Consider the following 57,671-nt stretch of genomic DNA (forward strand, 5'->3'; position numbering starts at 1 on the left):
ACCCCGAATCAAGCCCAGGTCGACCAGGCCATCGACTGGCTGGTGCGTCTGCGCTTCGACACCCCCTCCCCGCGCACCCGGCAACGGTTCCAGCAGTGGTTGGCCAGCCATCCGCACAACGCCCATGCCTGGGAACGCGTCAGCCACCTCAGCGATGAACTGGCCGGGCTCCCCAGCGAACTGAGCCGCCGTACCCTGGAGGGCAGCCAGCGCCAGCGCATCAGCCGGCGCGACCACCTCAAGCTGCTGGCCGCTCTGGCGGTCGGTAGCAGCCTGGGCTGGGCCGCGCGCGAGCCCCTGGGCTTGCCGGCGCTGTTGGCCGACACCCACACCAGCACGGGCGAACGCCGTCAACTGCTGGGTAGCGATGGCAGCCGTATCCAGCTCAACACCGCCAGCGCCATCGACCTGCGCTACAGCGACACGCAGCGCGAACTGAAGCTGGTGCATGGTGAAGTCAGCCTGGCCTGCAACGCCAACGACAACCGTCCGTTCCTCCTCGGCACGCGGATCGGCGCCTTGTCCACCCGCGACGGGCACTTGCTGCTGCGGGAGAACGACCAAGGTGTATTGCTCGCCGTGCGCAGCGGCGAAGTGACGATGTTCCCCGATTCGAGCGCACCACGCCGGGTGCAGCCCGGCGAAGTGCTTCAGGTTGCTTCGGCGGCTTGCTACGCGCCGGCCACCCTGTATGCCGATCCGTGGGGCTGGACCGATGGCGTGCTGAGCGTGCAGCAGATGCCGCTTGGCGAGTTCGTCGCCGAACTGTCGCGCTATCGCCCTGGCTTGCTGCGCTGTGCGCCTGAGGTGGCGGGCCTGAAAGTGTCCGGCACCTATCAGTTGGCGGACACCGAGCGAATCCTGCTGCTACTGGCGCGCAGCCTGCCTGTGCGCGTCGTTTACCGCACGCGTTACTGGGTCAGCATCGGCGCCGTGTGAAAAAACTCAAAAAATAATGAGGTGGAATCTCATTCTCGTCCGGCCTGAAGGAACAAAAGCCCCAACAGTGGTCTGTGAAACCTTCAGGAGCCGTCCATGATTCACCCGTGTTCCCCTCGTAACGACAGGTTGCGCCATGCCGTGCGCGCCGCGGTGTTCGGCCTTGGCCTGGGCGCTGGCCTGGCCGCTTCGGTGACGGCATTGGCTGCACCGGCCAGCCAGCGCCAACAACTGGACTGGCGCATCGCGGCGGGGCCATTGGCACCGGCACTGGACCAACTGGCGCGCCAAGGCGGCCTGAACCTGTCGTTCGATGCGAACAGCCTGCAGGGAAAGACCACCCAAGGGGTGCAAGGCCGTCATGACGCCGCCCAAGCCCTGTCGATCCTGTTGCAGGGCAGCGATGTGCAAGTGCAGCAGGAAGGCGACAACAGTTTCCTGCTGATCCCGGCCATGGACGTGGGCGACGCGCTGGAGCTCGGTGCCACCAGCATTTCCAGCAATCGCCTGGGCGAGACCACCGAGAACACAGGCTCGTACACCACAGGCGCGGTCACCATCGGCAAGATCCCGCAGTCGTTGCGCCATACGCCGCAATCGGTGAGCGTGGTCACTCGCCAGCGGATCGACGACCAGAACATCACCAACCTGACCAACCTGCTGGAGCAGACTCCCGGCGTGGTGGTCAACTACACCGACAGCGAGCGGGTCCAGTATTTCTCCCGTGGCTTCCTGATCGATGCCATCCAGTACGATGGCGCCACCGTGGTGCAGAGCAGTGGCGGCGGCTCGTTCATCCAGAGCGATTCGGCCTTCATCGACCGTGCCGAAGTATTGCGCGGCGCCACCGGAATGCTGCGTGGCGCGGGTAACCCATCGGGGACCGTGAACCTGGTGCGCAAGCGCCCGACCCATGAGTTCCAGGCTTCCGGCACCGCCACCCTCGGCTCATGGAATGCCCAACGTTACGTCGCCGACATCTCCGGCCCGCTGACCGACACTGGCAACGTGCGTGGCCGAGTGATCGCCGTGCACGACGACCGCGACCTGTTCCAGGACTCGCGCATGGAGCGCAAGGAGGCCTTCGGCGGCTCCCTGGCCTTCGACCTCGATGACAGCACCACGCTGACCACCGGTTTCGAATGGACCAAGCTCGATGCCACCGGCGCCTGGGGCAACCTGCCCGCCGACTATGACGGCTCGCCCCTGCCACTGGGCCGCAGCACCTACCTGGGTGCCGACTGGAACCGCTGGGACCGCAGCAACCTCAACACCTACGCCGAACTCGAACACCATTTCGACAACGACTGGACGCTCAAGCTGATGGCGCTGCGCAGTCATTTCGAGCTGGATGACAATGGCTTCAAGCAAACCTACATGACGCGCGCGCCCGCTCGCTTGAACCCCACCAACAACCCTTACCTGATGCAGTACCAGGTGACCGAGGGCGATGGCGGCGAAAGCCTGCAAAACAACCTCAGCGCCACGCTCAACGGCCCGTTCGACCTGTTTGGCCGCACCCATGAGCTGATGCTCGGGGTCGAACGCATTCGCAACGACTCCTATGCCTCCGGGACCAATCGCGTGGTGTACTCCGACGTGGTCGATATTCGTGACTGGGACCCCAGGACCAGCCTCGACGAGCCGACCATCACCGATATCCCCCACCCGGTGCGCACCCGCACGACCCAGCAAGCCGTGCACGCCACCTGGCGCATTTCGCTGGCCGACCCGCTGACCGCCATCATCGGCGCGCGGGCCAACTGGTACGACTACGAGCAGGAGAACAATGCAGGCGCCAGCGGCAAGTTCAGCGTCGACGAAAAGATCGTGCCTTATGCCGCGCTGATCTACGACCTGAACGACAACTTCAGCGTCTATGCCAGCTACACCGAAATCTTCAACCCTCAGACGGTGGTGGACAAGAACAACAAGGTGCTCGACCCGATCGTCGGCGAAGCTTATGAAACAGGCATCAAGGGCGAGTTTTACGATGGCCGCCTGAACACCTCGCTGGCGTTCTTCCGGATCAACCAGGTGGGTACGCCCATCGACGACACGTCGGTCCCGATCGGCTGCAACGGCAGCACCGGCTACTGCAAGATCGCCTCTGGCAAGAGCCGCAGCGAGGGCATCGACCTGGAAATCTCCGGCGAAGTGCTGCCAGGCTGGCAAGTTACCGGGGGCTACACCTACAACACCACCGAATACGTGAAGAACACCGCCCAGACCAATGGCGACGCGATCCGCACCACCGACCCCGAGCATATGCTGCGCGTGTTCACCAGCTACCGCCTGCCAGGCACGCTCGATGCCTGGACCATCGGCGCCGGTGTGCAGGCACAAAGCGACATTTATTCGCAAAGCGGCAGCGCGAAGGCCACCCAGGCGGGTTATGCGGTGTACAACGGCCTGCTCAAGTACCGTATCAACGACAATTACTCGGTGCAGTTGAACGCGAACAACCTGTTCGACAAGCATTACTACCGCCAGATCGGCACTACCGCGACCGGCTACTACTGGGGCGACCCGCGCAACGTGTCGGTGACCTTGCGCGGAAGCTTCTGACCTGGCCTGCAAGACCTGATCGCTGACGCCTGCAGAACCTGCAGGCGCCGCCTTGCCGGCGACAGGTCCATCAATCAGCGAGCGCCCGCAGCTTCCCTGCCCGTCGGTACGACTGCCGGGCGAAGCACACGAACATACCGGCCATCAGCGCCAGCGCCATGGGCAAACCATGCGGTGCAACGTCCATCGCCGCGCCACTGACCAGCGGCCCGACCAGGCTACCGACACCCCACAGCAAGCCCACACTGGCATTGGCCGTCACCAGGTCCTGCCCCTTGAAGCGCTGCCCGATCAGCACCAGCGCCAGGGTGTAGATGCCCCCCGCCACGGCGCCCAGCAACACCAACAGCGGCCACAGCAACCAAGTCATCTGCAGCAACCACGGTAGCGCGATACCGATGGACATCGCCACCAGCCCACAGACCAGATGCAGCCCGGTACGCTCGACCCGGTCGGCAAGCCAGCCCAATGGCAGCTGGAAGACCATGTCGCCAGCGAACACCACCGTCACCATCAAGGCTGCCACGCCCACGGCAAAACCATGGCTGGTGGCATACACCGGCAGCAACGACAGCACCACGGCATCGAAGAACGAGAAGAACAGCACCGCCACGCACAGCGCCGGGGCGACGCGAAAGAAGCCGGCCAGGCCGAAGCTCTTCTCGCCTTCGTCGCCATGCTCGACGTGATCGTTGGGTACGGTGAGCAGAATGCACAGCAAGGCCAGGCCATAACAGGCGGTGACCACCCCGGTGATCCACGGGCTGTTGGCACCGATGATCGCCAGCATCGCCGGGCCCAGCACCTGGAATCCGGTGAAGCTGGTGGCGTACAGGGCCATGATCTTGCCGCGGTTGTGGTCCGGGCACAGTTCGTTGACCCACGACTCGCCCAGGATGATGGCGATGCCCATGCCGACACCCAGCCCCAGGCGCAGCAGCGCCAGCCACAGCATCGAGTCGAAGGCCCACTCCAGCAAGGCGATGCTCAGCGTGCACAGGCTGAAGCTGAGCAGGTAGATGACGCGACGGGTCAGGTGCCGGCAGCAGGCATCGACCAGGAACGCCGAGAGCATCATCCCCGCAGCGGGAATGGCCGAGATGATGCCGATCTCCAGGGTTCCGGCACCTGCTTCATGCAGGCGCAACGACACCAGCGGCAGGCTGGCCCCCAGGCTGAAGCCCACCACCGAAACGGCGAACAGAAGGCCCGCCAGCAAACGCATGTTCATGTACCACTCCTTGCAAACCGAAAAGACGCGCAAACGCAGGCGCCCAGGCGCACACCGGGACGGTGGACGACGCAGGGGCGCGGATCAGTTCAGTGCAAGGTGTGGCGAGAAGGTGAAGGCGAACAGCACACTGCGCCGACGCTTGAGCACCGTGTCGCTCGGCCACGCGCGACGCATGGCCTGAAAGGCAGGCGGGCGTGCATGAGGGAGGCTTTGGGTACGGCGCATTGCTGAGACTACTACGCAGGTGTGTCGAAAAAAGAGGCGGCACTCTAGGCCAAGGCGAGTTGGTTCGTCAAATACCCAGGTGGGAGAGGCCTTGTGTCGCGAAAGGGCTGCAACGCAGCCCCAGCGTTCTCAACGCTTACCGGTATTGGGCAAGAACACCGCCAACAACCCGAACAACGGCAGGTACGAGCACACGCCATACACATACTCGATGCCGCGCAGGTCAGCCACATACCCCAGCAGCGCAGCGCCAATTCCACCGAAGCCAAACATCAGCCCGAAGAACACCCCGGCAATCATGCCCACGCTCCCCGGCACCAGTTCTTGGGCATACACCACGATGGCCGAGAATGCAGACGCCAGGATGAAACCGATCACCACACTCAGCACGGTGGTCCAGAACAGGTCGGCATACGGCAACGCCAGCGTGAACGGCGCCACGCCCAGGATCGAGAACCAGATCACCGCCTTGCGCCCAATGCGGTCGCCGATCGGCCCGCCAAAGAAGGTGCCAGCGGCCACCGCGCCAAGGAACAGGAACAGATGCAGCTGCGAGCTGGCCACCGACAGGTCGAATTTCTCGATCAAGTAGAAGGTGAAGTAGCTGGTGAAGCTGGCCATGTAGAAATACTTGGAGAACACCAGCAGGCCAAGCACGATCAGTGCCGCGATCACCCGCTGGCGCGAGATGCCATGGGCGGCCTGCACCGCCTTGCGCGCCTTGGCCTGACTGAGGTGGTCCTTGTACCAACGGCGCAGCATCAAGGTCACGCCGAAGAAGAACAGCCCCGCCAGGCCGAACCAGGCGACGTGACTCTGGCCGAAGGGAATGACGATGGCCGCTGCCAGCAACGGACCGAATGCAGAGCCTGCATTACCACCGACCTGGAAGGTCGACTGCGCCAGGCCGAAGCGTCCCCCCGAGGCCAGGCGGGCGATCCGCGAGGTTTCAGGGTGGAAGGTCGAGGAGCCGATACCTACCAGCGCCGAAGCCAGCAGAATCATCGGGAAGCTACCCACGAACGCCAGCATGACGATGCCCACCAGGGTACACAGCGTGCCCATCGGCAGCAGGTTCGGCGTCGGCCTGCGGTCGGTGAAGAAGCCTACCCAGGGTTGCAGCAACGACGCGGTGATCTGGAACGTCAGGGTGATCAGGCCAATCTGCGCGAAGCTGAGGTCGTAATTGGCCTTGAGCATCGGGTAGATCGCCGGCAGTACCGACTGGATCAGGTCGTTGATCAGGTGCGCCAGGGCACAGAAGGCGATGATGCGCATCACCAGCGGATTGGCGTGGGAAGCCGAGCCGCTGGCAGAGGCGGTTGAGGCGCTGCTGGTGGCCATGAACTGGTGTCTCCGTCGGCAGGTTGGGATCCGATTATCAGGAAACGAATAGATACATAGCTACCTTTTTATCACCCTATCGGCGCACGCTTGTAAATGGTTCTCAATATATTTAGCATCCTCACGCTCTATCCCTGTATTCGTTGGGCGAACCCGCCCTCTTCGTGAACTGATCGACACCATGAGCCCGATGCCAGCCCAGCAGACCCAGCGCGAGGCCCAGCAACAAGCGCTGGAGTGGTTCTCGCGCATGCGCCAGCCTGGCTGCGACGACATCGAGCGCCGCGAATTCGCTGCCTGGTGCCAAGACCCGCTCAACGCCCATGCCTATGCCGAACTCGAGGCCCTCTGGCAGCACCTGCAACCGCCACAGGTTCGCCCGCGCCCCCTGCCGGCGAAGCCCCGTCGCAGTCACCTGGGCAAAGCGATGGCGCTGTTGTGCCTGTTACTGGCCGGCGCCCTGGTCTACCTGTACTGGCCGTTGATGCAACGCTGGGGCAGCGAACTGCATACCGAGGCCGGCGAACGGCGCAGTGTGCGCCTGGCCGACGGTTCGACCCTGCACCTGGACAGCGCCAGTGCGATGAACGTCGACCTGCGCAGCCGTACCCGCCAACTGCAGCTGGTGCAGGGCCAGGTCTACCTGGAAGTGATGCTCGATGGCCGGGCCATGGACCTGCAGGTCGATGACGCGCGCATCCAAGTGTTCGGTAGCCGCCTGATGGTGGCGCGCCACGCGGACCACGACGAAGTGGTGGTGATCAACGGCAAGGCCATGGTCATTCAGGGAGGGGACCAACGAATGGTCTCTTCGGGCGAGCGCGTGACCTTCAACCAGGCACGCATCGACACGGTGCAGAAGGTCGACATCGACCGCGCTACAGCCTGGCGCAGTGGGGCTTTGCGCGTCACCGACATGCCGCTGGGCCAGGTACTGGAACGTCTGGCCGGCTACCAGGGTAGGCGCGTGTGGTTGATGGACCAGCAGGCCGCCTATCGGCGCATCAGCGGCGACTTCAGCCTCGACCGTGCGCAAGACAGCCTGGACAAACTCGCCGCCGCGCAGCGATTGACGCTCAACGGCCTGCTTGGCCACTGGCTGATCGTCCGCTGAAACCGGGCTTTGCGGCTAAGTTTTTGAAAGCGTGCAAATTTTTTTTGAAATGAGTGTTGACACAGGGTCATCACAAGGGAATAATGCGCGCCATCGGCTACATAGCTCAGTTGGTTAGAGCATAGCATTCATAATGCTGGGGTCCGGGGTTCAAGTCCCTGTGTAGCCACCAAACAAGTGAAAGGGCTTACCGCAAGGTAAGCCCTTTTTCTTTGCCCGCGACACATCTCCCCGCTCAGCGCACACCGCTGATTGCAACCGCCAGCCCCAGCCCGATCAGCGCTACGCCTATCATTCGGTCGACCATCCGCTGACGCTCGATCATCGCCCTGCGCAAACCTTCACTGGAAAAGAACACCGCCACCAGACTGAACCAAGCCCAGTGGGCGAACGACATGAACGCGCCGTAGGCAAAATCCAACTGCAATGCACTGCCCGGTTTCACCACCTGGGTATAGGCGCTGATCACAAACAGCAGGGTCTTGGGGTTGAAGGCGTTGGTCAGAAAACCAGTGCGCATGGCCTGCAGCATACCCGCACGACTGCTGCCACCTTCAAGACGGATCCGGCGGGTGTTGGTCAACGACTGGTAACCCAGGTAGATCAGGTACCCCGCCCCCAGCACCTTCATCCCCATGAACAGCGTTGGGCTGCGGCTGATGATCACCGCGATTCCCAGCACCGTGTACAGCACATGCACCTGTACGCCCAGGGCGATACCCAAGGCGGCGGCCAAGCCCGCCTTGCGGCCCTGTGCATAACTAGTGCGCGTGACCATGGCGAAATCAGCGCCAGGGCTGATGACTGCCAACACGGTGAACACGGCGATAGCGACCAATTCATTCACGGAACAACTCCTCGATAAGCGATGAAAATGCACGGATGCGCGATTATCGAGGCCTGATGCCCTGGCGAAAAATCGATTTATAGTGAAGGAAATCTGATAGTTTTCCTGTCAGATTTTTATGGCCTCTTCATGAGCAACCGTCCTTCTACGGGGTCAGCGCCAACCTTATGAAGGGTGATGCATACGCCAAGGCGCAGGAATGGATAACGACCCTTCGATGAAACTGCCCCCACTCAATGCATTGCGTTACTTCGACATCGCCGCCGAAACCGAAAACTTCGTGCGCGCCGCCGAACGCCTGCATGTCACCCATGGCGCCGTCAGCCGCCAAGTACGCCTGCTGGAGGAAAGCCTGGGCATCGAGCTGTTCGAACGGCGCAACCGGGCCATCTTCCTCACACCTGCAGGCCGCGCGCTGCACGGCACCACCCAAGCCATCTTCGAGCAGCTCGAAGGCGCGGTGCAGCGCCTGCGGCAGCAGGAAAGCAACAACGTACTGGTGCTGTCCTGCGAGCCCACCATTGCCATGCGCTGGCTGATCCCACGCCTGCCCCGCTTCCACGCCGCCCACCCCGACCTGCAACTGCACCTGGTGGCAGCGGGCGGCCTGCCGGACTTCACTCGCGGGGGCATCGACCTGGCCTTGCGCCGCGACGACTTCCACTGGGACCACACGCTGCACAGCCTGAAAATCTGCGAGGAATGGATCGGCCCGGTAGGCCACCCCACCACTGCTGACAACCAGCGCCTGCTGCACAGCGGCACTCGCCCCAGCGCCTGGCCGACCTGGCTGCGCCTGAGCGGCCAGCGGCTCGGGCACACCGAGCGCAGTGACTACGAACATTTCTACCTGTCGATCCAGGCCGCCAGCGCAGGCCTGGGCCTAGCCATCGCCTCAGCCCTGATGGTGCAAGACGAACTGGAAAGCGGGCAGCTGAAAGCCCCCTTCGGCTTTCTGCGCGACGGCTCTGCCTATCACCTGCTCAGCCCCCATCCGCTCAACGCTGGCGGTAAACGCCAGCGCTTCGCCCAATGGGTGGCCGATGAGTGCCAACGCGGCCTGACTCAACTGGGCTTGATGCAGAACGACGAACCGGCACCACCATCCCCACCCCAGGTGCGATAGCCTGCGGTGTCGATGTGGATACGCCCCGTCGGATAGCGCCCCAGGCCCATGTTCCAAGCCTGGCCATGCTGTTGCCAGAAGCGGCATAGCGGCTGGGGATCAGCCCAGCGCGGCAAGAGGATGTCGACCGCGAACGCACGGGTATGCGCACTGCCCACAGCGCCACCTGCACAGGCATTGAGGCCTGGCTCGCGGTAGGCCGAGACCACCTCGTACTGACGCAGGATGCCTTGCTGGTCGAGGGTCTTGAGCAGCGACAAGGTGGAGCGCACCGCCGGCCAGTGACTGATTGGCGGCACGGCGAAAGGCGACGCCCGGCATACCCGCCAGTCCGAGGCCGAGCGCAGCAACTGCGCGATCGGCACCACACCGTACAATCGGGCATCGACCAGCATCTCGCGAAACGGTCGGGTCTGATGATCCCCCGCCCATTGCGCGAACATCCACACGTCCCGCTCATCGGCCTGTGCCACGCCGCCCGCCATCGCCGCCATCAACACCCAACCTGCCCTTCTCATCGCCACGCTCCCTGCCCCAGTATTAGCACCGGCCGCCGGATCGGGCGGCAATGACAAGGAGTTAAGCATGCACAAGATTGCCTTATCGAGCCTCGCCGTCGTCGCCTTCAGCAGCCTGGCCCTGGCTGACGCGCATATCGACCTGGGCGATAGCCAGCGCGTCACCCGATTGTTCGCCTACCCCAACAACTGCAACGTGGTGTGCTACCGCAACTGGTCGCTGGAACAGACCGTCGAGCACTACCTGACCCAGAGCGTGCGCCGCGACGGCTATGCCGATGCAGGGGTGCACGTCAGTCGCGACAACGACAGGCTGTACGCCACTATCAGCAAGGTGCCCGCCAACTACGTCGCGCCACTGCGCCAGCTGCTCGACAGTGGTGAGCTGGCCTACGATGGCGCCACACAATTGAACAAGGACGGCAAATGGTCCTACGACTGGTACCTGTTCCTGCCGCTGGGCATGGCCCTGCAGAACCGTCGCAGCATCGAGCTGCTGCACTTCCCGCCTGACTATTCGCTGACCCAGGCCCAGGACTACCTGCGTTCGAACACCACCGACCGCTGGGCCGAACTGCTGACGTTCAACGGCGTCGCTACCAGCCAGACCCCGGCCTACCAGACCATCATCGACATCGCACCCATCGCCGCCCCCGCCAGCGCTGGCGAGTCATTGAAGGACACCTATAGCTACTTCAAGGACTACCAGGTCCGCATGGTCCGCGAGATGACCCTGCAAAACCCCGCCAAACCCCTGCCGATGGTCGCCTTCGGCGCCCCGGTGCGCAGCTGGATCCAGCAGCAGTACGGACCGCAGGTCGGCGTACTGGGCCTGGTCGGCATCAGCCCGCAAAAGGGCACGACGGTGCCGGTGCTGGGGGCCAACCACCCCAGTGCGATCTGGTATGCGGCGGACAAGGCCAGCCATGGTGGCGATCAGGATGCAGCCGATACGGCCGGGCTGAAAATGATGGGGCAGGACCTGACGGCGGCCTGCTGGCAGGCCGGGATGGGGCGCAACCCGGCGGCAGAGCCGAAACTGACACTCGAGGCCTGTGCCACCAAGTGGCAAGTCACGCAGAAGAAACAGACGTGCGAGCTGTACTTCCGCACCGTACGCAAGTACACGCCGGAACAAGCAGCGGCGAAATGCAACAGCGCGGCGGTGACCCGATCGCTTCGGGACCTGCGCAAGCCCGTCGAGGCGCTGCCTCCAGCGCTGTGATCGACATACCGGCCTCTTCGCGGCGCAAGCCCGCGCCCCCAGGCTTCACGCCACGATCGAGGCCGGCTCAGGCCTGACCCAGGCTCACTCTTCGAGCAGGGTACAGGCCATCACCAGGGCATCTTCGCGCCCACCGGCGATCGGGTAGTAGTCACGTCGGCGGCCAATCTCGTTGAAGCCATAGCGCTCGTACAAGCGATAGGCCGACTGGTTGCTGGCCCGCACCTCCAGGAAACACTCCCGGCCATTGAGCTGGTAGGCACGTGCCATCAGGTGCTCCAGCAGGCGCAGCCCCAGGCCACGGCCCTGGTTCTCCGGCTTGACGGTAATGTTGAGCAGGTGCGCTTCGTCGATGATCACATTGATCACGCCATGGCCGACCTGCTGCTGGCCATCGAACATCAGCCAGACTTCGTACGACTTGAGCGCATCCTGAAAGATCCCACGGGTCCAGGGATGACTGAACGCTGCATATTCGATTTTAAGCACGGCATCCAGATCCGCCTCGGTCATCAGGCGGAAGCTGATCGAGTCACTCATTCAACGCTCTTCCAGCGCGCCATCAGCTGGCGCATCGCTTTCCAGACGTCCGCCTTGCGTTGCGGCTCGTCCATCAACAGTTCAAGGCCCGGCAACGCCCAGGCATCGCCCAGGCCTTCGACCTTCAGTACTTGGTAATACGCATCGGCGTCGGCATTGGCGGCAAAGCGCAGCGCCGGCATGCCGACCAGCCAGAGGCAGGCGCCCGGCACTTCTTCGAGGCGCGCCTGGAGGAAGCCCTGGACGAAGTCCCGAGCGGCATCCGGGCCCTGATCCATGTTGCCGCGCACCAGCAGCGGCCAGCGTACCGGCTCGCCGATGATCTGCGGCGCATCGGGCAGACCGGCGGCACGCAGCATGTCCTTGAGCAGCAGGTAGGACGGATCGCGGCTCTGGAACGGTTGGCCGGTGGCCAACTCGATCAACAGCAGGCAACCGCCAGCGCGCAGCAACTGCAGCGAGAACCGTGGCGGCGGCACCGGAGCCGGACGTGGCGCCGGGGCGGCCTCTTCGGCCTCCACCGCCTTGGCGACAGGTTTGGGCGCACTGCCCGGCCGCGGAATTTCGATCTTCGGCCGCTCGACGGAACGGGCCTGGGGCGCAACCGGCGTCTCGCTGGCGACAGGCGCGGATGGCCTGGCTTCGAACTCGAGCGCCTCCACCGGCACCTGCGGCAATAACAGCTCTGGGCGCGACGGTGCGGCGAACGGCAGTTCGGCACGCGGCAGCCAGTGCACCACTTGCATGGCGGAGAGGTAGGCGCGGCGGCGGGGTTCGGTCAGCAAGGCACGGGTATCCGGGTCGAAACAGTGGGCCATTCTAACGTTGTTGGCAGGCATGCGCTGCAACTGGTCAGCGGATTTTTGTCGCCTGACCAGGGCCATCGCAGGTAAACCCGCGGCCACAGGTTTCCCCTGCATTTCGACTAGGCCGCAACACCTGCAGGCGCCGGCGTGCCGGCGAACTGGCCAGTGAAACCCCCAGAAAAGCCAGGGTTATCCCTCATTACAGACCAAGGGGTGAAATCCTCCCCCAAGGATGCAGTACAATCGCCCCCTTTTATTTGGCAACGAGTCGACGCCAATGATCGAACCCAAGCGCGTCCTGCGCGCCCTAGCCGAACACTGGGCCTTGATCGAGCCGCTGTGCGAGCGTTTCGACCAGGGCACCCTGAGCCTGGTCGAACTGCGCCAACAGCTGGCCCGCCAGCAGGTCGAGAGCACCCCGCAGGACATCACCCAGCTGCTCGACGTGTGGATCCGCCTGGATATCCTGGTCCCGGTGGCCAAGAGCCCGAACCGCTTCGAGCTCAACGCCCAGATCCACGACTTCCTCGCCTACCTGCGCCGCGAGCACCGCCTGGGCCTGTGCCTGGAGATCGAGGCTTACCTGCGCCACCTCGAACGCCTGGCCGGACATATCCAGGACGCTTTCGACAACCGCGACAGCGATGACCTGGCGCGCCAGTTGCGCCTGCTCGACATGCGCGTGCGTGACGTCCTCAAGAAGCTCGACAACGACGAACAGGCCCTGGTGGCCGTGGCCGAGCGGGCCAAGACCAGCAACCGCCAGATCCCGCTGCGCCAGCGCTATGCCGAGGTCCTGGCGACCTGGGACGAGTACGTCGAGCCGATGATCCAGTTGGTCAACGCCGACGGTGCCTTCGAACAGGGCGTGCGCAAGGTCGAGACCGTGCTGCTGAAACTGCTCGGCGAGCAAGCCCGCCTCGGTCACCTGGTCGACGACGACATGCTGCTGCGCACCCATGCGCGCATTCTGGAAATGCAGACCAGCGCCCAGCTGACGCTGCGTCATGCCCGCGAATTGCTGCTGCCGCTGCGCGAAGAAGCACGTCGGCACAACGCCGTGACCCGTGGCGCGGCCCTGGCGCTGTCGGTGATCCGCCGCAAGGGCATCGACGCCGTGCCCCACGCCGCCATGCCACTGTTCACCCGGCCGCAGAGCACTTTCCTGGGCAGCGCCAGCCAGGTCGAAGCGTATGTCTACGCCCTGGCCCGTTTCGAGCCCAAGCCGGCGCGCTTCCCCAAGGCGCACAAGACCCAGAAAGGCCCGCTGCCGCGCGCGCCACGCACGGTCAAGGAAATGCTCGAACGCTGCGAAGACGCCCTGCCGCTGCCCGACCTGATGGTCTGGTTGTTGGAGCAGGAGCCCGAAGGCGCCACCGACGAATTGCTGTACTGGTTCTCGCGCCTGTCGCGGGAAAAACGCTTCAAGCGTGAGCGCCTGGAACGGCGCGAGTACACCACCCAAGAACACCTGGTCAGCCTGCGCTCGTTCGCCCTGACATCCAGCCGCGAACCATCGCCTGAAACCAACGCGAGCCCAGCCAATGCATCTTGATCTTTCCGAACTGTCCCAGCTCGCGCCGATCTTCCGCGAGCTGTTCAAGGGCTTCCACGTCAGCCGCCGCGACCCTGAAATGTACGGCCAGCTGTCGAACTTCCAGGACCAGTACCGCACCCTGTTCAAGGCCCTGGGCTTCGAGCTGGTGTGCGACACCCGTGGTTTCTACTACTTCGTCCCCGAGCAGGCCGCCGCGCAGGTCAACAAGACTGCCCAGCGCTTGTCGCTGTTCACCTTCATCCTGGTCGAGCACCTGGCTGACCAGGGCCGCGACCCGATGGCCGTGCTCGACGGTGGCAGCATCGGTCGTGACGAACTGCCCTCGCTGCTGGACAAGTACCGCGACCTGTTCCTGCAGGCCGAAGTGCAGACCGTCGACGAGCTGGAAGAAAAGATCATGCGCCGCATGACCCAGCTTGGCTTCGCCCACGAGGAAGGCGGTATCTACCGCTTCCTGCCGCCCATGCACCGTTTCCTCGACGTGTGCCTGTCGGTCCAGCAGGACCGCGACCTGGCGGCCAGTCTGCACAGCGACTTGCCACTGCCGACGCCGGTGCTGGTCGAGGAAGAGAGCACCGAAGCACTCAACCGCACCGACGACCCGCTGGATCTGGCGCCGTTCGACGACGAGGAAAGCGAGGAACAGGCCCTTGCCCGGGCCATCCGCGAAGAGCAACAGGAGAATGAAGCATGAGCCAGGAACGCTACGGCATCCGCCGCTTCGCACTGCTCAACACCGCCGGCTACAGCCTCGGCCTGTTCCCGCTGGAACACCCGCTGTCGGTCTACGGTGCCAACAACCTGGGTAAATCAGCGTCGATCAACGCGCTGCAGTTCCCGATCCTGGCGCGCATGTCGGACATGAGCTTCGGCAAGTACAGCCTCGAACAGTCGCGTCGCTTCTACTTCGCCAGCGACACCTCGTACATCCTCTGCGAACTGAACCTGCCCCATGGCCCCCACGTGATCGGCGTGGTCGGCCGGGGCCCGGGCGGCGGCTTCGGCCACCAGTTCTTCGCCTACAAGGGCGAGCTGGACCTGGCCCATTACCAGAAGAACGACACCTGCCTGCGCCAGAAAGAGCTGTTCACCAACCTCGAGCGTCTGGGCCTGAAGGCCTACGAGCTCAAGCCGGACGAACTGCGCCGGCTGCTGGTCGGTGGCCACACCTCGGTACCGCTGGACCTGACCCTGATTCCGCTGCGCTCGACCAGCGAGCAGAGCCTGAAAACCTTCCGCGCACTGTTCATCAACCTGCTGCACATGCGTGAAATCACTGCCGCCAAGCTCAAGCAGCTGTTCCTCGATGCCTTCGAGCACAGCCTGCGCTCAGGCAGCGTCGACTACATCGCCGCTTGCGAAGAGGCGTTCCGCGATGTGCGCCGTATGGAGCAGGACTACAACGCGCTGGTCGCGGCCGGCCCACTGGTCGAAGCCCTGGCCGGCGGCGTGGCCCAGCGCGACATCCTGCGCGGCAAGCTGCACCGCCTCTCGCCCCTGCTCGACAACCTGCTGGGCACCTGGCAGGACTACGCCATGGCGCGCAAGGAAGAGCTGGTCATCCAGGCCGAGCACTACCGCAGCGAGCAGGACAGCCTGCAGAACGACCAGCGCAGCGGCACCCAGGAATTGATGCGCCTGGAGCGCGAGATCACCGGTATCCAGCGTTGGCTCGGTGAGCTGTCGGTGCTCAAGCACCGCTTTGCCCTGGTCGATGACGTCAAGGTCCTGGAACAGCAGCTGCTGGCGGCCAAGGACGCCCACGACGAGCTGGCCGGTGCCCTGGCCCAGTCGCGCCAGTTCTCCGCCGAAGACCTCGACGAGCGGGTGCGTGACCTGGAAAAACGCCTGAAGCAGGTCAAGCAGCAGCTCGAGCACGCCGACAACAACAGCTACGCCCGCCTGCGCGAGGAGTTCTCGCAGCAGGATGTCGACCGCCTGATGCGCCTGTTCAACGGCGCGCTGTTCAGCCTGCCGCTGGGCGAGCGCGGCATCGAGCTGGACGACAGCGACCTGTGGGTGAAGTCCCTCGAAGCCGTGCTCGATGGCTTCAAGGGCGAGCGTTTCGAGGCCCCTGGCCTGTCCATCGACCTCTCCCACATCGAACCGCCAGCCCTACAGGCCCTGGCCGACCGCGCCGCCCTGCGCGACCAGAAGGACCGACTGGAGCGTGAGCTCAAGCAGCTCAAGACCCAGCAGGCCGTCGCCGCCGACCGCTCGGCTTCGAAAGCCCAGACCGAAGCCCTGTACCAGCAGGTGCTGGATGCCCAGAAAGCCCTGGAAGACTTCCGCCGCACCGAGACGCTGAGCGCCGAAGAGCCCGAGAAGATGGAGCAGTTGGCGCAACTGGAAGCCGCCCAGGACGAACTCAAGCGCTCCAGCGACGCCTTCACCGAACGCGTCCAGCAGCTGTCGGCCAAGCTGCAACTGGTCGGCCGCCAGATCGCCGACCTCGAAGCCAAGCAGCGCACCCTGGAAGACGCCCTGCGCCGCCGCCAACTGCTGCCCGCCGACCTGCCCTACGGCACACCGTTCATGGAAGCGGTCGACGACTCCATGGACAACCTGCTGCCGTTGCTCAACGACTACCAGGACAGCTGGCAGAGCCTGCAGCGCGTCGACAACCAGATCGAGGCGCTGTACGCCCAGGTTCGCCTCAAGGGCGTGGCCAAGTTCGACAGCGAAGACGACATGGAGCGCCGCCTGCAACTGCTGGTGAACGCTTACGCGCACCGCACCGACGAAGCCCTGACCCTGGCCAAGGCACGCCGCGCCGCAGTCACCGACATTGCCCGGACCCTGCGCAACATTCGCAGCGACTACGACAGCCTCGAGCACCAGCTGGCTTTGTTCAACCGCGAGATCAACCGCCGCCAGGTCTCCAACCTGGAGAGCTTCCGCGTGGTGCTGGCGCCGAACAAGGAAGCGCTCAAGCACATCGACCAGATCATCCACAGCGCCGGCCAGTACGAGGAGGGCGAGACTCTGTCGGTGTTCGACCTGACCCAAAGCGCCGAGCAGGATCACAAGAACGAAGAGGCCAAGGAGTACCTGGCACGGTTGGTGGCGGCCAACCACAACCAGCTGGGCCTGAAAGACCTGTTCGAGCTGGCCTTCGAGATCACCAAGGTCAACAGCCAGCCAGTGATCCATGCCGACATCGACGGCGCCGCCTCCAACGGCACCACCATGACCATCAAGGCGCTGACCAACATGTACCTGTTGCTGCACCTGATGGACCGTGACCTGGCCGGCCGCATTCGCCTGCCCTACTACCTCGACGAGGCAGCGGACATCGACGAACGCAACCAGGCCGCGCTGCTGGAGACCAGCCTGCAGCTGGGCTTCGTGCCGATTCTGGCGAGCGTGAAGCCGCAGGTATCGGCGCGAGTTGCGATCGACCTGGAAGGTGGCAGCGGGCCGAATGGCATCTACATCGACGAGGCGGACTGGAAGTTCATCAGCCGTCTGGATGTGGAAAAGGCGATCGTGCGTGAGGATCAGGCCGAAGAGTTGGCCTGATTCGGTGTGACGGGGCCGCTTTGCGGCCCCTACGCGGGTTTTGCACACGCCCCAACGGCAGTGGAGTGCGTGCAGGAGCGGGTTTACCCGCGATGGAGGCCAAAGGCCTCCCAACTACATCAATGCGCCCAAGGCAGGATCGGGATCGCCGTCACCGCATTCTGCGGGCTGCCTTCGATCATGCGGTCGCTGTACACCAGATACACCAGCGTATTGCGCTTCTTGTCCAGGAAGCGCACCACCTGCATGGTCTTGAACACGAGCGAAGTGCGCTCCTTGAACACCTCCTCGCCATCCTTCAACTCCCCTTTGAAGTTGATCGGCCCAACCTGGCGGCAGGCAATCGAAGCTTCCGCCCGATCCTCGGCCAGCCCCAAACCACCCTTCACACCGCCTGTCTTGGCACGCGAGAGGTAACAGGTCACCCCCTCGACCTTAGGATCGTCGAACGCCTCGACCACGATACGATCGTTCGGCCCAAGGAACTTGAACACAGTGGACACCTGGCCGATTTCCTCGGCGCCGGCGAGCACGGGCAGCGCCAGCGCCGCCACGGCTACAAACCGCTTGAGCAATCTCATACCAGCACCAGGTTGTCGCGGTGCACCAGTTCGGGCTCGGCAATATAGCCAAGCACGGCTTCGATGGCGTCGGACGGCTGGCCAATGATCTTCTGGGCCTCCAGTGCACTGTAGTTGGCCAAGCCACGGGCGACTTCAACACCATCCGGGCCGACACAGACCACCATCTCGCCACGGCGGAAGCTGCCCTGCACGGTCTTCACGCCCACCGGCAGCAGGCTCTTGTTGGCCTCGCGCAGCGCCTGCACGGCGCCTGCGTCGAGTACCAGCGTGCCGCGCGTCTGCAGGTGGCCGGCCAGCCACTGCTTGCGCGCGGCGAGCATGCCGCGCTCAGGTGACAGCAGCGTGCCCAGGCGTTCACCGGCCTTCAGACGGTCGAGCACGCGCTCGATGCGCCCACCGATGATGATGGTGTGCGCGCCAGAACGGGCCGCCAGGCGCGCGGCGCGCAGCTTGGTCTGCATGCCCCCACGGCCCAGGGCACCACCGGTACCCCCGGCCACGGCATCGAGCGACGGGTCATCGGCGCGGGCCTCGTAAATCAGTTGCGCCTCGGGGTTGTTGCGGGGGTCGGCGTCGAACATGCCGTCGCGGTCGGTGAGGATCACCAGCAAGTCGGCCTCCACCAGGTTGGCCACCAACGCCGCCAGGGTGTCGTTGTCGCCAAAACGGATCTCGTCGGTGACCACCGTGTCGTTTTCGTTGATCACCGGTACCACGCCCAGGTCGACCAGGGTGCGCAAGGTGCTACGGGCGTTCAGGTAACGCTTGCGGTCGGACAGGTCGTCATGGGTCAGGAGAATCTGCGCGGTGTGCTTGCCGTGCTCGCCGAAGCTCGACTCCCAGGCTTGTACCAGGCGCATCTGGCCGATGGAGGCCGCGGCCTGCAGCTCGTTCATCGCGCTCGGTCGCGAGGTCCAGCCAAGCTGGCTCATGCCGGCAGCCACGGCCCCGGAGGAGACCAATACCAACTCCACGCCCGCTTCGCGCAGCGCCACCATCTGCTCGACCCAGACAGCCATGGCGCCGCGGTCGAGGCCCTTGCCATCGGCCGTCAGCAGCGCACTGCCGATCTTCACGACCCAGCGCTTGGCGCCTGTCACCTTGCTTCGCATCTTCTCTTCCAACCTATGTCGAATCTGTAGATACCGTAGATACCAAAACGCCGCTTGAAAAAGCGGCGTTTAGTGTACTGCAACCGGTCAGTCGCGCACGTAAATGATTTCCGGACCGTCTTCGTCGTCCTCGAAATCATCATCCCAATCGTCATCGTCGCCGATGTCGTGCACGCTCTTGACGCCGGTGCGACGCAGGGTACGGGCGTCGTCCAGGGCCTGCAGCTGAGCACGGGCTTCGTCTTCGATACGCTGATCGAGGTCGGCCAACTCTTCGGCGTAGGCCGGGTCGTTCGCCAGGCGATCGGCGCGCTCTTCGAGGTAGCGCATCAGGTCGTGGCTGAGCTGCTCGGTACCCTGCTTGGCGATGGCCGAGATCATGTAGACCGGCCCCTCCCATTGCAGGCGCTCGATCACGGCCTTGGCCCGCTCGTCGCGCTCGTCGTCCATCAGCATGTCGCACTTGTTCAGCACTAGCCAACGCTCGCGCTCGATCAGCGACGGGCTGAATTGCGCCAGCTCGTTGATGATGACTTCGGCAGCATCGGCAGGGTCGCTGTTGTCCAGCGGTGCCAGGTCGACCAGGTGCAGCAGCACGCGGGTACGGGCCAGGTGCTTGAGGAAGCGGATACCCAGGCCAGCACCGTCGGAGGCACCTTCGATCAGACCGGGGATGTCGGCGATGACGAAGCTCTTCCAACGGTCGACGCTGACCACGCCCAGGTTCGGCACCAGGGTGGTGAACGGGTAGTCGGCGACTTTCGGCTTGGCGGCCGAAACCGAGCGAATGAAGGTGCTCTTGCCAGCGTTTGGCAAACCGAGCAGGCCAACGTCGGCCAGCACTTTGAGCTCCATCTTCAGGTCACGTTGCTCGCCCGGCTTGCCCGGCGTGGTCTGGCGTGGCGCACGGTTGGTGCTGGACTTGAAACGGGTGTTGCCCAGGCCATGCCAGCCGCCCTGGGCGACCATCAACTTCTGGCCCGGAGCGATCAGGTCACCGATCACTTCCTGGGTCGAGGCGTCGATCACGGTGGTGCCGACCGGCACCCGCAGGATCAGGTCATCGCCCTTCTTGCCGGTGCAGTCGGTGCTGCCACCGTTGGAGCCGCGCTGGGCTTCGTGGTGACGGGTATAACGGTAGTCGACCAGGGTGTTGAGGTTTTCGTCAGCCACCATGTAGACCGAACCGCCATCGCCACCGTCGCCGCCGTTGGGGCCGCCGTTCTCGATGAATTTCTCGCGGCGGAAGCTCATGCAACCGTTACCGCCGTCACCGGCCTTGACCCGAATGGATACTTCGTCAACAAACTTCATTCAAAACCGCCTCTCGTCGGACGACGAGCTGAATACTAAAAAACCTGAGGCTCTTGCAAAAATGAGCGCGGCGGCCCCGTACGACCGTAGAAACCAACGCCGGCAGCCCATACAAACAGCTTTGCAAGAGGCTCACCACAAACGAAAAAGCCCCGTCGCATGACGGGGCTTCTGGAGCGACGTCGAGATTAGGCTGCGACGATGCTCACGTAACGGCGGTTGAACTCGCCTTTCTTCTCGAACTTGATCACGCCTTCGATCTTGGCGAACAGAGTGTGATCCTTGCCCATGCCAACGCCGTAGCCGGCGTGGAACTGGGTGCCGCGCTGGCGGACGATGATGTTGCCGGCCTTGATGACCTGGCCGCCATACATCTTCACGCCAAGGCGTTTCGATTCTGAGTCGCGACCGTTACGAGTACTACCACCAGCCTTTTTGTGTGCCATGGTTCAATTCTCCAATAAATTCAGGGGATCGAGGGGATTAAGCCTGGATACCGGTGATTTTGATTTCGGTGAACCACTGGCGGTGGCCCATACGCTTCATGTGGTGCTTACGACGACGGAACTTGATGATGCGGACCTTGTCGTGACGGCCTTGCGAAACGACTTCGGCTACAACTTTAGCACCAGCGACGACTGGAGCGCCGATGGTGACGTCGTCGCCATTGGCAACCAGCAGAACGCGATCGAAGGTCACGGATTCGCCAGTAGCGACTTCCAGTTTTTCGATCTTGAGGAATTCACCTTCAGCGACTTTGTACTGCTTGCCGCCGGTAACGATTACTGCGTAAGACATGGGTATTTCTCCGATAATCCTGCTCACCCAGCGCTTTATATGATGAGTATTGGCTGGCATGGCTGCATGGGGCTGGAACGGCCCTGTGCAATTGCGTAAGGCAGGTGCTGCCCAGGAAGTTAGGGTGCGCGATTGTACGCAACCCAGGTTTTGCTTGCAAGTGCCGCCCCAGGCCCGCAGGTACCGCGCCTTGACACACCGGGACCCGCGACCTAGCATGCCGCGCAACCTCAATGGAGCAGCCGATGCAACCCCAATCCTTCTACCGCGCGGTGGCTGACGATTTCAGCGCCGTCGACGAGATCATCAAGAAGCAGCTGACCTCGCGCGTGCCGCTGGTATCGAAGATCGGCGACTATATCACGTCCGCTGGCGGCAAGCGCCTGCGCCCCCTGCTGGTGCTGCTGTGCGGCAAGGCGCTGGGCCGTGAAGGCAACGACCTGCGCCTGCTGGCCGCCACCATCGAGTTCCTGCACACCGCCACCTTGCTGCATGACGATGTGGTCGACATGTCCGGCATGCGCCGTGGCCGCTCCACCGCCAACGCCCTGTGGGGCAACGCACCGAGCGTGCTGGTGGGCGACTTCCTTTATTCGCGCTCGTTCGAAATGATGGTCGAGCTGGGCTCGATGCCGGTCATGAAGATCCTGTCCCAGGCCACCCGCGTCATCGCCGAGGGTGAGGTGCTGCAGCTGTCGCGCGTCCGTGATGCCAGCACCACCGAGGAAATCTACATGGACGTCATCCGCGGCAAGACCGCGATGCTGTTCGAAGCCTCGACCCACAGCGCAGCGGCGCTGGCGGGCGCCACCGAGGAGCAGCGCGAAGCACTGCGCACCTTCGGCGACCACCTGGGCGTAGCTTTCCAACTGGTCGACGACCTGCTCGACTACGAAGGCGATGCGCAAGCCCTGGGCAAGAACGTCGGCGACGACCTGGCCGAAGGCAAGCCGACCCTGCCGCTGATCTACACCATGCGCGAAGGTACGCCCGAGCAGGCGGCCCTGGTGCGCAAGGCGATCCAGAAGGGTGGCCTCGATGATCTGGAGCAGATCCGTGAAGCGGTCAGTGCATCGGGCGCCCTCAAGTACACTGCCGAGCTGGCCCGTGACTACGTCAAGCGTGCCATTGCCTGCCTGGAAGTGCTGCCTGCCAGCCAATACCGGGATGCCCTGGTCGAGCTGAGCGAATTCGCCGTCGCACGCACGCACTGAACACCGCTTCGCCCTCCTTCGCGGGTAACCCGGCTCCGATGCTGTATCGGGAGCGGGGTTACCCGCGAAGGCATTTGTACGGACAGAAACACTTGCCGCACAAAACCTTATACAATATGGGCCTTTAACCGTCCGTCTGTTTAAGGAACCGAAGTGAGCACTCTGCCACCCTGCCCCAAATGCAACTCCGAATACACCTACGAGGATGGCACCCAGCTGATCTGCCCTGAGTGCGCCCACGAGTGGTCGGCCAGCGGCGAAGCCGAGGCCGCCAGCGATGACGTGGTGAAAAAGGATTCTGTCGGTAATGTCCTGCAGGACGGCGACACCGTTACCGTGATCAAGGACCTCAAGGTCAAAGGCTCCTCCCTGGTCGTCAAGGTTGGCACCAAGGTCAAGAACATCCGCCTGTGCGACGGCGACCACGATATCGACTGCAAGATCGACGGCATCGGCGCGATGAAGCTGAAGTCCGAGTTCGTGCGTAAGGTCTGATGACGCGCCTGTCCGGCAATTGGCGCTTGCTATTTAGATAATAAGAATTATTCTCATTGGAACCGCTATCCAAGGAGAATAGCCATGACTTATCTGATCGACGCCTGGCTGGACCGCCCTCACCCCTACCTGCGCATACTTCATCGCGAAACCGGCGAAGTGTGCGCGTTGCTTGAAGCAGAAGCGCTCGATGAACTGCGTGACCAGGGCGACCTGGACATGAGCGGGTTGAATTCGAGTGAGCCGATGGTGCTCAAGGAGCTGGTGCGAAATGTGTTTCTGTTCTGCTATGCGCGGGCGTTGCGCCCCGGTGGGACAGACTGGATGTGAAGCTCGCAGGTCTTTGAGTATTCGCGGGTAAACCCGCTCCCACAGGCCCTGTAGGAGCGGGTTTACCCGCGAATGGCATCAGCAGGTCTTACAGAACGTCGAGCAGCTCGACGTCGAACACCAGTACGCTGTGCGGCGGGATGCTGCCCACGCCTTGAGCGCCGTAAGCCAGTTCGCTCGGCACGTACAGACGCCATTTGCTGCCAGCGTTCATCAGCTGCAGGGCTTCGGTCCAACCCGCGATCACACCGCCCACCGGGAATTCAGCCGGCTGACCACGCTCGTACGAGCTGTCGAACACGGTGCCGTCGATCAAGGTGCCGTGGTAGTGGGTGCGCACGTTGTCTTCGCGGGTCGGCTTGGCGCCTTCACCTGCGGTCAACACTTCGAACTGCAGGCCCGAAGCCAGGGTGGTGATGCCTTCACGCTTGGCGTTCTCGGCCAGGAATGCCTTGCCTTCGGCAGCGGCGGCTTCAGCCTTGGCGGCCGCTTCGGCTTGCATCACTTCGCGGATGACTTTGAAGCTGGCCGACAGGTCGGCTTCGCTGACGCGGCTTTCAGCACCGTTGAAGGCGTCGGTCAGGCCGGCCAGGATCGCTTCCAGGCTGACGCCGGGTGGCGGGTTGTCACGCAGCTGGCCGCCCAGCTGACGGCCGATGCCGTAGCTGACGCGAGATTCGTCGGTGGTCAGGTTGAGTTCGGACATTGTCGTGCTCCACTGCAGGGCGCAGTGAGGCCGCGCCCTTGATGAAAAGGGCGAGCAGCCTAGCACACTGGGACGCTGCGAGCAGCTACCAGGCCGAACGCTGGGAAATCGGAACCTTGAGGTCTTCTTCAGGATGGGTGCCCATGCCGACCATTTCATCCTGGACGGACCAGTGCACCAGGTTCATGGAGACCATCGGAATGGTTTGCAGCAACTTGCGCGCATCCTCCACCGAATGCACCCGCAAGCGTTCTCCCCGCGTGTCGGACAAAGGATGGGCATGCCCCTTGACCCGAGCCTCGAGCAGGTAATCGCCACCTTCGATGGCGATCAGGTTGACTTCATCGACATGGCCGGCCCTGGCCTCGGAATTGAGCTGATGCAGGTTCATGAGAGCACCTCGCAATGGGAACCACGCATGACTGCTCATTTTTTGTACGGAAAAGGGCAATACACAAGGCATTACCGCCGCCGCTCGTCCGTTAGTGTGCATTTGCAGTGGGAGCAAGGGCGGCTCCCACAGCGCCAGCCGTCAATGCTTGGTGACTTTGTCCAGGTAACCCATGACGAACGCCGAGATGACGAAAGTCATGTGGATGATCACGTACCACATCAGGTAGTCGGTGGAGATGTTCTGCGCATCCATGAACACCCGCAGCAGGTGGATGGAGGAGATCGCCACGATGGACGCCGCCACTTTCATCTTCAGCGACGAAGAGTCCATCTTGCCCAGCCAGTTGAGCTTCTCCTTGCTTTCGTCGATGTCCAGCTGCGAGACGAAGTTCTCGTAGCCCGAGATCATCACCATCACCAGCAGGCCGCCAACCAGCGACATGTCGATCAGCGACAGGATGACCAGGATCAGGTCCGCCTCAGCCAACGAGAACACGTTGGGCAGGACGTGAATGATTTCCTGGAAGAACTTCAACGCCAGGGCGAGCAAGCCCAGGGACAGGCCGAAATAGATAGGAGCGAGCAGCCAGCGAGAGGCATACATCGCGTTTTCGAGAATACGTTCCATGGAGGGATTGGGACTCGTCAGGTGACTAAAAAAGCGAGGGCGAGTATAGCCAGCCACCTGTGACAGCAAAAGCCTTGGGCAGTTGCGCGAACCAATCGCCAGCGCCTTCCGAAACGAGCAGCGGCGGCTGCTCAGGTTTCAGGATGAAACTGGTAATCCCCAAGGTTGCGACAACGCTCGCCGTTGATCCGTCGCAACTGCGCCTGCAGGTGCAGCGCCCAGATCTGTGGATCGTGCGCCACCTGATACCCGTGCAAGGTCAGGCTATCGACGATGGCATGGAGCACCGACTCGGCCACCGCGGGCCCATGGAACGGTCCCTGCGCCTTGATGGCCGACGGTTGTTCACCGGCCATGCCGGCAGCGAACAGCAGGGTCCACATGCCGTTGTCACCGGCCAGTGGGCGAATGCTGCATTCAATGCGGGTCACCAGGCCCAGGCACTGGCGAGTAAGGCTGAGGTTGCGCATGGCCGCGTCCCCTCCAATGAGCCCTGTTCAGCCTGGAATCACAGGCTGTTTCCATCCTGAACCCTGATACCGTCCTACGTTCCAGCATAGAATAGCGACGGAAAAAGATGGAAAACCGGCGCTGAACGGTAGCACATCGCCTTCAGCGCCGTTTTCTTGACTCAAGCCGGCTTGGCTTGGGCAATCATGTCCTCCAGACGTTCTTTTTCTGCCTCTTTGATGTCTTCTTCGCTGATCATCTCGGCGATTTCCCGCAGGCGCTCCACCACCCGGGCATTGACGCTGCCTTCGGTGAACTGGCCCTTGTCGTCCAGTACGCCGGCCTCCTCACCCACCAGCAAGCTCAACGCCTCGTCGGCCTGGCTCACCGCGTAGACGTGGAACTGCCCGGCCTCGACCGCCTGCAACACCCGCTCGTCGAGCATCAGCGTGGCGACGTTGGCCCGCGGGATGATCACGCCTTGGTCGCCCGTCAGGCCTCGGGCATCGCACAGGCGGAAGAAGCCTTCGATCTTCTCGTTGACCCCACCCACAGCCTGCACTTCACCGAACTGGTTGATCGACCCGGTGATGGCGAAGCACTGCTTGAGCGGCGTGCGCGACAAGGCCGAGATCAGCGTGCACACCTCGCCCAGCGAAGCACTGTCGCCGTCGACATAGCCGTAGGACTGCTCCAGGGCGATGCTTGCCGAGATCGCCAGCGGGAACTCCTGGGCGTAGCGGCTGCCGAGGTAACCGGTGAGGATCATCACCCCCTTGGAGTGAATCGGCTGGCCCAGGTTGACCTCGCGCTCGATATCGACGATGCCGCTGCCACCGGGGTACACCGTGGCCGAGATCCGCGCCGGCATACCGAACGCCGAGTCACCGACCTCCAGCACCGTCAGCCCGTTGCACTTGCCGATGGCCGCGCCCTCGGTGTCGATCAAGATGATGCCGGCGAGCATGTCGTCCAGCACCCGCTGCGAAACCCGACCGGTACGGGTGGCCTTGGCCTTGAGCGCACGTTCAATGTGCCCCGCGTCGGTCATGGTGTCGCTGGCCAGCTGGCGAATGAAATCGGCCTCGCTGACCAACTGGAAGAGATCGCCGATACGCGCCGACAGCCGCGACTGGTTTTCCGCCAGGCGGGCGCTGTAGGTGGCCAGGCGTGCCACCGCATCGCTGGTCAGCGGCGCCATGCCCTCTTCGTTGGTACGGGTACGCAGCAACTGGGCGAACTGCTCCAGGTTCTCGTCGACCATGGGCATGTCTTCGTCGAAGTCCACCAGCACCCGGAACATCTCCTGGAAGTCCGGGTCGTGGTCCTGCAACGCGTAGTACAGCTGACGCGAACCGATGATCACCAGCTTGACGTTCAGCGGGATCACCTGCGGCGTAAGGCTGACGGTGGCCACGCGGCCCAGTTCGCCCAGGGGCGACTCCATCTTCAGCTTGCGCGATTGCAGGGCGCGCTTGAGCGCGTCCCACACGAACGGCTCACCCAGCATTTTCTCGGCTTCCAGAATCAGGAAGCCGCCGTTGGCGCGGTGCAGCGCACCGGGGCGCAGTTGGCGGTACGAGGTGTACAGGGCCCCCTGGTCGGTGCTGTATTCGATACGGCCGAACAAATTGTCGTAGGTCGGGTGCGGCTCGAACACTACCGGCGCGCCGCCATCGGCATGGTGGCCGACCACCAGGCTGGGGGCGTATTGCTCTTCCAGCAGCTTACGCGCGGCGGCATCGGTCTTGCTGTCGTCGACCAGTTGCTCGACCACCGTTCGCAGCAGGTTCAGCTGCATGGACTGCAGGTAGGCGCACACGGCCGCATTCTCGGCGTACTTCTGCGACAACGGCGCCAGCAGCGGCTGCAAGGCCAGGGTGATGGTTTCTTCGTTGAGCTGGCGCAGCTGGTTATTCGACTCACGCTTCCATTGCGGCAAGCTGGCGAGTTCTTCGTTCAAGCGCTCTTCCAGCAGGGCGATGTCTTCGTGGAACTGCTCGCGAACCTCTTCTGGCAACTGGGCGAATTCGGCTTCATCCAGTGCCTTGCCGTCGGCCATGGGGGTGAAGGCGACGTTGCTGGCGTCGCGGTACAGGGCCACGTCCTTCTCGAGCGAGGCACGTTCGATCACGTCCAGGGCGCGGTCATAGCGCTGGTTGAAGGCGCGGTCGATGGCGCCTTTCTTCTGCTGGTAGGACGGGTGCTCGAACACCGCCGGGAAGGTGGACAGCAGGTTGTCGATCAGCCCCCCCATGTCGGCGATGAACTCGGCGGCGCTGCCCGACGGCAGCTCCAGCGCACGCGGCTCGCGGGTGTCGTCGAAGTGGTTGACGTAGACCCAGTCGGACGGGGTCTGCTGACGCTTGCCCTCGGCCTTGAGGTAGCGTTTGACGAACGAGAAGCGGCCAGTGCCCGGCTCGCCCATCACATACACGTTGTAACCAGGGCGCGGCATCGCCACGCCAAATTGCAGGGCCTCTACAGCGCGCTCCTGGCCCAGTACTCCGCGAAACGGCTCCAGATCGTCGGTGTTGGTGAATGCAAACTGCTCGGGGGAAAAACGCCGGGTCAGGGCTTCGGGCGCGAGACGCAGGCGCGCAGCGACAGGATCGGGCATTGTGTTTCCTTACTTCGGCGGGCGGATAGCAGCATTCTGGCGCTGCCCGCGCGCGCCTTGCAAGGCTCGGCGGGACTTTATGTCGCAGCCGCATCGCCCACCGAAGGCAAGCAAATTTTTCGCAATCAGCGACGCAACCTTTAGATCGTGCCTAAACTCCAAGCTGCGCGGGTGGGTGAAAAGCTTTCCCGACCTGGCAACCGAGTTGCCAGATAACCCTGACCCTTGGTTTAGACAAAGAGAACAAATGCTATGAAACGGATTCTTCTGGGTACTCTGTTCACCGTGGTCTCCATCAACGCCATGGCCGAAGCGCCAGGTGGCCCGAACTGCGGCTGGGGTAACCTGCTGTTCGAAGGCCAACGCGGCACTCCGGCGCACTTCCTGGCCTCTACCACCAACGGCACCTCCGGCAACGCCACCTTCGGTATGACTTCCGGTACCAACGGCTGCTCGACCAAGGCGGCACTGACCTATGGCGGCAAGTCGTGGTTCGCCATGAATGGCATGATGAACGAGCTGTCCGAAGACATGGCCAAGGGCCAGGGCGAAGCCCTGACCACCTATGCCGTGGTACTCGGCGTGGCTCCGGAAGACCGCGGCTACTTTGCATCGGTCACCCACCAGCACTTCGACCAGATCTTCAGCAGCGCCGACGTCACTGCCGAGACTGTCCACAACAACACCCTGGCCGTTCTGAAGAACGACCCACGCCTGGCCAAGTACGCCACCGAGGCCTAAGCGCAGCTGCTCCCGCCCCTTCTCGGGGCGGGTTTCGCCTTTTCTTTCGGCATCGTTGAGAAGTAGTTGCCCGACATGCTCAAACGCCTCGCTTACCTGGCGCTGGTTGCCTGCGCCCCTGTTCATGCCATGCCTGCGCTGGAACAAGGCCGTATCCAGCAACTGGCCAATACCCCTTACTGGATTGCCCTGGGCCATTACGAAACCGCCAAGCTCGGCGGCTGGCGCAGCTATGTCGACGATGACGCGTTCTTCCTCGCCGAGGACGGCGCGCACCACCCCGACCAGGAGCTCAAGTCCACCGTCGAAGCGCTGTATGCCCCGGCCAGCCAAGGCGACAAGCACGCCCAGTGCGTATTCCCCGCCCGCACCCGCTGGCTGCGCGAGCAACTCGACCTGCAAGACCTGCCGCAACCAGACTGCCAGGCGTTCAAGACCTGGTACCAGTCGATCGACCCGCACAGCGCAGCGTTGATCTTCCCGGCGGCCTACCTGAACAGCCCATCGTCGATGTTCGGCCATACCCTGCTGCGCATCGACCAGTCCCACACCCGCAGCGACGACACCACGCTGCTGAGCTATGCGATCAATTTCGGCGCCTACATCGAAGGCAGCGACAACAGCATCCTGTATGCCTGGAAAGGCCTGATGGGCGGTTACCCAGGCCTGTTCGCGCTGATGCCTTACCAGGAGAAACTGTCCGAATACCGCAGCCTGGAAAACCGCGACCTGTGGGAATACCAGCTAGACCTCACGCCCGAAGAAACCGGGCGCATGGTCGAGCACGTGTGGGAACTCAAGCAGATCCAGTTCGATTACTTCTTCTTCGATGAAAACTGCTCCTACCGCCTGCTCGAACTGCTGCAAGTGGCCCGCCCAGGCCTGGACCTGACCTCGCAGTTCCCCCTGACCGCCATCCCCACCGACACGGTCAAGGCCGTCAAGCAGTCTGGTTTGGTCAGCAGCATCAACTACCGCCCCTCGCGCGAGCGAGAACTGCTGGCCCGGGCCGAGCCCCTGGATCACGACGAAAAGCGCCAGGTGCTGGCCGTCAGCGCCGACACGGCACAGCTGCAAAGCCCTGGGTTCACCGCCCTGCCCCGCGAGCGCCAAGCCCTGGTGCAGGATGCCGCGTACCGCCTGGAGCGTTACCGCGCCAACGGCCAGCAACGCGACCCCGCGCAGGCCAAGCGCAGTTTCGAGCTGCTGCGGGCGATCAACCGCAACCCGCCGCCGGCGCTTGAAATAGAGCGACCCGGCCTGCCGGAGGATGGCCACGACTCGCGTACCTGGCAACTGGGCGTCGGCACCCGCGAGGACCGGGCCTTTGCCGAGTACGGCCTGCGCATGGCCTACCACGACCTCAACGACAACGCCTACGGCTTCCCGCTGGGCGCACAGATCGAAATCCTCCAGCTCAAGCTGCGCCAGTACGAAGGCAACGACTGGCAGGTGCAGCGCCTGGACCTGGCCACCATTCGCTCGCTGACGCCTCGCAACGCGCTGCTCAAGCCGTGGTCATGGCAGGTTGCCGGTGGTCTGGAACGGGTGCCGGGCAAGCATGACGACGAAGTGCTGGTCAGCCACGTGAACGGCGGCGCCGGTGGCACCTGGCAGTTGTCCGACGGCTTGCTGGGCTTTGCCCTGGGCACGGTGCGGGTCGAGCACCATAACGACTTCGCCCCGTTCATCGCCCCGGCAGCGGGCTTCAATGGCGGGCTGTTGTGGCGCAATGGGCTGGGCAACATGACGCTGGAGGCCAAGGGCGATTACTTCACCCATGGCGAAGTGCGGCGCAGCGTGAGCCTGAACCAGCAATGGGAGATCAGCCAGAACCTCGGGTTGCGCCTGAGCGCCTCGCGGGCATTCAGCCACCTGGCCACGGCGCAGAATGAGGTGATGCTGGAGTTGAAGTGGTATCACTATTGAGTCCTCTCAGCGCGCCTGCAGGCATCGGCTGGCCCTGCAGGCGCGACTTTACCCGCGACCAACGTGACCCAACCGACTCTTTGACACTGTTTTGACGACTCCCCGACAAAACGCCACCTAGACTTTCCACGATCGTTGGGAGGTGTTGTGGATATGTCGCGGTACTGGTTTGGGTTGTGCATCGCCTTGCTGCTGACAGGTTGCGAAACCACCCATGAGCAAATGGTCAAGCAAGGTTATCCCCCCGCCTACGCCGACGGCTTCCAGGATGGCTGCAGCAGCGGTCGCCAGGCTGCCGGGCTGATGGTCGGCGATTTTCGCAAGGACGTGCCCCGCTACCTGCACAACCGGCAATATGAAAGTGGCTGGGACGATGGCTTTCGCCAGTGCCACGCCATGCAGGACAGCGAAGACCTGCGCCAGTACCGCGAGCGCTATTGGGATGAGCGTGACCGTGAATGGCAGCAGGAAAAAGACCGCGACGCGGGACGTGCCTATCGGCGCAACTAGGTCGCAAACGGACATCCCTCGAAACCACTGACCTGTCACCATGGTCCCCTGCATAAGGAGGCCCCAGCATGAGCCGAGCATTCGTCAACGAAGACCAGGCCGCCGCCCAGGCAGACCCGCCGGTAGAGCGCCTGGTGAGCGAGCAGCCCAACTACGTCACTGCCAACGGCCTGAACCAGCTGCACCAGCGGGTGGCCGCGCTCAATACCTTGCGCAGCGAACTACAGGCTCAAGGCGAGCGTGCCGACCAGCAACGCCTGGCCGATACCGAACGGGACCTGCGTTATTTCAGCGCGCGCGTACAGAGCGCGCAGGTGGTGCCTGCCGCGACCTCGCGCAGCAAGGTGCAGATCGGGAGCCGAGTGACGTTCGCCGATGAGCAGGGCCAGGAGCATTCGGTGCAACTGGTCGGGGAGGACGAGGCGGATGCCAGCCAAGGGTTGATCAACTGGGGCTCGCCGCTGGGACGGGCATTGTTGGGTTCAGCGCCTGGGGATGAAGTGTTGTGGCGACGGCCAGCGGGGGATCAACTGATCGAGGTCGTCGACATCGAAGGCGAACGGTAGGGGCCGCGCTGCGGCCCCCGCGCCTGCGATCAGACCACGCCTTGCGCCAGCATCGCGTCAGCCACTTTCACGAAGCCTGCGATGTTCGCGCCTTTGACATAGTTGACCTTGCCATCGGCCTCTTCACCGTAGTGCACGCACGCATGGTGAATCGACTGCATGATGTTGTGCAGCTTGCTGTCCACCTCGCCGGCGGTCCACAGCAGACGCATCGCATTTTGCGACATCTCAAGACCCGACACGGCCACGCCACCGGCGTTGGACGCCTTGCCCGGCGCGTACAGGATACCGGCGTCCAGGAAGATATCCACGGCTTCGAGGGTGGTCGGCATGTTGGCGCCTTCGGCTACGCAGATGCAGCCGTTTCGCAGCAAGGTGCGAGCGTCTTCGCTGTCCAGTTCGTTCTGCGTGGCGCATGGCAGGGCGATATCACACGGCAGGCTCCACGGTGTCTGGCCCTTGCGGAACTCCAGGCCGAACTGGCTGGCCAGCTCGCTGATGCGGCCGCGCTTGACGTTCTTGAGCGCCATCAGCGCCTCCCACTGGGCATCGGTCAGGCCCGCTTCGGCGTACAGCGTGCCTTCGGAGTCGGACAACGAGATCACCTTGCCGCCCAGGTCCATGACCTTGCGCGCCGCATACTGGGCAACGTTGCCGGAACCGGAGATCGCCACGCGACGGCCGTCGATGCGCAGGTTCTGGCGCTTGAGCATTTCCTCGGCAAAGTACACGCAGCCATAGCCGGTGGCTTCCGGACGAATCAGGCTGCCGCCGTAGGTCATGCCCTTGCCGGTGAGTACCGAGGTGAACTGGTTGGCCAGGCGCTTGTACTGGCCGAACATGTAGCCGATTTCGCGGGCGCCGACGCCGATATCACCGGCCGGCACGTCGAGGTCGGCGCCGATGTGGCGGTAGAGCTCGCTCATGAAGGCCTGGCAGAAGCGCATGACTTCGGCATCGCTCTTGCCCTTGGGGTCGAAGTCCGAGCCGCCCTTGCCGCCGCCCATGGGCAGCGAGGTGAGGGAGTTCTTGAATACCTGTTCGAAGGCCAGGAACTTCAGCACGCCGAGGTTCACCGACGGGTGGAAGCGCAGGCCGCCCTTGTAAGGGCCAATGGCACTGCTCATCTGGATGCGGTAACCGCGGTTGACCTGGACCTTGCCCTGGTCATCGACCCACGACACTCGGAACAGCACCGCGCGCTCCGGCTCGACCATGCGCTCGAGAATCCCGGCCTGCAGGTAGCGAGGGTTGGCTTCGAGGAACGGCCACAGGCTGCGCAGCACCTCTTCCACCGCCTGGTGGAATTCGGGTTGGGCCGGATCGCGCTGTTTCAGGCGCGCGAGGAAATTGTCGACGGATTCGATCATGGTAGACATCTCACCAAGAGGGATTGGGCTTATTGGTTTTTTCTGGAATGTACCAAGAAGCAATCGCACTGGAACAGGGCGAAATGTCGTTTTTATGAAATTTTTTGGTGCGTATTATATAACTGTATACAAAATAGCCCTTCGGCGGCGGCCGCTCCGCGGCTACCCCACCCCCACAAGGAGCCTGCAAGTCCTGAGGTTAGCGCCGCATCTCCAGTAGCAAGAATGCCCGCGCATGAAGCCAACATCGCTTCCCAATCAGGCACAAAAATGGGGCCGCTAGGGCCCCATTCTTGTGCATCAAAAGACCAGCTTACTGGGCCAGTTTCTTGTGGCGTACACGGTGCGGCTGGGCAGCTGCGTCACCCAGGCGCTTCTTGCGATCGGCTTCGTACTCGGTGTAGTTACCTTCGAAGAACACCACGTTCGAGTCGTCTTCGTACGCCAGGATGTGGGTCGCCACACGGTCCAGGAACCAACGGTCGTGGGAAATCACGATGGCGGCGCCTGGGAAGTCCAGCAGGGCTTCTTCCAGCGAACGCAGGGTTTCGACGTCGAGGTCGTTGGACGGTTCGTCGAGCAGCAGGACGTTGCCACCCTCTTTCAGGGTCAGCGCCAGGTGCAGACGGCCACGCTCACCACCGGAGAGGTCCTTGACGAACTTCTGCTGGTCGCCACCCTTGAAGTTGAAGCGGCCAACGTAGGTGCGCGACGGGATCTCGTAGTTGCCGATGCGGATCATGTCGGAACCGTCGGAAACCTGCTGGAACACGGTCTTGTTGCCGTCCAGGTCTTCACGGCTCTGGTCGACGCAGGCCAGTTGCACGGTTTCGCCGATCTCGATGCTGCCCGAATCTGGCTGTTCCTTGCCCATCAACATGCGGAACAGGGTCGACTTACCGGCACCGTTACCGCCGATCACGCCAACGATGGCGCCCTTAGGCATGGAGAACGACAGGTTGTCGATCAGCACGCGGTCGCCATAGCCTTTGGTGACGTTCTTGAACTCGATGACCTTGTCGCCCAGGCGCGGACCGGCCGGGATGTAGATCTCGTTGGTCTCGCTGCGCTTCTGGAATTCCTGCGACTGCATTTCTTCGAAGCGTGCCAGACGGGCCTTGGACTTGGACTGGCGGGCCTTGGCGCCTTTGCGCACCCACTCCAGTTCCTCCTTCATGGCCTTCTCGTGGGCGCTCTGCTGCTTGGACTCTTGCGCCAGACGCTCGGACTTGGCCTCCAGCCAGCCCGAGTAGTTGCCTTCGTACGGGATACCGGCACCGCGGTCCAGTTCGAGGATCCAGCCGGCGACGTTGTCGAGGAAGTAACGGTCGTGGGTGATCGCCACCACGGTGCCGGGGAAGTCGTGCAGGAAGCGCTCCAGCCAGGCCACCGAGTCGGCGTCCAGGTGGTTGGTCGGTTCGTCGAGCAGCAGCATGTCGGGGGCCGACAGCAGCAGGCGGCACAGCGCCACGCGGCGCTTCTCACCACCGGACAGGTGCTCGATGCGGGCGTCCCAGGCCGGCAGACGCAGGGCGTCGGCGGCGACGTCCAGCTGACGCTCCAGGTTGTGGCCGTCGGCGGCCTGCAGGATAGCCTCCAGCTTGGCCTGTTCGGCGGCCAGCTTGTCGAAGTCGGCGTCGGGTTCGGCGTAGGCCGCGTACACTTCGTCCAGGCGCGCCTGGGCGTCCTTGATCACGCTGACCGCTTCCTCGACCACTTCACGGACCGACTTGGTCGGATCCAGTTGCGGCTCCTGCGGCAGGTAGCCGACGTTGATGTCAGGCATCGGACGGGCTTCGCCGTCGAATTCCTTGTCGACGCCCGCCATGATCCGCAGCAGGGTCGATTTACCCGCACCGTTCAGGCCGAGTACGCCGATCTTGGCGCCTGGGAAGAACGACAGGGAAATATTCTTGAGAATTTCCCGCTTCGGCGGCACGACCTTGCTCAGCCGATGCATGGTGTAGACGTATTGAGCCAAAACCAAGCCCTCTATCAGATAGGTAAAGACATCGACGTACGCCCCGGCCTTGTGACCAGGGGATGTGTTTACGGGGGTGTCATTGAACAAAGTCGACCATTCTACGCCAAGACGCGGCATTGCGCAGGGTGGTCGGATGGTGGGATGAAGTCGCAGGGATCGAGCGCCGCTTCCAGCGTCCGTGACGGCCCTTTCGCGGGTAGAGCCCGCCCCCACAGGTTCGATCGTTTGCCGGACCGCACCCGCTTGGGGGCAGCCCATGCTGTGGGAGCAGGTTTACCCGCGCATTGGCCCTTACCGGCTCGATAAGGGTGTCAGACGTGACGCTGCTTGGCCTTGCCCCGCGGCAAGCGGCAACGGTCGCCCTGCTCGGCAAGACGCGCGGCCCAGGCGGCCTTGACGCTGAAGCCACCGCGACGGGCAGGCTGCTCGGCGGCCTTGGCCGGCTTGCCGACCGGCGCGCTCACGACCTTGGCGGCTGGCTTGGCAGCGACGGACTCGACGGCCGGCTCTGCAACCGCCTTGGCGGTTTTGCGCAGCTCGGCCAGCGACGGGCTCTTGCTCTTCGGCGCGCTAGCCGCGCCAGATTTGTCCAGCGAACGCTGGCAAGACTTGCAGGATACGTCCTCGGTCACGGCAGTGCTGACAAGGGTCTGACTGCTGCGCCCGCAGGCGGAATCGAGGCCATTGGTGGAATAGTGGGTAACCAAAACCGAACATCTCCGATGCGTTGTCATTGAAGCGGCCGGCATTCTCGCACAGGTTGCAGGGGCTTGCCGAACCCCCCCAGCGGGCGACGACCGTCGGCACAGGACAGCAGCGCTGGCACTTTGCCATAATGATTGGCATGCTAGCCCCTTTCCGGTGTCCCGCCGTATAGTGCGCCACGCCAGCACGGCCACGGCCTTGCGGCACACACCGTGCATGATCAAACCCTGCCATCGCCAGCCCAATTGCAGGACCACCGCTTGACCGATCTCACACACTCGCCCTCGCTGCGACCTGCCTCCTCCGCTCCGGCTGCGTCCGTGCGCGGCTCGGTCAAAGGTGCGCTGGCCCTGCTGGCCCTGGTTCTGCTGGGTTTGCTGCTGTGGCAGCTGTTCGCCCAGTTCCATCACACGCAGGCGGAGCTGCGTCAACAAAGCCTGGCGACCAGTGCCGACCTGGCGGACCACCTGGGCCTGAACATGGCGCTCAAAGCCCAGGAGGCTGTGAATGTGGTCCAGCCCTATGTCAAAACGCCGACGCCCGCAGCACTGCCCAGCCTGCTGCAAACCCTGCGCGAACGCCTGCCCGAGCTGCGGGAACTGGCCTGGCTCGATGCTGCCGGTAACGTGCGCGGCGACAGCCTGGCGGGCAGCCCAGACCGCCAGTGGATTGACGAGCTGGTCGAACTGGCCAAGGGCCGCGCCTACTTTTTCTCCAACTCGGACGATAACCGTACCGTCTACCTGCTGTTGCGCCAGTCGACCGAGCAGGATCGCGGTTACTGGCTGCTGCGCCTTGCGCCCTCCTACTACAGGACCCTGACGATTCACCTCGATGGCGTAAGCCACCCCTTGTGGCTGCTGGAAAACAGCCGCAGCGGCGATGTGCTGGAGCGCCATGCCCCGGTGCAAACCAGCAATGAGCCGTTGCAAAGCGTCATGCTGGCTTTCATCGACAACAGCGCATGGCAGTTGCGCGGGCTGTTCGATGCCGGCCTGGCCCGGCAGAAGCTGCTGCCGGCGCTGATCGGCAAATGCATGCTGGTGCTGTTCTGCGCGCTGCTGCCGGTGCTGGCATTGATCAACATGCGCCGACGCCAGCAGGCCCTGCAGGAGGACCGCCGCCGCTACCAGGACATCTTCGAGGGCACGGGCGTGGCCTTGTGCGTGCTCGACCTCTCCAGCCTGCCCGGCCAGCTCGACCGCTACCACCTGCGCAACCTGGCCGCGCTCAAGCAAAGCCTGGCGCTGGACCCGAACCTGCGCCGCGCCCTGCTGCTGGAACTGAAAATCACCGAAATCAACCAAGTGGCGCGCCAGTTGCTCAATGTCGACTGCAACGAAGGCGCCTGGCAGCGCCTGATCGACGGCAGTGGCGATGGCCGCGACAGCGTTGCCATGCAACTGATCGACGCGCTGATCGAACAGCGCCCTGTGCTGGAACTCGAAGTCCGCCTGCCCGCCCCGCTCGGTGGAGAACTGCACCTGTGGCTGATGGCCCGCCTGCCGCAGCAGCGGCGCAACTACCAGGCGGTCATCCTCAGCATCAGCGACATCACCAGCCGCAAGCAGGTAGAGCTGTCGCTGCTCGAACGCGAAAGTTTCTGGTCGGACGTGGTACGCACCGTACCCGACCAACTGTATGTGCAGGACGTCTTCAACAAGCGGATGATCTTCAGCAACCGCCACCTCGGCCAGACCCTGGGCTATGACCGCAGCGAGCTGGCGCAGATGGGCGACCGCTTCTGGGAGCTGCTCCTACACCCCGAAGACGCCGAACACTACAAGGCACTGCTTCAGCATCAACGCGAGACCGGCCACAGCGAGTCGCTGCATTGCCAACTGCGCTTCCGCCACCGCGACGGCAACTGGCGCTGCTATGAGATTCGCGAACAGGTGCTGACCCGCGACGCCGATGGCGTCGTCACCCGTATCATCGGGGTGGGCAAGGACGTGACCGTGCAGATCGAGGCCAGCCAGTCTCTGCGCGACAGCGAACAACGCTACCGCATGCTCGCCGAGAGCATCAGCGATGTGATCTTCTCCACCGACAGCCAGCTGCAGCTCAACTACGTCAGCCCGTCGGTGCATGCCGTGCTGGGCTACCGGGCCGAGTGGATCTTCGAGAACAGCTGGCAGTCGATCGTCGCCAACCCGGCCCAGCTCACCGGCATCTATAGCCTGATGGAACGGGTCAGCAAAGCCATGGGCGACCGCGAACAGCTGGCGCAGCTGCGCAGCCAACTGCCCTCCCAGCTGTTCCTGTTCGACTGCCTGCGTGCCGATGGCCGCAAGATTCCCATCGAACTGCGCCTGGTACTGGTGTGGGACGAGCACGAGCGCTTCGAGGGGGTACTGGGGGTTGGCCGCGACATCAGCCAGCAGCGCCGCGCGGAAAAAGACCTGCGCATGGCCGCTACGGTATTCGAGCACTCGACTTCGGCCATTCTGATCACCGACCCGGCCGGCTACATCGTCCAGGCCAACGAAGCGTTCAGCCGCGTCAGCGGCTATGCGGTGGAGGAAGTACTCGACCAACTGCCCGGCATGCTGACCGTCGATGAGCAGCAGGAAGGCCACCTTGCCTACGTGCTCAAGCAATTGCACCAGCGCGGCAGTTGGGAAGGCGAAGTGTGGCTCAAGCGTCGCAATGGCGAGCCGTACCCGGCATGGGTCGGCATCACCGCCGTGCTCGACGACGAAGGCGACCTGGCCAGCTACGTGTGCTTCTTCACCGACATCAGCGAGCGCAAGGCCAGCGAGCAACGCATTCATCGCCTGGCCTACTACGATGCCCTGACGCACCTGCCCAACCGCACGTTGTTCCAGGACCGCCTGTACAACGCGCTGCAGCAGGCCGATCGGCAGAAGGCCTGGGTGGTGCTGATGTTCCTCGACCTGGACCGCTTCAAGCCGATCAACGACTCCCTCGGCCACGCCGCGGGCGATCGCATGCTCAAGGACATGGCCTTGCGCCTGCTGGCGTGCGTCGATGACGACGACACCGTGGCGCGCATGGGCGGCGACGAATTCACCCTGTTGCTGCAACCGCGCGCCACCCGTGAAATGGCGCTCAACCGCGCCATCCACGTGGCCGAAAACATCCTCGCGAGCCTGGTGCGGCCGTTCGTGCTGGAAAACCGTGAGTTCTTCGTCACCGCCAGTATCGGTATCGCCCTCAGCCCGCAGGACGGCAGCGAACTGAGCCAACTGATGAAGAACGCCGACACGGCCATGTACCACGCCAAGGAGCGCGGCAAGAACAACTTCCAGTTCTACCAGGCCGAGATGAACGCCAGTGCCCTGGAGCGCCTGGAACTGGAAAGCGACCTGCGCCATGCCTTGGAGCAGAACGAATTCATTCTGTACTACCAGCCGCAGTTCAGCGGCGACGGCAAGCGCCTGACCGGTGCCGAAGCGCTGCTGCGCTGGCGCCACCCCACCCGTGGCCTGGTGCCGCCGGGCGATTTCATTCCGGTGATCGAGGAGCTGGGCCTGGTGGTGGATGTGGGTGACTGGGTGCTGCGCGAGGCCAGCCGCCAACTGAAGGCCTGGCACAAGGAGAAAGTCCGTGTGCCGAAGGTGTCGGTGAACATTTCCGCACGGCAGTTCTCCGACGGCCAGCTGGGCACGCGCATCGCCACCATTCTGGAAGAGACCGGCCTGCCGCCGGCGTGCCTGGAGTTGGAGCTGACCGAAAGTATCCTGATGCGCGAGGTCAACGAGGCGATGCAGATTCTCGACAGCCTCAAGAACCTTGGCCTGAGCATTGCCGTCGACGACTTCGGCACTGGCTACTCGTCGCTCAACTACCTCAAGCAGTTCCCCATCGACGTGCTGAAGATCGACCGCACCTTCGTCGATGGCCTGCCCGAAGGCGAACAGGATGCCCAGATCGCCCGGGCGATCATCGCCATGGCCCATAGCCTCAACCTGGCGGTGATCGCCGAAGGCGTGGAAACCCATGAGCAGTTGGAGTTCCTGCGTGAGCACGGCTGCGACGAAGTGCAGGGCTACCTGTTCGGACGGCCGATGCCGGCCAACCAGTTCGAGGCGCAATTCAGCAACGAAACGCTATTCATGTTCCAGTGATCCGATGCCAGCACAGAGGCGGCGGAAACGGACTTTCGAGTCAACTCACGCCCCCAGCCAGCCCAGACACGGCGCGGGATCCAACATGAAGGCCATTGGTCCGCGACTTGATGCCACTTCATATGCCAGGCGCGAATCAATCGGTTAGAATGCCCCCCCAATTCACCCCGATCCTTGAGGACCGCCATGTTCAGCCGTGATTTGACCATTGCCAAGTACGACGCCGAGCTCTTCGAAGCCATGCAGCAAGAAGCTCTGCGCCAGGAAGAGCATATCGAGCTGATCGCTTCGGAAAACTACACCAGCCCGGCAGTCATGGAAGCCCAGGGCTCGGTCCTGACCAACAAGTACGCCGAAGGCTACCCAGGCAAGCGCTACTACGGTGGCTGCGAATACGTCGACGTGGTCGAGCAACTGGCCATCGACCGTGCCAAGCAGCTGTTCGGCGCCGACTATGCCAACGTCCAGCCGCACGCCGGTTCCCAGGCCAACGCTGCCGTCTACCTGGCCCTGCTGTCGGCCGGTGACACCATCCTGGGCATGAGCCTGGCGCACGGTGGCCACCTGACCCACGGTGCTTCCGTGAGCTCTTCGGGCAAGCTGTACAACGCCATCCAGTACGGCATCGACGCCAACGGCCTGATCGACTACGACGAAGTCGAGCGCCTGGCCGTCGAGCACAAGCCGAAGATGATCGTTGCCGGCTTCTCGGCCTACTCGCAGGTTCTGGACTTCGCCCGCTTCCGCGCCATCGCCGACAAGGTCGGTGCCTACCTGTTCGTCGACATGGCCCACGTTGCCGGCCTGGTTGCCGCTGGCGTGTACCCGAACCCGGTTCCGTTCGCCGACGTGGTCACCACCACCACCCACAAGACCCTGCGTGGTCCGCGTGGCGGCCTGATCCTCGCTCGCAAGAACGAAGAGATCGAGAAGAAGCTGAACTCCGCCGTCTTCCCAGGCGCCCAAGGCGGCCCGCTGGAGCACGTCATCGCGGCCAAGGCCATCTGCTTCAAGGAAGCCCTGCAGCCTGAGTTCAAGGCCTACCAGCAGCAAGTGGTGAAAAACGCCCAGGCCATGGCCAGCGTGTTCATCGAGCGTGGTTTCGACGTCGTTTCCGGCGGCACCCAGAACCACCTGTTCCTGCTGTCGCTGATCAAGCAGGAAATCTCCGGTAAGGACGCTGACGCCGCGCTGGGCAAAGCCTTCATCACCGTCAACAAGAACTCGGTACCGAACGACCCACGTTCGCCGTTCGTCACCTCGGGCCTGCGTTTCGGCACCCCAGCCGTCACCACCCGTGGTTTCAAGGAAGCCGAGTGCCGCGAGCTGGCCGGCTGGATCTGCGACATCCTGGCTGACCTGAACAACGAAGCGGTCATCGATGCCGTGCGTGAGAAGGTCAAGGCCATCTGCAAGAAGCTGCCGGTTTACGGCAACTGATTGGCGATTGCCTGATGTGAAGAAGCCCGGCCTCGTGCCGGGCTTCTTCGTTTCTGCGCCCTGTACGGAACCCGTTCCGCGTGGGCTAGCCCGGCAAAGCCCCCTAGCCTGAGGCCTCCCCAACCTAGTGGAGCCTCCCATGACCGATCACGTCGCACACTCGTTCACCGCCACCCTGGAAGTGGCCGAGTCGCCCATCAACACGCTCGGCAGCATGACCACAGGGCAGGTAGCCCTCGACAGCCCACAGCAAACGCCAGGGTATGCCGTGCAAGGGAACCGCACCCTTGGACTGCTCAATGGCTCGGACGCCGACTGGCAGCACGGCCAAGAGCTGGGGCTGGTCAATTTCGACAAAGGCGAACAGCCGGTCGCGCTGGTGCTGTATTTCCGCCATAACGACGCCGGTTATCGGCTGTACGTTCGCAGCGGCCCCCACTTCGGTGAAGGGGTGTTCACCACCTCCGACGGTTTGGTCAATGTCGAACCCATTGGCAGCCAGGACCCGGCGCTGTGGACTTTGACCGATGTGCAGCTGGGCGAGCCGTTCGATGTCACGCAGCTGGAAGAAGGGCGTCGGGAAATCCAGTTGGTCAATGCCAAAGGGCATGGCCTGGAGATCCACAACCTGTATCCAGTGGGTGGGTTCCTGGCGTGCCATCAGGCTGCGGAGCACAGCACCGTGAGCCTGGTGATCAAGGCGCGTGGTGTGGATTGGGCGAACCTTGGTTGAGCGTGTGCTCATCGCCGGCAAGCCGGCGCCAACAGGCGGCATGTCACCTGCGGGCGCTGGCTTGCCAGCGGCCAGACCCGCACAATAGCCACGCCTTGCGTACCCGCGATCACAGGACCTCGCCTTGACCAGAGAGCAACTCGAAACCCAGCAGATTCCGATCTACTTCGCCACCGTAGCCGTCGCCCTCACCTTCGGCCTGCTGGCCCCCGACACCGCTCACCCTCTGCAAGCGCTGGTTACCCCGGCCATTGCGGTATTGATGTATGCGATGTTCCTGCAAATCCCCTTCCTCGACCTGCGCCAGGGCCTGGGCAACCGCCGCTTCATGGCCGCGCTGCTGCTCGCCAACTTCGTTTTCGTCCCACTGCTGGTCTGGGCGACTACCCGGGGGTTGGTCGAGCATCCGGCAATTCTTGTCGGCGCCCTGCTGGTGCTGCTCACCCCCTGCATCGACTACGTCGTGGTGTTCACCCACATTGGCCAGGGCGATTCGCGCCTGACCCTGACCGCCACCCCCCTCCTGCTGCTGTTACAACTGGTGCTGCTGCCGGTTTACCTGGCGTTGATGCTCGGTGCTGGCGCACGGGTGACGATCGCCATCGCCCCGTTCATCGAAGCCTTCGTGCTGCTGATCGTGCTGCCGATGGTACTCGCCGTGCTCACCAGCATCGGCGCCCGTCGCTCCCGTGCCGTGGCGACATGGAACGACGCCTGGGCGTGGATGCCGGTGCCGGCGATGGCGTTGGTACTGCTGGTGGTGATCGCTTCGCAGATCACGGTGGTGATGCGCGACTTCGACAGCCTGTTGCCGGTGATTCCGGTGTATATCGGCTTCATGCTGCTGGCGCCGGCCCTCGGCTTGGTGTCTGCGCGACTGTTCCGCTTGCCAGTGGCCGAGGCGCGCTCGGTGACCTTCAGCGCATCGACCCGCAACTCGCTGGTGGTGCTGCCTTTGGCATTGGCGCTGCCCGAGGAAATACGCGCATTGGCAGCGGCTGCCGTGATCATGCAGACCCTGGTGGAACTGGTGAGCGAGCTGATCTACGTCAGGGCCGTGCCACGGCTGGTGCGGTGAGCCCAGCTCGACGCCAACTCAGGCCACTGCCGGTGTGGCACCGCCCTCCCGCCAGGCAGCAGGCAATCCACGAAAGCCTCCAGGCAAACCGATGCCTGGACACCCGGGCCTCAGCGATCCGCGCCCCGATGGCCGAGTGCGGGCGTACGTTGCCTGTACAGCAGCCGCCCGCCCTTTTCAGCTTCAGGCCAGATGGCGTTTCAGCTCGGCGATGTGCTCCGGGCCGATGCCACAGCAGCCACCGATCATGCTCGCACCGCGCTTGCGCCAGTCATTGGCCCAGGCCAGGTAGCCGGGCGGGTCAAGGTCCTCGCGCAGTTCATCGAGGCCGTCGTTGGCGGTGGCTTCCTTCGGCTGCGGCGGGAAGGCATTGGCATAGGCGCCAATGACGATATCGGCAGTGTGTCGCTCGATCACCGAGCGCGCGACATCCACCGCCGCGCCAATCACCTCAGGCTGGCTGCAGTTGAACAGCACCGCGTCGGCCCCCAGGCCAACCACGGCTTCGATGGCATCGGCCACCGGCTCGCCGGAACGCAGGCGCGGGACGTCGTCGACTTCTTCGTCCTGCAAGGTGAACGAGACCCAGAACGGCTTGCCGTCTTCCGGCAGGTGGGCATGGATGGCCCGCACTTCGGCAACCGAGCTTTGGGTTTCCGCCAGCCACAGGTCGACATGCGGGGCCAGGCCCTGCAGCAGCGGGGACAGCACTTCCTCTACTCGCTCGGGCTGGAACAGGTCTGGGCGATACGAGCCGAACAGCGGCGGCAGCGAACCGGCCACCTTGACCGGATGCGCCCCTGTATCGGCGGCGTGACGTGCCAGCTGGCCGGCGATCGTGGCCAGCTGGCGGCCTTCCTTGGCAAAACGCTCCTCGCCGATGTGGAACGGCACCACCGCATAACTGTTGCTGGTGATGACCTGGGCCCCTGCGGCAATGAACGCTGCGTGCACGCCCACCACCGCTTCGGGCGCCTCGCTCAGCGCCAGCGCCGACCACTCCGGCTGGCGAAACGGCGCGCCACTGCGCTGCAGTTCACGGCCCATGCCACCGTCCAGAATCACCATCGCTCGCTGTTTCATATAACTACTCTGAAGGTTCTTATGAATAAAATTCATTATGAGAGGAACATTTATAACTATTAAATACCCTTTATCTCCTTTGTCCAACATTTCAGGTATGTACATGCGATTTTCTACTCTGCTCGGTGCGGGCCTCGTGCTGCTCGCGACTGCTTCCCAGGCCTTGGCCGGCGCCACGCTGGAGCGGGTCGAATCGCGCAAGGAACTGGTCAACGTGCTGATGGAGAGCTACCCGCCGTTTTCTTTCCTCAACGACCAGAACCAACTGGACGGTTTCGACGTGGATGTCGCCAAGGCCGTGGCAGACAAACTGGGCGTCAAGCTGCGCCTGGAAACCCCTTCGTGGGACGTGATCGCCGCGGGCCGCTGGAGCGGCCGCTACGACATCTGCATCTGCTCGATGACGCCGAGCAAGGCCCGCGCCGAGGTGTTCGACTTCCCGGTGGAGTACTACGCATCGCCGGCGGTGATCGTGGTCAACGCCAAGGATGACCGGATCCATGGCGCGAAGGACCTGGACGGCCGCAAGGTAGGCCTGACCAGTGCATCGAGCTACGAGAGCTACCTGAACAAGAACCTGGTGATCGAAGGCAACGAAGACAAGAAGATCGAATACCCCTTCGACTTCGTGCAGATCGCGCCGTACGACACCGACAACGTTGCCTTCCAGGATTTGGGCCTGGGCGCCGGCGTGCGTCTGGATGCCATCCTCACCAACCTGGTGACAGCGCAGCCGCGCCTGGATCAGGACAAACGCTTCAAGCTGGCCGGCGCCCCGCTGTACGAAGAGCCGAACTCGGTGGCCATCGAGAAAGGCGACCCCGAGTGGGATGCCAAGGTGCGCCAGGTGTTTGCCGAACTGAAGGCTGATGGCACCCTGGCCAAGCTGTCGCAAAAATGGATTGGCGCCGACATCAGCAAATGAGCACCTTCCCTCCCTCCCCCAAGCCCGTGGTGAAGGCCACGGGCGCCGGCCTGTTCGGCTTTCGCACACGGTTACTGCTGACCTGGCTGGCGCTGTTCGGCCTGTTCGTCGCGTTTTTCCTCAGCTTCGACCTGAAATTCTCGATCATCCTGGAGAAGTTTCCGAACCTCGCCGGTTTCAGGCTGGGGCCCAACGGCTTTCTGCAAGGCGCGGCACTGACCTTGTTCCTGTGCCTGTGCTCGATGGTGGTGTCGGTGCTGTTCGGCTTTGCCGCCGCCCTGGCCCGCTTGTCGAACAGCGCAGTGCTGGTGGGTGTCGCCAGCTTCTATACCTCGTTCTTCCGCGGCACACCGCTGTTGATCCAGATTCTGCTGATCTACCTGGGGCTGCCACAGCTGGGCTTGGTGCCGGGCGCCATCAGTGCCGGCATCATCGCCTTGTCGCTGAACTACGGCGCCTACCTGAGCGAAATCTTCCGCGCCGGCATCCTCGGCGTCGCCCGGGGGCAACGTGAAGCGGCGCTGGCGCTGGGCATGCGCCCACGGCAGATCTTCTGGCACATCGTCCTGCCCCAGGCCATGCGGGTGATCATTCCGCCCAGCGCCAACCAGTTCATCTCGATGCTCAAGGATTCATCGCTGATATCGGTGATGGGGGTGTGGGAGGTGATGTTCCTGGCGCAGTCGTATGGGCGGTCGAGCTATCGGTATCTAGAGATGCTGACCACGGCGGCGGTGATCTACTGGCTGCTGTCGATCCTGCTCGAACTCGTACAGGCGCGGCTGGAGCGCCACTATGGCAGGGCTTATCAACGCTAGCCACCGGACACTCCACCCCCCCAGGGGCGCCGAACGCGCGATCAGATCGAACGCTGGTTCACGCGCGCAGAAAGCTGTTCGGCGCTTTCCTTACGCTCGGAATAACGATCGACCAGAAACGCCGCACGGTCGCGCAGCAGCACGGTGAACTTCACCAACTCCTCCATCACGTCCACGACACGGTCGTAATAAGGCGAAGGCTTCATGCGGCCCGCATCGTCGAACTCTAGATACGCCTTGGGCACCGATGACTGGTTGGGGATGGTGAACATGCGCATCCAGCGGCCCAGCACCCGCAGCTGGTTGACCACATTGAACGACTGCGAGCCGCCGCACACCTGCATCACGGCCAAGGTCTTGCCCTGGGTGGGACGCACGGCCCCAAGAGCGAGGGGAATCCAGTCGATCTGCGCCTTGAACACGGCCGACATCGCGCCATGACGCTCTGGCGAGCACCACACCTGCCCCTCCGACCACAGCACCAGCTCACGCAGCTCCTGCACCTTGGGATGCTCGACCGGCGCATCGTCTGGCAGGGGCAGGCCAGAAGGGTTGAAGACCCGCACCTCGGCACCGAAATGCTCCAGCAGGCGCGCCGCTTCTTCGACCAGCAGGCGGCTGAAGGAACGTTCGCGGGTCGACCCATAAAGCATCAAGATACGCGGCTTGTGGTCGCTGACGCGGGTTTCGGCAGGCGGCGCCTCGAACAGGGAAAGGTCCAGATTGGGGAGTTGCTCAGACATAGGTCCTCCTGGAGCAGGCCAACGCGGTCCAGCGTGCATGGGCAGCGGCGGCATCGATCGCTCCTCTACGTGGTAACAGGCTTCAGAGGCTCAGGCGCAGGGCCAGGGCCGACAGGGTGATCAACAGCACCGGCACCGTCAGCAGGATGCCGACCTTGAAGTAGTAACCCCAGGTGATGCGCATACCCTTGCGCTCCAGTACATGCAGCCACAGCAGCGTGGCCAGGCTGCCGATGGGGGTGATTTTCGGGCCCAGGTCACAGCCGATGACGTTGGCGTAGATCATCGCCTCGCGCACCAGCCCCTCCACCCCGCTGGCATGGATCGACAGCGCGCCGACCAGCACGCTGGGCATGTTGTTCATCACCGACGACAGCAAGGCCGAGAGCAAACCCGTACCGATGGCCGCACTCCACAGCCCCTGCCCGGACAGCCGTTCGAGCAGCATGCTGAGAAAGTCGGTGAGGCCGGCGTTCTTGAGCCCATACACCACCAGGTACATGCCCAGGGAGAAAATCACCACCTGCCAGGGCGCCTCGCGCAGCACACGGCGGGTGGAAATTCGGTGACCACGGGCAGCCACCGCGAACAGAATCGCCGCACACACCGCCGCCACCGCACTGACCGGCACGCCCAAGGGTTCCAGCACGAACAGGCCCGCCAACAGCACCAGCAGCATCCAGCCACCGACGATGAAGGTGGCACGGTCATGGATAGCGGCCTTCGGCGCTTTGAGCGCCGCCAGCGAATACTGCACCGGCAGGTCGCGGCGGAAGAACAGGAACAGCACCAGCAGCGTGGCGGCCACGCTGGCCAGGTTCACCGGCACCATCACCGACGCATATTCGGCAAAGCCCAGCCCGAAGTAGTCCGCCGAAACGATGTTGACCAGGTTGGACACCACCAGCGGCAAGCTCGCCGTGTCGGCGATGAAGCCCGCGGCCATGACGAAGGCCAGGGTCGCAGCCGGCGAAAAACGCAGGGCCAGCAGCATCGACATGACGATGGGCGTAAGAATCAGCGCCGCACCATCGTTGGCGAACAACGCCGACACCGCCGCCCCCAGCAGCACGATGAAGGCGAACAACCGGCGCCCATCGCCACCGGCCCAGCGCGCCACATGCAGCGCCGCCCACTCGAAGAAACCGGCCTCATCCAGCAGCAGGCTGATGACGATGATCGCGATGAACGTCGCCGTGGCGTTCCACACAATGGCCCAGACCGCAGGAATGTCGTGCAGCGATACCGCGCCGACCGCCAGGGCGATGATCGCCCCCAGGCCGCGCTCCAGCCTACGCCGAGGCCTCTGGGCTGCCAGATGACCAAAATGAGGGTGAAGATGAAGACAGCAGCAGCAACCAGCATGGGAGCGACCTCGAAGTTCAGCAGCAAGCGCTGGCGCGCACGGGGCGGTCATTCATGTTCTGCAGGCGCGAGGTGTTGTCCTGCAGCCACGCGGCGTTGGCCTTGAGCGTAACCTGCAGCATCTCGTGCACCCAGGCGGGCAGTTGCGGGTTGAGGCGGTAATACACCCACTGGCCCTGGCGACGATCCAGCAACAGACCACTGCTGCGCAGTTGCGCCAGGTGGCGGCTGATCTTGGGTTGGCTGTCGCGCAAGGCGCACATCAGCTCGCAGACGCACAGCTCGCCGAGGCTGGCGATCAGCAAGGTGGCGCGGGCGCGGGTCTCATCGGACAGGCTTTTGAAAACCTCGGTGGGCGCGATCATGGGGGCTGCCTTTTACATATGGATAATCGAATATACGGATTTCCATATGCAAAGCACAACCCCCAAGGGCTATCAGAAGCGGAAGCGCTTCATCATGTCGTTCAAGCCAATCGACAGGCTGGCCAGCTCCTGGCTGGCGCTGCTGATCTGACTGGCGCCGTCGGAGGTTTGCAGCGACAGGTCACGGATGTTCAGCAGATTGCGATCGATCTCGCGCGCGACCTGCACCTGCTCTTCAGTGGCGCTGGCCACCACCAGGTTGCGCTCATGGATGGTGCTTGCGCCCGAGGTGATCTCATCCAGGGCCTGCCCGGCCAGCTCGGCCACTTCCAGGGTTTCGCGCACCTGCTGGCTGTTGCTCTGCATCGAGGTCACCACACGGGCGGTGCCATTGCGGATGGCGTTGACCATTTCTTCGATTTCCAGCGTCGAGCTTTGGGTACGCGCCGCCAGCGCCCGCACTTCGTCAGCCACCACCGCGAAACCACGCCCGGCCTCGCCCGCCCGCGCCGCCTCGATGGCAGCGTTGAGCGCCAGCAGGTTGGTTTGCCCGGCAATGGCCCCGATCACGTCCAGCACCTTGCCCACCTCCTGGGACTGTTCGGACAGCTCGCCGATCTGGCGGCAGGCCTCGCCGACATTTTCGTTCATCTTGTCGATCGAACTGATGACCTGCCCTACCCGCTCGCGGCCCAGGCGCGCGGCGTCTTCGGACTGGCGCGACACCTCGGAGGTGCTGACGGTGTTGTGCGCGACCTCCTCCGCCGCGGCGCTCATCTCGGTCACCGCCGTGGCCGCCAGCTGGATCTCGTCGCTTTGGCGATTGAGGTCGCTGGACGTCTGCCGGGTGATGGCCGACATCTGCTCACTGGCCGCCGCCAGTTGCTGGGACGAGTCGGCGATCAGACGCAGGGCATCCTTGAGGCTGTCCTGCATCGCCGCCAGCGCCGTCATCAATTGCGTCGCTTCGTCACGGCCATCGGTGCGCACCACCCGGGCCAGGTTGCCACCGGCGATGCCCTGGGCCACGTCGATGGCCTCGCGCAGCGGGCTGACGATGCTGCGGGTCAGCAGCCAGGCCAGGCCAACCGTGAGCACCACCACCAACCCCAGAATCGAGTAGGTGAGGTACAGCGCGCGCTGGTATTCGGCGCTGGCATCGGCGGTGTAGCGCGCAGCGACATCGCGGCTGGATTTCACCAGCGTGTCGTAGAGCTCGCCGATACGGTTGGAAATGTCCTGCATCTCACCGCTGAGCATGGCCTGCATCTGCGGTACCTGGTTCTGGTCGGACAGCAGTTTGTACTGGTCGATGAGCACACGGTACTTGCCGATCAGTTGCTGCATTTCCACGAAAGCAGGTTGCGCCGAGGGCGGCGCCACGGCGCCGAAGTCCTTCATCCCGGCGTCCAGCAGCCCCTTCAACTCCTCCAGCCGCGCCAGCGTCGGCGCCAACTGCGCCGGGGCACGGGCCAGGGTCATGCGCATGGTGATGACCCGCAGGCCCAGCATGTGGCTGCGGATCTCGCCCAGGTAGCGCGTGCCGGCGTTGGTGACCTGCTCGGTGTACACCACCGCTTCGCGCATGGAAGAGATTTTGTTGATGGAGAACAGGCCCAGGAAGACCACCAACACGGCGATCAGGCTGAAACTCAGGTAGGAGCGAGTGGCGATGTTGAGACTGCGTACGGACATGGCAGGTTACCGGAGGCTGGTGGACTGCTCGTACGATCGGCAGGAAGCGCGCAGTGTTTACCTCGGGTTGGTGGGCTTTGTGCGGTGATCGAACACAATTATCGGGCGGGGGCGCTGGTGGGGTGAGGCGGCGCGCAATGGGGCTTGGGCACATGCTGGCTTCGGTCGGTGTCGCCTGGGTTTGGCCGAGCCAGCATGGTGGTGGTTTTTACTCGGTTGGAGGGTGTGTGCCGGTGTCGCTCTGCTGGAGGACTTTTCCGCATTGCTCACTGGCCAGGCGGCTGATGATCCGGATGGCCTGGTGGATGCCAGCGGTGTTGCGGAAACTCAGGCGTGGGTTGTGTTCGCATTCCAGCATTTCGTCGTGCTGGACCAGCGCTTCGCCGAGGAGTTCGAGGGTCCAGGCGTAGCTTTGCAGGTTGGAGAGGCGTTCTTGGTCAGTCATGGGGCACCTGCTTGGGTGCGGGGGTGGTTTGGGTGTGGATGGGGTAGAAGGTTGGAGGGGTGTGGGCCGGTTTGGGGCGGCGGCGGAGAGCGGATGCGAGGATCCTTATCGGATTTTTGGTGGGCATGCATGAGACTCCAAGTTTTGGTTGGAGCTACCACGATCCTTCCTACGGGATTGGGTGGCAGCTGTGTATGGGGTAGGAATACCGGGGAACTTGGGAAACCCGGCCAGGCCGAAGCCTGCCCACACACAGCCGCCATTACAGAGCACGGCAGGCACAAAAAAAGCGCCAGCTGTGGTGCAGGGGGCGCCTAGTGCGTGCGCCAAGTTTACCAACGGGTTCCTACGCCCGGTCACGGAATTTGCCGCGACTTAGGAAATTTATCCTTGCGGCTTGGATGGGACAAGGTTTAAAGCTGTAGGAAACGTCTCTGATTTTTAGAGGAAAGGCGTCGATAGTGCTGGATTGTGCGGAAAATGGTGATTTTGTCGTTTGGCGGTGGGGCCGAAGGCGAGCAAATCTGTAATGGACTAACTGTGGCGGAGACAGGAATCGTATCGATACCTAACCATATGATTTTTAACAATACTTTCAACAAAACCCCTCCCCGCTACCTCTAAAATTACCTCAAGGCGCCTCCTCGATAGGTCTGTAACCAAGATGGGACGGAGGGCATAAAGCATCAGTGGGATTACTCCATGCCTGCGGCAAACAGCGCAACGGCGGCCAGTGAACAGCTACAGTTTGCCTCTGCCGCTCACCATCAGTGCCCCCTTTCGTCAACAAAGTGCATTTGTTGCCCGCCGACAGCGGGGCTAGTCCTCATCGTCGAATACATTCGTCCGCCCAGGGTAGTAGTCAACTGTCAGTGATTCAGTCACCTCTACCACAGCCATGGTGTGCCTAAACCGCGAGGAGCGATCGCCGAATCCAGGCTCAAACTGACGAAGTACTATCAAGATGAGCAAGTGCGCGCTGTTCGCGGTTAGGTACTTTTGGACCAAGTCCGACCGGCAACGTAGTTGAGTACCACTGGACCGGTTTTCTTCGTAACGGTCGGCTTGCTGGCTCCAAGTTTCAGAATGCACAACGACAGCACCAGACGGATCAACCCACCGACGTCCGAGGGCGTCTGCCATCGCGATGTGCGCGAAAGCATTTACATGGCTGGCAAGTCTCAACCGCAAAGCTGCCTGGGCTACGCCCAATGAATCGGATGCATCTAGCCCCTCATCGAGCTCAGCATCGACGACCCAAGGCATGAAGGGCAGATGCGATTGCGCGGCCTCAGAATCCGCATCCTCATACTCGTCCAACCGAGGAATATAGGCTTGGAACGGCTCTTGGCGGGCGAGATCAGATGCGACCAGAGTGCTTTCCTTGGCCGAGACCAAAGCAGATCGGATGTGGACGTCGACTCCGTCGATAGACTTCCACTCGCCATCAACGACTAACCAATCGCCCAGCTCGCCGCTGATCCCCAGTAGAGATTGCAGCGTGCTCGGCGCTCCAGTTAGGCCAACTGTACCCTCGTTAACTTCCCGTAGATTGATGCGGGTGGCCAGAGGTCTCCGATCCGTGACGTCGGCCAACCAAAGCCCATCTTTACGAGTCAACATTCGCCGATTCAACCACTCCTCCCACGGGTCACCCTCGTCATAGGGGCCCTGAACCACTGGGAGTTTGGAGAGAAACTCACCGGCTACCGCATGTAAGGCATGCCAACACAACTGCTCACCATAGGTATGATGATCAGGGGAGAAACCGCGATGACCTCCACGGCGGTACACAGCGCGCCCGCCCTGATCCGACATATGAGTGATTTCAGAATCATGCTGTCTTACCCATTGGTTTATTGCATCCCCTGTGGACCAATATGCTTGGCCGAAGACCTCACCTAGCTGGCTGACTTCATACTTTCCAAAGTCATAATCAAGATGTAATGACTTCAATGGCTTCGACACGCCCTCGGGCCTACCTTTGTAAAACGAGCCACCAAGATGCTTGCTCGACTTAGCCATTGGATAGGTCGAGTGATTCACACGTTCAAGCTCGGTTACTACCTCTTGCTCCAACGTGAGGTGACCACCGCGGCTGCACGTGAGCAGTGCTTGCGCCGAGAAATGCTTGAAAAGCACATGAGGGTTTGTTGCATCCAGGGCAATTCGCTTGATAAGGGTCTGGTGTTTACAGACCGCTGCTGGATTATCAACGGCAATTCGCGCCAATGCGATCAGGAGCCAAAGCTTCGCATGAAGATGGAAGAACGGCATTTCCGCAGCTTGAAAACACCCCGCATCGGTCGCGTCAATCTTCATCACAACCTTGTCCAAAATATCTGCCCGGCCAAGTCGTACAGCAACCCTGAGGCTATGCGCGGCCATCCAACGTCTCTCAGCCTGAGGCGCACCAAGCGCGAACCAGAAAAGACCGGCAGCCGCCTCCGCTTGATCACCGGGCGGGTAGAGATTGGATTGCCACGGGCCGTCCACTACCGAAGACGCCAACTTGGCTGCTCCAGCGTTTAATAACCGATGGATGGCCGCTTGACCGACACCCTCTGCAGCCGACGCATTAACGGTAGTCCCCAGGCTCAACCAAACGGATGCCGGCACATCGAAATTGGGCCGGGAAAACTCCTTGATCAATGCCAAGGTGAGCGTGTGACGGTCCACGCCTGAAACCGCCGAAAGCTCATTGATGTCCGAGGTGTTTAGATAACCAAATGAAACAAACTCATCCGCGCACTGCCGGATAATGATTTCGGCGCAGTCGTATAGCGTGCTGGCAAGAGCATTGGATGCTTGCGACCAAGCACTTTTGCAGGAACTCAGAACGCGAAGCTTCTCATGGAGCTTCAGTTGCTCCTGACGAGCAATCATGGTGACGTATTGTGACCACTTGCCATAGGGAATTTTCGCCTGAACTTGCTCGAAAAAGTCGCGTTGCGCCCCCCATCCCCAACCATTTAGCTCATGGAGTTTCTCTAGAGCATCTGCAAGGGAGAGCTCTTCCACAGGGTCTGTTTCGAGGACAAGTGACGCAAGCAACGATTCGGCAGCAACTTGCTCTTGATGGCGTCGCTCGACATCGGCGAGAAGGGGTGAACCTCTCCAGTTATTCAGGTCGTTGTATTCGCGTGTAGAGACTTCAATCCGCTCAGCCAGTGAGGTCAAGTACTCGTACTCGCCGGACATCTCATCGAAGGCGGACTTTGCCAGGCCTGCCAAGGCACGAGGTACCGCGGCGCCAAATCCGTGAGGATTGTTTTGCTGGTACTGGGTGATCAACTCCTCTGTGACCCCCTCCAGCCGCCCCACTTGCCGACGCTCTGCCGTGAAGTTCCTGGCACACCAACTGGATCACTGGTTAACAATCACCCGTGCATTTGCCGCCTGCTTCGGTCACCCGCTTGAAAGTGGGCTTTGCTTGACTCCCCTACTCGACCTCTGGCCAGAGCTGCTCCGCTGCAACGACTACCAATCCGGTGGCACTGATGCTCAACGACAACGACTATTGGTGGCCGACCGGCTTCTGACGTTGGCGTTCGAAGCAGCACCTTCTCTAGAGCACGCTGAGGTTGTCAACTACCTGGAGGCAGTACAAGCCCGGGGAGTTTCCGATATTCCGCATCTGATCAGCATCGTTAGTGTGCTGGCCGTCCGGCCCGAGTTTCAAGCTCTGGCCGGGGCTACAGCCAACATCGCCAAAAAGGCCATCGAACGAGAAGATGAGGTCAAGCAGCGAGCAGCGTTGTTCGCCGACTTAGCGCGAGCGGTATCGCCAGCCAGCCAGCAGGAAGCTGTTGTCTACTTTCATCGGGGCTTGGAGCAGATGGATGCCGTCGGCTCTGGCGACTATCAGTTCGTGAATGAGTTGATGCAGTTTGCAGCCTCCCTGCATGGCGAGGAGCTATCGGATGAGGACAGTCATACGCTTTCGAACATTTGCGAATTGAATCTCGGTGAGGAGGAAAACAAGTTCAATTGGGGCCTGTATGGCATGGCGATGGCTAGAGTCTCGGGCGTGAAAGGGTTGGCTAAGCTTGCGCGGTGGGAGGATCGCGGTAGGGTCACACTTGATTACACACTCCTCCCGTATGTCAGGGCGTTGATCCATTTAGAGAAGATCGATCCAGCGGCTGCCGTGGCAATCCTTCGCACTGCTAATCCGGCAGAGCTCTATGTGTGCGGTACTGAGCAATTGATTGAGACCCTAGAGCTTTTCGTATCGGCTGAGATGCCCTTCTCATGGCTATCATTCGCGAGCTTCTCTTTAGCCTTCGTCTCGAGCTCAGCCTTCAAAGCTGTAATGAGCTCCAGCCCTTGTAGTTCCGCAGGCATATGCAAGATTAGATCAGCCAGTTCTTGGGGGAGCAGATGTCGCTCAAGGAGGTTTACCTCCTCGGCGGCGCAGAGCAGCGCCTGCTTTGCCAGAAATGAATAGACCTCTCCAGACCAGTAATCGCTCATGTATACGTACAACGAAGGAGCAGATACTGGCGTGGCGACCAGGATGCCGCGGGCCTCTGTTTTCATTCCCTGCATCAAGGCTATTGATGCTGCTCGTAACAACCCACGGATGATCCGCGGATGTTTGTAGCCATGGTCCTTCTCTCCCACCCGCACCTGTCCGGCTTTTTCGCAAGCCTCCGCGAGCCTGGTGATCAGGACTTTTTGCAGGGATTGATCTCCTTCAACAAAAGGAATCAGAGCTGTCAGAGCTCCCGAACCCAACAACTCCGATTTCAAGAAAGCTTCTACCGCGCAGCTTTGGAGGCTCCCCAAATCAGCGCCCAGGCGTAGGAGGGGTACTAGAGTTTCGGCCACCTCAAAGGCATACCAATCCATCCATACCGCGAAGTCGTGTGCCGCACGTTCACTCTCCCCTTTAATGAGATAGCAGAAAGGCACGGCAGCCATGTCCAAGGCAGTCGGGTCCGCTCTGTCGTGCTGCAACTGACGTTCGCGGTCTTGTTCAAACCAGTGAGTTCTCCACTCTCTAACCCGGTGGGCGTGGTGATAGGCATCTGCTAAATCACCGCCAAGACCATAAGCAATCGTCAGCCGCGCGTGACGTGTATTGGTCACCTCATCTTCTGCTTTCTCCGATCCTCGCCCCACGTCATCCCGCCAAGAATGCTGAGTGTTATCAGGGATCAAGGCCCCTGCGACCTGTGGGGAATGTCCTCTACGCGGGACTGGCGGCTCCTTACGTCCGGGAGCAAGGGCATCTCATGATCTGGCCTCCTGAACACCGTTACCGGTGGGCGGGTGGAAGCAGTGCTGGCTGACTAAACCAGCGCCTGAAGATCCTGAGCCAGGTGCAAGCAGCAATGCGATGACCGGGGGCATGCCTGACTGTCAGTCAGGTGCAGTCCATTCCCTGGTCTGCGGCACCATCGTCTACAGCGCTGTTGCTGGTGACATCGGCGTTTGTCACGCCGATTGTCACGATGGGGATTGCCGCAAAGCCTTGTGCGATCAGGGCTGCAGCAGTGTTAGAAGTGCCCGTCTCTTTCCAGAAGAAAGAGACGGGCACAGGTTGGCGCAAAAATTTGGCCAAGCGGATAGGTTGCTGCAGGGCAGCGAAGTACGGAGTATCTGGCGCACGAGCGCCATATGTATAAGAGCATCCATCACATGGGTAGTGACCGGGTGAGCTGCCGGATGCGAATCGCCCTTGGGGAGAACCACCGCCAGAGCGGCGTGACCTTGAAGGCTCTGGTCACCTGGGGTGCTGTCAACGACAGCCTTTGCACTGTCTTTTCTACGCCCGCAATCCGGGAGGGTCAAGCGATGTGCACCGCATGGTTTTGCGATTGAAAATGGTACTGGGCGTATACGGAACACCGTGGCACCCAGTGGCCGATGTGGTGCTTTTGATCTTTTTAGGTAAGGTCCATCCAAACAGGGCGGCTTTGCAGCCCTGTTTGGATGGACCCGAATGGAAAGCGGATCATCGAAACTTCAAAGCCGTGCGCTCACTCGACTGCGCCACGCCTTGCTCTTAGGCTAGAAACGTTTGCCCCGGTCTGATTCGCGAACTCATGCGGCGAGATATGCTCCTGCCGGTTCGCTTCGAGGTAACGGCTCCACCAACTCATGATCATTCGCCGTTCCTCCAGGAACTCAGCCTTGTGGATATACGCCGCTCGAACGTTGTTGCGCTCCCTGTGGCTCATCTGCCGCTCGATAGCCGTCTCTGACCACAGCCCGGATTCGACCAAGGCACTGCACGCCATGGACCGAAAGCCATGCCCGCAAATTTCGGTCTTGGTGTCGTAGCCCATGTTCCGCAAAGCGCTGTTGACCGTGTTCTCAGACATAGGCTTCCACGAGCGAGCGTCACTGGTAAACACCAGATCAAAGTACCCCGTGATCGCATGAATCTGTTCGAGTAACGCCACCGCTTGCGGTGACAGAGGGACCAGATGGATATCGCCCGCCATCTTCGTCCCTCTGGTCGAATACGGAACGCCTTCCAAAGCGGGCCGCGTATCCGGTATCTCCCATATGCCGCGCTTCAGGTCGAACTCACTCCAACGTGCGAAGCGCAATTCGCTGGAGCGCACGAACACGTGTAGCGACAGCATGACTGTCAGCCGAGTGAGCGTACGTCCCTTGTAGTTCTCGATGCGGTCCATCAACTCAGGCAGACGAGAGAGCGGGAGTGCAGGCCGGTGCGTAACCCGTGGCGCGCTGATGAAGCCCTCAAGATCATATGCAGGGTTCACCGTGATCAGCCGCTGCCGCTTAGCCTCACGCATGATGCTCTGTAGGTAGTTTTGCACCCTCAAGGCCACATCGATCGTGCCGCGTTTTTTGATCTCTTCCAGCGGCTGCATGAGGTCGAAGGTATCCAGATCAAC

49 protein-coding genes, 1 tRNA gene and 1 pseudogene (2 of these 51 running past the window's edge) are annotated in these 57,671 nt (G+C 62.5%); 22 read left to right on the top strand and 29 right to left on the bottom strand.

What is annotated here, in order from left to right:
• Together P3R38_RS21165 and P3R38_RS21170 are read left to right on the top strand one after the other, a co-directional pair.
• On the top strand, positions 1 to 939 hold the 3' portion of the coding sequence (locus P3R38_RS21165) for a DUF4880 domain-containing protein (RefSeq protein ID WP_277686578.1). It extends 18 nt beyond the left edge of the window; 939 of the gene's 957 nt are visible here — the last part of the coding sequence; its start codon lies off the left edge, out of view; the stop codon is at positions 937 to 939.
• Positions 940 to 1,035: 96 nt separating this feature from the next.
• Complete coding sequence (locus P3R38_RS21170; RefSeq protein ID WP_023382378.1) at positions 1,036 to 3,507, top strand: TonB-dependent receptor; 2,472 nt, start codon at positions 1,036 to 1,038, stop codon at positions 3,505 to 3,507.
• A gap of 70 nt (positions 3,508 to 3,577) precedes the next feature.
• Here the strand turns inward: P3R38_RS21170 and P3R38_RS21175 are convergent, their stop codons facing one another.
• The 3 genes from P3R38_RS21175 to P3R38_RS21185 form a co-directional block, all read right to left on the bottom strand.
• Complete coding sequence (locus tag P3R38_RS21175) at positions 3,578 to 4,738, bottom strand: MFS transporter (protein ID WP_023382379.1); 1,161 nt, start codon at positions 4,736 to 4,738, stop codon at positions 3,578 to 3,580.
• An 84-nt stretch (positions 4,739 to 4,822) separates the two neighbouring features.
• A complete protein-coding gene (locus P3R38_RS21180; RefSeq protein ID WP_023382380.1) occupies positions 4,823 to 4,966 on the bottom strand; it encodes a hypothetical protein in 144 nt (47 codons plus the stop codon).
• A gap of 129 nt (positions 4,967 to 5,095) precedes the next feature.
• Positions 5,096 to 6,310, bottom strand: a complete 1,215-nt coding sequence (locus P3R38_RS21185; RefSeq protein WP_023382381.1) for an MFS transporter — start codon at positions 6,308 to 6,310, stop codon at positions 5,096 to 5,098.
• 181 nt (positions 6,311 to 6,491) lie between these two features.
• Here P3R38_RS21185 and P3R38_RS21190 point away from each other — a divergent pair, with 181 nt between their 5' ends.
• Complete coding sequence (locus P3R38_RS21190; RefSeq protein WP_238346454.1) at positions 6,492 to 7,424, top strand: FecR domain-containing protein; 933 nt, start codon at positions 6,492 to 6,494, stop codon at positions 7,422 to 7,424.
• A gap of 95 nt (positions 7,425 to 7,519) precedes the next feature.
• Positions 7,520 to 7,596, top strand: a tRNA-Met gene (locus tag P3R38_RS21195).
• 63 nt (positions 7,597 to 7,659) lie between these two features.
• Here P3R38_RS21195 and P3R38_RS21200 read toward each other — a convergent pair.
• Entirely contained in the window at positions 7,660 to 8,271 is a 612-nt protein-coding gene (locus tag P3R38_RS21200) for a LysE family transporter (protein WP_027907637.1), read from the bottom strand.
• 217 nt (positions 8,272 to 8,488) lie between these two features.
• Between P3R38_RS21200 and P3R38_RS21205 the strand changes: the two genes are divergently transcribed.
• Positions 8,489 to 9,397, top strand: coding sequence for a LysR substrate-binding domain-containing protein (locus tag P3R38_RS21205; protein ID WP_023382384.1), 909 nt, complete (start codon positions 8,489 to 8,491; stop codon positions 9,395 to 9,397).
• On the opposite strand, the gene P3R38_RS21210 is transcribed toward P3R38_RS21205, so the two are convergent.
• A complete protein-coding gene (locus P3R38_RS21210; protein ID WP_027907638.1) occupies positions 9,337 to 9,915 on the bottom strand; it encodes a D-Ala-D-Ala carboxypeptidase family metallohydrolase in 579 nt (192 codons plus the stop codon). The two genes, P3R38_RS21205 and P3R38_RS21210, sit on opposite strands and share 61 nt — an antisense overlap.
• Before the next feature lie 67 nt (positions 9,916 to 9,982).
• Between P3R38_RS21210 and P3R38_RS21215 the strand changes: the two genes are divergently transcribed.
• On the top strand, positions 9,983 to 11,140 hold the full coding sequence (locus P3R38_RS21215) for a hypothetical protein (RefSeq protein WP_277686579.1): 1,158 nt from the start codon (positions 9,983 to 9,985) through the stop codon (positions 11,138 to 11,140).
• An 84-nt stretch (positions 11,141 to 11,224) separates the two neighbouring features.
• Here P3R38_RS21215 and rimI read toward each other — a convergent pair whose 3' ends face one another.
• On the bottom strand, positions 11,225 to 11,680 hold the full coding sequence (gene rimI, locus P3R38_RS21220) for a ribosomal protein S18-alanine N-acetyltransferase (RefSeq protein ID WP_023382387.1): 456 nt from the start codon (positions 11,678 to 11,680) through the stop codon (positions 11,225 to 11,227).
• A complete protein-coding gene (locus P3R38_RS21225; RefSeq protein ID WP_023382388.1) occupies positions 11,677 to 12,465 on the bottom strand; it encodes a hypothetical protein in 789 nt (262 codons plus the stop codon). The genes rimI and P3R38_RS21225 overlap by 4 nt, the downstream gene beginning before the upstream one ends.
• Before the next feature lie 298 nt (positions 12,466 to 12,763).
• Here P3R38_RS21225 and mksB point away from each other — a divergent pair, with 298 nt between their 5' ends.
• Genes mksB through mksF form a run of 3 tightly spaced genes read left to right on the top strand, consistent with a single transcriptional unit; the run spans position 12,764 to position 17,566 of the window.
• A complete protein-coding gene (mksB, locus tag P3R38_RS21230; RefSeq protein WP_023382389.1) occupies positions 12,764 to 14,041 on the top strand; it encodes an Mks condensin complex protein MksB in 1,278 nt (425 codons plus the stop codon).
• Positions 14,031 to 14,738, top strand: coding sequence for an Mks condensin complex protein MksE (gene mksE / locus P3R38_RS21235; RefSeq protein WP_202675635.1), 708 nt, complete (start codon positions 14,031 to 14,033; stop codon positions 14,736 to 14,738). Before mksB ends, mksE begins: the two co-directional genes overlap by 11 nt.
• Positions 14,735 to 17,566, top strand: coding sequence for an Mks condensin complex protein MksF (gene mksF, locus P3R38_RS21240; RefSeq protein WP_277686580.1), 2,832 nt, complete (start codon positions 14,735 to 14,737; stop codon positions 17,564 to 17,566). The genes mksE and mksF overlap by 4 nt, the downstream gene beginning before the upstream one ends.
• Positions 17,567 to 17,685: 119 nt before the next feature.
• Here the strand turns inward: mksF and P3R38_RS21245 are convergent, their stop codons facing one another.
• The 5 genes from P3R38_RS21245 to rplU all read right to left on the bottom strand — a co-directional run bounded on the left by P3R38_RS21245 (position 17,686) and on the right by rplU (position 21,374).
• Positions 17,686 to 18,147 carry a CreA family protein gene (locus tag P3R38_RS21245; RefSeq protein WP_023382392.1) on the bottom strand — a complete coding sequence of 154 codons (462 nt, stop codon included), beginning with the start codon at positions 18,145 to 18,147 and terminating at the stop codon, positions 17,686 to 17,688.
• Positions 18,144 to 19,262, bottom strand: a complete 1,119-nt coding sequence (gene proB / locus P3R38_RS21250; protein ID WP_023382393.1) for a glutamate 5-kinase — start codon at positions 19,260 to 19,262, stop codon at positions 18,144 to 18,146. The genes P3R38_RS21245 and proB overlap by 4 nt, the downstream gene beginning before the upstream one ends.
• A gap of 87 nt (positions 19,263 to 19,349) precedes the next feature.
• Positions 19,350 to 20,576 (bottom strand): Obg family GTPase CgtA, encoded by a 1,227-nt coding sequence (gene cgtA, locus P3R38_RS21255; RefSeq protein ID WP_023382394.1) that lies wholly within the window; start codon positions 20,574 to 20,576, stop codon positions 19,350 to 19,352.
• 188 nt (positions 20,577 to 20,764) lie between these two features.
• A complete protein-coding gene (rpmA, locus tag P3R38_RS21260; RefSeq protein WP_023382395.1) occupies positions 20,765 to 21,022 on the bottom strand; it encodes a 50S ribosomal protein L27 in 258 nt (85 codons plus the stop codon).
• A 37-nt stretch (positions 21,023 to 21,059) separates the two neighbouring features.
• The gene (rplU, locus tag P3R38_RS21265) at positions 21,060 to 21,374 is read right to left on the bottom strand and encodes a 50S ribosomal protein L21 (RefSeq protein ID WP_011532169.1); all 315 of its coding nucleotides are present in this window, start codon (positions 21,372 to 21,374) and stop codon (positions 21,060 to 21,062) included.
• 245 nt (positions 21,375 to 21,619) lie between these two features.
• Between rplU and P3R38_RS21270 the strand changes: the two genes are divergently transcribed.
• From P3R38_RS21270 to P3R38_RS21280, 3 genes are all read left to right on the top strand, one after another.
• The gene (locus P3R38_RS21270) at positions 21,620 to 22,588 is read left to right on the top strand and encodes a polyprenyl synthetase family protein (RefSeq protein ID WP_023382396.1); all 969 of its coding nucleotides are present in this window, start codon (positions 21,620 to 21,622) and stop codon (positions 22,586 to 22,588) included.
• A 153-nt stretch (positions 22,589 to 22,741) separates the two neighbouring features.
• A complete protein-coding gene (locus tag P3R38_RS21275) occupies positions 22,742 to 23,083 on the top strand; it encodes a zinc ribbon domain-containing protein YjdM (RefSeq protein WP_023382397.1) in 342 nt (113 codons plus the stop codon).
• Between the two features lie 84 nt (positions 23,084 to 23,167).
• Positions 23,168 to 23,413, top strand: coding sequence for a hypothetical protein (locus P3R38_RS21280; RefSeq protein WP_027907643.1), 246 nt, complete (start codon positions 23,168 to 23,170; stop codon positions 23,411 to 23,413).
• Between the two features lie 88 nt (positions 23,414 to 23,501).
• Here the strand turns inward: P3R38_RS21280 and P3R38_RS21285 are convergent, their stop codons facing one another.
• The 5 genes from P3R38_RS21285 to P3R38_RS21305 form a co-directional block, all read right to left on the bottom strand.
• Complete coding sequence (locus P3R38_RS21285; protein WP_023382399.1) at positions 23,502 to 24,119, bottom strand: FKBP-type peptidyl-prolyl cis-trans isomerase; 618 nt, start codon at positions 24,117 to 24,119, stop codon at positions 23,502 to 23,504.
• Between the two features lie 85 nt (positions 24,120 to 24,204).
• Positions 24,205 to 24,510, bottom strand: coding sequence for a DUF6482 family protein (locus tag P3R38_RS21290; RefSeq protein WP_023382400.1), 306 nt, complete (start codon positions 24,508 to 24,510; stop codon positions 24,205 to 24,207).
• Between the two features lie 141 nt (positions 24,511 to 24,651).
• Positions 24,652 to 25,140, bottom strand: coding sequence for a TIGR00645 family protein (locus P3R38_RS21295; RefSeq protein WP_023382401.1), 489 nt, complete (start codon positions 25,138 to 25,140; stop codon positions 24,652 to 24,654).
• A gap of 131 nt (positions 25,141 to 25,271) precedes the next feature.
• Positions 25,272 to 25,610: a hypothetical protein gene (locus tag P3R38_RS21300; protein ID WP_023382402.1), complete on the bottom strand. Its 339-nt coding sequence runs from the start codon at positions 25,608 to 25,610 to the stop codon at positions 25,272 to 25,274.
• Positions 25,611 to 25,771: 161 nt separating this feature from the next.
• Entirely contained in the window at positions 25,772 to 28,210 is a 2,439-nt protein-coding gene (locus P3R38_RS21305; protein ID WP_023382403.1) for an ATP-binding protein, read from the bottom strand.
• Between the two features lie 252 nt (positions 28,211 to 28,462).
• Between P3R38_RS21305 and P3R38_RS21310 the strand changes: the two genes are divergently transcribed.
• The 4 genes from P3R38_RS21310 to P3R38_RS21325 all read left to right on the top strand — a co-directional run bounded on the left by P3R38_RS21310 (position 28,463) and on the right by P3R38_RS21325 (position 31,956).
• Positions 28,463 to 28,951: a DUF3015 domain-containing protein gene (locus P3R38_RS21310; RefSeq protein ID WP_023382404.1), complete on the top strand. Its 489-nt coding sequence runs from the start codon at positions 28,463 to 28,465 to the stop codon at positions 28,949 to 28,951.
• A 75-nt stretch (positions 28,952 to 29,026) separates the two neighbouring features.
• Positions 29,027 to 30,880, top strand: a complete 1,854-nt coding sequence (locus P3R38_RS21315) for a DUF4105 domain-containing protein (RefSeq protein WP_104883284.1) — start codon at positions 29,027 to 29,029, stop codon at positions 30,878 to 30,880.
• 153 nt (positions 30,881 to 31,033) lie between these two features.
• The gene (locus P3R38_RS21320) at positions 31,034 to 31,390 is read left to right on the top strand and encodes a hypothetical protein (RefSeq protein WP_023382406.1); all 357 of its coding nucleotides are present in this window, start codon (positions 31,034 to 31,036) and stop codon (positions 31,388 to 31,390) included.
• Positions 31,391 to 31,458: 68 nt separating this feature from the next.
• Entirely contained in the window at positions 31,459 to 31,956 is a 498-nt protein-coding gene (locus tag P3R38_RS21325) for a GreA/GreB family elongation factor (protein ID WP_027907645.1), read from the top strand.
• Between the two features lie 29 nt (positions 31,957 to 31,985).
• Here P3R38_RS21325 and gdhA read toward each other — a convergent pair whose 3' ends face one another.
• From gdhA to P3R38_RS21340, 3 genes are all read right to left on the bottom strand, one after another.
• The gene (gene gdhA / locus P3R38_RS21330; RefSeq protein WP_023382408.1) at positions 31,986 to 33,326 is read right to left on the bottom strand and encodes an NADP-specific glutamate dehydrogenase; all 1,341 of its coding nucleotides are present in this window, start codon (positions 33,324 to 33,326) and stop codon (positions 31,986 to 31,988) included.
• A 313-nt stretch (positions 33,327 to 33,639) separates the two neighbouring features.
• Complete coding sequence (gene ettA / locus P3R38_RS21335) at positions 33,640 to 35,307, bottom strand: energy-dependent translational throttle protein EttA (protein ID WP_023382409.1); 1,668 nt, start codon at positions 35,305 to 35,307, stop codon at positions 33,640 to 33,642.
• 314 nt (positions 35,308 to 35,621) lie between these two features.
• On the bottom strand, positions 35,622 to 36,017 hold the full coding sequence (locus P3R38_RS21340; protein WP_023382410.1) for a hypothetical protein: 396 nt from the start codon (positions 36,015 to 36,017) through the stop codon (positions 35,622 to 35,624).
• Between the two features lie 258 nt (positions 36,018 to 36,275).
• Between P3R38_RS21340 and P3R38_RS21345 the strand changes: the two genes are divergently transcribed.
• The 4 genes from P3R38_RS21345 (at position 36,276) to P3R38_RS21360 (ending at position 43,357) form a co-directional block, all read left to right on the top strand.
• A complete protein-coding gene (locus tag P3R38_RS21345; RefSeq protein ID WP_277686581.1) occupies positions 36,276 to 40,106 on the top strand; it encodes a bifunctional diguanylate cyclase/phosphodiesterase in 3,831 nt (1,276 codons plus the stop codon).
• A 186-nt stretch (positions 40,107 to 40,292) separates the two neighbouring features.
• Positions 40,293 to 41,546 carry a serine hydroxymethyltransferase gene (gene glyA, locus P3R38_RS21350; protein ID WP_023382412.1) on the top strand — a complete coding sequence of 418 codons (1,254 nt, stop codon included), beginning with the start codon at positions 40,293 to 40,295 and terminating at the stop codon, positions 41,544 to 41,546.
• A 139-nt stretch (positions 41,547 to 41,685) separates the two neighbouring features.
• Positions 41,686 to 42,279, top strand: a complete 594-nt coding sequence (locus P3R38_RS21355; RefSeq protein WP_277686582.1) for a hypothetical protein — start codon at positions 41,686 to 41,688, stop codon at positions 42,277 to 42,279.
• Positions 42,280 to 42,403: 124 nt separating this feature from the next.
• Positions 42,404 to 43,357, top strand: coding sequence for an arsenic resistance protein (locus tag P3R38_RS21360; protein WP_104883283.1), 954 nt, complete (start codon positions 42,404 to 42,406; stop codon positions 43,355 to 43,357).
• Positions 43,358 to 43,540: 183 nt separating this feature from the next.
• Here P3R38_RS21360 and P3R38_RS21365 read toward each other — a convergent pair whose 3' ends face one another.
• Entirely contained in the window at positions 43,541 to 44,425 is an 885-nt protein-coding gene (locus P3R38_RS21365) for a homocysteine S-methyltransferase family protein (protein WP_177325269.1), read from the bottom strand.
• 118 nt (positions 44,426 to 44,543) lie between these two features.
• On the opposite strand from P3R38_RS21365, the gene P3R38_RS21370 reads away from it, so the two are divergent.
• Positions 44,544 to 45,365 (top strand): ABC transporter substrate-binding protein, encoded by an 822-nt coding sequence (locus P3R38_RS21370; RefSeq protein WP_023382416.1) that lies wholly within the window; start codon positions 44,544 to 44,546, stop codon positions 45,363 to 45,365.
• The gene (locus P3R38_RS21375; RefSeq protein WP_023382417.1) at positions 45,362 to 46,183 is read left to right on the top strand and encodes an amino acid ABC transporter permease; all 822 of its coding nucleotides are present in this window, start codon (positions 45,362 to 45,364) and stop codon (positions 46,181 to 46,183) included. Before P3R38_RS21370 ends, P3R38_RS21375 begins: the two co-directional genes overlap by 4 nt.
• Before the next feature lie 41 nt (positions 46,184 to 46,224).
• Here P3R38_RS21375 and arsH read toward each other — a convergent pair whose 3' ends face one another.
• From arsH to P3R38_RS21415, 8 genes and pseudogenes are all read right to left on the bottom strand, one after another.
• Positions 46,225 to 46,926, bottom strand: a complete 702-nt coding sequence (gene arsH / locus P3R38_RS21380) for an arsenical resistance protein ArsH (protein WP_023382418.1) — start codon at positions 46,924 to 46,926, stop codon at positions 46,225 to 46,227.
• 82 nt (positions 46,927 to 47,008) lie between these two features.
• Positions 47,009 to 48,291: pseudogene (locus P3R38_RS21385) on the bottom strand (arsenic transporter).
• A 17-nt stretch (positions 48,292 to 48,308) separates the two neighbouring features.
• The gene (locus P3R38_RS21390) at positions 48,309 to 48,656 is read right to left on the bottom strand and encodes a metalloregulator ArsR/SmtB family transcription factor (RefSeq protein WP_277686583.1); all 348 of its coding nucleotides are present in this window, start codon (positions 48,654 to 48,656) and stop codon (positions 48,309 to 48,311) included.
• A 72-nt stretch (positions 48,657 to 48,728) separates the two neighbouring features.
• Entirely contained in the window at positions 48,729 to 50,351 is a 1,623-nt protein-coding gene (locus P3R38_RS21395; RefSeq protein ID WP_027907651.1) for a methyl-accepting chemotaxis protein, read from the bottom strand.
• Between the two features lie 208 nt (positions 50,352 to 50,559).
• Entirely contained in the window at positions 50,560 to 50,796 is a 237-nt protein-coding gene (locus tag P3R38_RS21400) for a hypothetical protein (protein WP_023382422.1), read from the bottom strand.
• Between the two features lie 819 nt (positions 50,797 to 51,615).
• Positions 51,616 to 54,090: a hypothetical protein gene (locus P3R38_RS21405; RefSeq protein WP_277686584.1), complete on the bottom strand. Its 2,475-nt coding sequence runs from the start codon at positions 54,088 to 54,090 to the stop codon at positions 51,616 to 51,618.
• 891 nt (positions 54,091 to 54,981) lie between these two features.
• The gene (locus P3R38_RS21410; RefSeq protein ID WP_277686585.1) at positions 54,982 to 55,890 is read right to left on the bottom strand and encodes a hypothetical protein; all 909 of its coding nucleotides are present in this window, start codon (positions 55,888 to 55,890) and stop codon (positions 54,982 to 54,984) included.
• A gap of 893 nt (positions 55,891 to 56,783) precedes the next feature.
• Positions 56,784 to 57,671, bottom strand: the 3' portion of a protein-coding gene (locus P3R38_RS21415) for an integrase arm-type DNA-binding domain-containing protein (RefSeq protein ID WP_038410338.1). The gene runs 435 nt beyond the window's last position; only the last 888 of its 1,323 coding nucleotides appear in the window; the start codon falls outside the window, past its right edge; it ends in the stop codon at positions 56,784 to 56,786.

The sequence above is a fragment of the Pseudomonas sp. NyZ480 genome (genome assembly GCF_029537255.1).
GTDB lineage: Bacteria > Pseudomonadota > Gammaproteobacteria > Pseudomonadales > Pseudomonadaceae > Aquipseudomonas > Aquipseudomonas taiwanensis.

Bases quoted from the DNA above. Each gene is read 5' to 3' on its own strand.
- P3R38_RS21170 (WP_023382378.1), top strand. From the start codon at position 1,036: ATGATTCACCCGTGTTCCCCTCGTAACGACAGGTTGCGCCATGCCGTG.
- P3R38_RS21175 (WP_023382379.1), bottom strand. From the start codon at position 4,738: ATGAACATGCGTTTGCTGGCGGGCCTTCTGTTCGCCGTTTCGGTGGTG.
- P3R38_RS21180 (WP_023382380.1), bottom strand. From the start codon at position 4,966: ATGCGCCGTACCCAAAGCCTCCCTCATGCACGCCCGCCTGCCTTTCAG.
- P3R38_RS21185 (WP_023382381.1), bottom strand. From the start codon at position 6,310: ATGGCCACCAGCAGCGCCTCAACCGCCTCTGCCAGCGGCTCGGCTTCC.
- P3R38_RS21190 (WP_238346454.1), top strand. From the start codon at position 6,492: ATGAGCCCGATGCCAGCCCAGCAGACCCAGCGCGAGGCCCAGCAACAA.
- P3R38_RS21205 (WP_023382384.1), top strand. From the start codon at position 8,489: ATGAAACTGCCCCCACTCAATGCATTGCGTTACTTCGACATCGCCGCC.
- P3R38_RS21210 (WP_027907638.1), bottom strand. From the start codon at position 9,915: ATGAGAAGGGCAGGTTGGGTGTTGATGGCGGCGATGGCGGGCGGCGTG.
- P3R38_RS21215 (WP_277686579.1), top strand. From the start codon at position 9,983: ATGCACAAGATTGCCTTATCGAGCCTCGCCGTCGTCGCCTTCAGCAGC.
- rimI (WP_023382387.1), bottom strand. From the start codon at position 11,680: ATGAGTGACTCGATCAGCTTCCGCCTGATGACCGAGGCGGATCTGGAT.
- mksB (WP_023382389.1), top strand. From the start codon at position 12,764: ATGATCGAACCCAAGCGCGTCCTGCGCGCCCTAGCCGAACACTGGGCC.
- mksE (WP_202675635.1), top strand. From the start codon at position 14,031: ATGCATCTTGATCTTTCCGAACTGTCCCAGCTCGCGCCGATCTTCCGC.
- mksF (WP_277686580.1), top strand. From the start codon at position 14,735: ATGAGCCAGGAACGCTACGGCATCCGCCGCTTCGCACTGCTCAACACC.
- P3R38_RS21245 (WP_023382392.1), bottom strand. From the start codon at position 18,147: ATGAGATTGCTCAAGCGGTTTGTAGCCGTGGCGGCGCTGGCGCTGCCC.
- proB (WP_023382393.1), bottom strand. From the start codon at position 19,262: ATGCGAAGCAAGGTGACAGGCGCCAAGCGCTGGGTCGTGAAGATCGGC.
- cgtA (WP_023382394.1), bottom strand. From the start codon at position 20,576: ATGAAGTTTGTTGACGAAGTATCCATTCGGGTCAAGGCCGGTGACGGC.
- rpmA (WP_023382395.1), bottom strand. From the start codon at position 21,022: ATGGCACACAAAAAGGCTGGTGGTAGTACTCGTAACGGTCGCGACTCA.
- rplU (WP_011532169.1), bottom strand. From the start codon at position 21,374: ATGTCTTACGCAGTAATCGTTACCGGCGGCAAGCAGTACAAAGTCGCT.
- P3R38_RS21270 (WP_023382396.1), top strand. From the start codon at position 21,620: ATGCAACCCCAATCCTTCTACCGCGCGGTGGCTGACGATTTCAGCGCC.
- P3R38_RS21280 (WP_027907643.1), top strand. From the start codon at position 23,168: ATGACTTATCTGATCGACGCCTGGCTGGACCGCCCTCACCCCTACCTG.
- P3R38_RS21285 (WP_023382399.1), bottom strand. From the start codon at position 24,119: ATGTCCGAACTCAACCTGACCACCGACGAATCTCGCGTCAGCTACGGC.
- P3R38_RS21290 (WP_023382400.1), bottom strand. From the start codon at position 24,510: ATGAACCTGCATCAGCTCAATTCCGAGGCCAGGGCCGGCCATGTCGAT.
- P3R38_RS21295 (WP_023382401.1), bottom strand. From the start codon at position 25,140: ATGGAACGTATTCTCGAAAACGCGATGTATGCCTCTCGCTGGCTGCTC.
- P3R38_RS21300 (WP_023382402.1), bottom strand. From the start codon at position 25,610: ATGCGCAACCTCAGCCTTACTCGCCAGTGCCTGGGCCTGGTGACCCGC.
- P3R38_RS21305 (WP_023382403.1), bottom strand. From the start codon at position 28,210: ATGCCCGATCCTGTCGCTGCGCGCCTGCGTCTCGCGCCCGAAGCCCTG.
- P3R38_RS21310 (WP_023382404.1), top strand. From the start codon at position 28,463: ATGAAACGGATTCTTCTGGGTACTCTGTTCACCGTGGTCTCCATCAAC.
- P3R38_RS21315 (WP_104883284.1), top strand. From the start codon at position 29,027: ATGCTCAAACGCCTCGCTTACCTGGCGCTGGTTGCCTGCGCCCCTGTT.
- P3R38_RS21320 (WP_023382406.1), top strand. From the start codon at position 31,034: ATGTCGCGGTACTGGTTTGGGTTGTGCATCGCCTTGCTGCTGACAGGT.
- P3R38_RS21325 (WP_027907645.1), top strand. From the start codon at position 31,459: ATGAGCCGAGCATTCGTCAACGAAGACCAGGCCGCCGCCCAGGCAGAC.
- gdhA (WP_023382408.1), bottom strand. From the start codon at position 33,326: ATGATCGAATCCGTCGACAATTTCCTCGCGCGCCTGAAACAGCGCGAT.
- glyA (WP_023382412.1), top strand. From the start codon at position 40,293: ATGTTCAGCCGTGATTTGACCATTGCCAAGTACGACGCCGAGCTCTTC.
- P3R38_RS21355 (WP_277686582.1), top strand. From the start codon at position 41,686: ATGACCGATCACGTCGCACACTCGTTCACCGCCACCCTGGAAGTGGCC.
- P3R38_RS21365 (WP_177325269.1), bottom strand. From the start codon at position 44,425: ATGGTGATTCTGGACGGTGGCATGGGCCGTGAACTGCAGCGCAGTGGC.
- P3R38_RS21370 (WP_023382416.1), top strand. From the start codon at position 44,544: ATGCGATTTTCTACTCTGCTCGGTGCGGGCCTCGTGCTGCTCGCGACT.
- P3R38_RS21375 (WP_023382417.1), top strand. From the start codon at position 45,362: ATGAGCACCTTCCCTCCCTCCCCCAAGCCCGTGGTGAAGGCCACGGGC.
- arsH (WP_023382418.1), bottom strand. From the start codon at position 46,926: ATGTCTGAGCAACTCCCCAATCTGGACCTTTCCCTGTTCGAGGCGCCG.
- P3R38_RS21390 (WP_277686583.1), bottom strand. From the start codon at position 48,656: ATGATCGCGCCCACCGAGGTTTTCAAAAGCCTGTCCGATGAGACCCGC.
- P3R38_RS21395 (WP_027907651.1), bottom strand. From the start codon at position 50,351: ATGTCCGTACGCAGTCTCAACATCGCCACTCGCTCCTACCTGAGTTTC.
- P3R38_RS21400 (WP_023382422.1), bottom strand. From the start codon at position 50,796: ATGACTGACCAAGAACGCCTCTCCAACCTGCAAAGCTACGCCTGGACC.